This window comes from Escherichia sp. WS3063 (assembly GCF_046486595.1).
Lineage (GTDB): Bacteria > Pseudomonadota > Gammaproteobacteria > Enterobacterales > Enterobacteriaceae > Escherichia > Escherichia coli.
In genome coordinates this window covers 1-57428 of record NZ_JBJQKY010000006.1, presented here as the reverse complement: position 1 = coordinate 57428, position 57428 = coordinate 1, and the positions used below count along the sequence as shown (strand labels likewise).

The 57428-nt window shown below is 51.9% G+C and carries 56 protein-coding genes and 1 riboswitch (1 of these 57 running past the window's edge); of the genes, 29 read left to right on the top strand and 27 right to left on the bottom strand.

The window, feature by feature from the left end:
* Positions 1–585: the 5' portion of a LysR family transcriptional regulator gene (locus tag ACJHYW_RS07805; protein WP_000679971.1), read on the bottom strand. It extends 369 nt beyond the left edge of the window; only the first 585 of its 954 coding nucleotides appear in the window; it begins with the start codon at positions 583–585; the stop codon falls past the left edge of the window.
* A 183-nt stretch (positions 586–768) separates the two neighbouring features.
* On the opposite strand from ACJHYW_RS07805, the gene ACJHYW_RS07800 reads away from it, so the two are divergent.
* The 3 genes from ACJHYW_RS07800 to ACJHYW_RS07790 all read left to right on the top strand — a co-directional run bounded on the left by ACJHYW_RS07800 (position 769) and on the right by ACJHYW_RS07790 (position 5774).
* On the top strand, positions 769–1821 hold the full coding sequence (locus tag ACJHYW_RS07800) for a 4-oxalomesaconate tautomerase (protein ID WP_000723627.1): 1053 nt from the start codon (positions 769–771) through the stop codon (positions 1819–1821).
* Positions 1822–1896: 75 nt separating this feature from the next.
* Positions 1897–3330, top strand: coding sequence for an anion permease (locus ACJHYW_RS07795; protein ID WP_001036491.1), 1434 nt, complete (start codon positions 1897–1899; stop codon positions 3328–3330).
* A gap of 182 nt (positions 3331–3512) precedes the next feature.
* A complete protein-coding gene (locus ACJHYW_RS07790) occupies positions 3513–5774 on the top strand; it encodes a hydratase (protein WP_000593904.1) in 2262 nt (753 codons plus the stop codon).
* Between the two features lie 70 nt (positions 5775–5844).
* On the opposite strand, the gene ACJHYW_RS07785 is transcribed toward ACJHYW_RS07790, so the two are convergent.
* The 3 genes from ACJHYW_RS07785 to bioA form a co-directional block, all read right to left on the bottom strand.
* Positions 5845–7128 carry a putative acyl-CoA thioester hydrolase gene (locus tag ACJHYW_RS07785; RefSeq protein ID WP_001091557.1) on the bottom strand — a complete coding sequence of 428 codons (1284 nt, stop codon included), beginning with the start codon at positions 7126–7128 and terminating at the stop codon, positions 5845–5847.
* A 151-nt stretch (positions 7129–7279) separates the two neighbouring features.
* Entirely contained in the window at positions 7280–7756 is a 477-nt protein-coding gene (locus tag ACJHYW_RS07780; RefSeq protein ID WP_000767391.1) for a kinase inhibitor, read from the bottom strand.
* Positions 7757–7814: 58 nt separating this feature from the next.
* Positions 7815–9104, bottom strand: a complete 1290-nt coding sequence (gene bioA, locus ACJHYW_RS07775; protein ID WP_001361289.1) for an adenosylmethionine--8-amino-7-oxononanoate transaminase — start codon at positions 9102–9104, stop codon at positions 7815–7817.
* Positions 9105–9190: 86 nt separating this feature from the next.
* Here bioA and bioB point away from each other — a divergent pair, with 86 nt between their 5' ends.
* The 5 genes from bioB to uvrB all read left to right on the top strand — a co-directional run bounded on the left by bioB (position 9191) and on the right by uvrB (position 15394).
* On the top strand, positions 9191–10231 hold the full coding sequence (bioB, locus tag ACJHYW_RS07770) for a biotin synthase BioB (protein WP_000951213.1): 1041 nt from the start codon (positions 9191–9193) through the stop codon (positions 10229–10231).
* The gene (bioF, locus tag ACJHYW_RS07765) at positions 10228–11382 is read left to right on the top strand and encodes an 8-amino-7-oxononanoate synthase (RefSeq protein ID WP_000118819.1); all 1155 of its coding nucleotides are present in this window, start codon (positions 10228–10230) and stop codon (positions 11380–11382) included. Before bioB ends, bioF begins: the two co-directional genes overlap by 4 nt.
* Positions 11369–12124, top strand: coding sequence for a malonyl-ACP O-methyltransferase BioC (bioC, locus tag ACJHYW_RS07760; protein WP_000214374.1), 756 nt, complete (start codon positions 11369–11371; stop codon positions 12122–12124). The genes bioF and bioC overlap by 14 nt, the downstream gene beginning before the upstream one ends.
* Positions 12117–12794 carry a dethiobiotin synthase gene (gene bioD / locus ACJHYW_RS07755; protein ID WP_000044856.1) on the top strand — a complete coding sequence of 226 codons (678 nt, stop codon included), beginning with the start codon at positions 12117–12119 and terminating at the stop codon, positions 12792–12794. Before bioC ends, bioD begins: the two co-directional genes overlap by 8 nt.
* A 578-nt stretch (positions 12795–13372) precedes the next feature.
* On the top strand, positions 13373–15394 hold the full coding sequence (uvrB, locus tag ACJHYW_RS07750; protein WP_000042532.1) for an excinuclease ABC subunit UvrB: 2022 nt from the start codon (positions 13373–13375) through the stop codon (positions 15392–15394).
* A 37-nt stretch (positions 15395–15431) separates the two neighbouring features.
* On the opposite strand, the gene yvcK is transcribed toward uvrB, so the two are convergent.
* On the bottom strand, positions 15432–16340 hold the full coding sequence (gene yvcK / locus ACJHYW_RS07745; RefSeq protein WP_001361290.1) for a uridine diphosphate-N-acetylglucosamine-binding protein YvcK: 909 nt from the start codon (positions 16338–16340) through the stop codon (positions 15432–15434).
* Between the two features lie 264 nt (positions 16341–16604).
* Positions 16605–16749, top strand: a riboswitch (molybdenum cofactor riboswitch).
* Here yvcK and moaA point away from each other — a divergent pair.
* From moaA to ACJHYW_RS07710, 7 genes are all read left to right on the top strand, one after another.
* Positions 16737–17726, top strand: coding sequence for a GTP 3',8-cyclase MoaA (moaA, locus tag ACJHYW_RS07740; protein ID WP_001295301.1), 990 nt, complete (start codon positions 16737–16739; stop codon positions 17724–17726). Its footprint overlaps the riboswitch before it by 13 nt.
* Positions 17727–17747: 21 nt before the next feature.
* A complete protein-coding gene (moaB, locus tag ACJHYW_RS07735; RefSeq protein WP_000084639.1) occupies positions 17748–18260 on the top strand; it encodes a molybdenum cofactor biosynthesis protein B in 513 nt (170 codons plus the stop codon).
* A gap of 2 nt (positions 18261–18262) precedes the next feature.
* Positions 18263–18748, top strand: coding sequence for a cyclic pyranopterin monophosphate synthase MoaC (moaC, locus tag ACJHYW_RS07730; protein WP_000080883.1), 486 nt, complete (start codon positions 18263–18265; stop codon positions 18746–18748).
* Complete coding sequence (moaD, locus tag ACJHYW_RS07725) at positions 18741–18986, top strand: molybdopterin synthase sulfur carrier subunit (protein WP_000598612.1); 246 nt, start codon at positions 18741–18743, stop codon at positions 18984–18986. The genes moaC and moaD overlap by 8 nt, the downstream gene beginning before the upstream one ends.
* Before the next feature lies 1 nt (position 18987).
* On the top strand, positions 18988–19440 hold the full coding sequence (gene moaE, locus ACJHYW_RS07720) for a molybdopterin synthase catalytic subunit MoaE (protein ID WP_000852287.1): 453 nt from the start codon (positions 18988–18990) through the stop codon (positions 19438–19440).
* 136 nt (positions 19441–19576) lie between these two features.
* On the top strand, positions 19577–20281 hold the full coding sequence (locus ACJHYW_RS07715) for a Bax inhibitor-1/YccA family protein (protein WP_001361291.1): 705 nt from the start codon (positions 19577–19579) through the stop codon (positions 20279–20281).
* Positions 20282–20488: 207 nt separating this feature from the next.
* Complete coding sequence (locus tag ACJHYW_RS07710) at positions 20489–21202, top strand: Bax inhibitor-1/YccA family protein (RefSeq protein ID WP_001361292.1); 714 nt, start codon at positions 20489–20491, stop codon at positions 21200–21202.
* A gap of 35 nt (positions 21203–21237) precedes the next feature.
* Here the strand turns inward: ACJHYW_RS07710 and ACJHYW_RS07705 are convergent, their stop codons facing one another.
* Genes ACJHYW_RS07705 through ACJHYW_RS07695 form a run of 3 tightly spaced genes read right to left on the bottom strand, consistent with a single transcriptional unit; the run spans position 21238 to position 24193 of the window.
* Positions 21238–22194, bottom strand: coding sequence for a YbhN family protein (locus ACJHYW_RS07705; RefSeq protein WP_000045463.1), 957 nt, complete (start codon positions 22192–22194; stop codon positions 21238–21240).
* On the bottom strand, positions 22194–23435 hold the full coding sequence (gene clsB, locus ACJHYW_RS07700) for a cardiolipin synthase ClsB (protein WP_000650324.1): 1242 nt from the start codon (positions 23433–23435) through the stop codon (positions 22194–22196). The genes ACJHYW_RS07705 and clsB overlap by 1 nt, the downstream gene beginning before the upstream one ends.
* Entirely contained in the window at positions 23432–24193 is a 762-nt protein-coding gene (locus ACJHYW_RS07695; protein WP_001113344.1) for an endonuclease/exonuclease/phosphatase family protein, read from the bottom strand. Before ACJHYW_RS07695 ends, clsB begins: the two co-directional genes overlap by 4 nt.
* A gap of 132 nt (positions 24194–24325) precedes the next feature.
* Here ACJHYW_RS07695 and ACJHYW_RS07690 point away from each other — a divergent pair, with 132 nt between their 5' ends.
* Positions 24326–24736, top strand: coding sequence for a YbhQ family protein (locus tag ACJHYW_RS07690; RefSeq protein WP_000871982.1), 411 nt, complete (start codon positions 24326–24328; stop codon positions 24734–24736).
* On the opposite strand, the gene ACJHYW_RS07685 is transcribed toward ACJHYW_RS07690, so the two are convergent.
* The 5 genes from ACJHYW_RS07685 to cecR are packed head-to-tail and all read right to left on the bottom strand — an operon-like array spanning position 24698 to position 30339.
* Complete coding sequence (locus ACJHYW_RS07685; RefSeq protein WP_000469031.1) at positions 24698–25804, bottom strand: ABC transporter permease; 1107 nt, start codon at positions 25802–25804, stop codon at positions 24698–24700. The genes ACJHYW_RS07690 and ACJHYW_RS07685 overlap by 39 nt on opposite strands.
* A gap of 10 nt (positions 25805–25814) precedes the next feature.
* Positions 25815–26948, bottom strand: coding sequence for an ABC transporter permease (locus tag ACJHYW_RS07680; protein WP_000070117.1), 1134 nt, complete (start codon positions 26946–26948; stop codon positions 25815–25817).
* Positions 26941–28677 carry an ATP-binding cassette domain-containing protein gene (locus ACJHYW_RS07675; RefSeq protein WP_001361293.1) on the bottom strand — a complete coding sequence of 579 codons (1737 nt, stop codon included), beginning with the start codon at positions 28675–28677 and terminating at the stop codon, positions 26941–26943. Before ACJHYW_RS07675 ends, ACJHYW_RS07680 begins: the two co-directional genes overlap by 8 nt.
* Positions 28670–29665 carry a secretion protein HlyD gene (gene hlyD / locus ACJHYW_RS07670; RefSeq protein ID WP_001361294.1) on the bottom strand — a complete coding sequence of 332 codons (996 nt, stop codon included), beginning with the start codon at positions 29663–29665 and terminating at the stop codon, positions 28670–28672. Before hlyD ends, ACJHYW_RS07675 begins: the two co-directional genes overlap by 8 nt.
* A 2-nt stretch (positions 29666–29667) precedes the next feature.
* Positions 29668–30339: a DNA-binding transcriptional regulator CecR gene (gene cecR / locus ACJHYW_RS07665; RefSeq protein WP_001361295.1), complete on the bottom strand. Its 672-nt coding sequence runs from the start codon at positions 30337–30339 to the stop codon at positions 29668–29670.
* A 228-nt stretch (positions 30340–30567) separates the two neighbouring features.
* On the opposite strand from cecR, the gene rhlE reads away from it, so the two are divergent.
* The 7 genes from rhlE (at position 30568) to ybiE (ending at position 37473) form a co-directional block, all read left to right on the top strand.
* The gene (gene rhlE / locus ACJHYW_RS07660; protein WP_000007106.1) at positions 30568–31932 is read left to right on the top strand and encodes an ATP-dependent RNA helicase RhlE; all 1365 of its coding nucleotides are present in this window, start codon (positions 30568–30570) and stop codon (positions 31930–31932) included.
* A 156-nt stretch (positions 31933–32088) separates the two neighbouring features.
* Positions 32089–32529 (top strand): hypothetical protein, encoded by a 441-nt coding sequence (locus ACJHYW_RS07655; protein ID WP_000035214.1) that lies wholly within the window; start codon positions 32089–32091, stop codon positions 32527–32529.
* Positions 32529–32810 carry a type II toxin-antitoxin system mRNA interferase toxin, RelE/StbE family gene (locus ACJHYW_RS07650; RefSeq protein WP_001235510.1) on the top strand — a complete coding sequence of 94 codons (282 nt, stop codon included), beginning with the start codon at positions 32529–32531 and terminating at the stop codon, positions 32808–32810. The genes ACJHYW_RS07655 and ACJHYW_RS07650 overlap by 1 nt, the downstream gene beginning before the upstream one ends.
* Positions 32811–32980: 170 nt before the next feature.
* The gene (dinG, locus tag ACJHYW_RS07645; RefSeq protein WP_001218664.1) at positions 32981–35131 is read left to right on the top strand and encodes an ATP-dependent DNA helicase DinG; all 2151 of its coding nucleotides are present in this window, start codon (positions 32981–32983) and stop codon (positions 35129–35131) included.
* 27 nt (positions 35132–35158) lie between these two features.
* Positions 35159–36121: a DNA-binding protein YbiB gene (ybiB, locus tag ACJHYW_RS07640; RefSeq protein WP_000386516.1), complete on the top strand. Its 963-nt coding sequence runs from the start codon at positions 35159–35161 to the stop codon at positions 36119–36121.
* Between the two features lie 140 nt (positions 36122–36261).
* Entirely contained in the window at positions 36262–37347 is a 1086-nt protein-coding gene (gene hcxB, locus ACJHYW_RS07635; protein ID WP_000443510.1) for a hydroxycarboxylate dehydrogenase HcXB, read from the top strand.
* A 66-nt stretch (positions 37348–37413) separates the two neighbouring features.
* The gene (gene ybiE / locus ACJHYW_RS07630) at positions 37414–37473 is read left to right on the top strand and encodes a protein YbiE (protein ID WP_211180490.1); all 60 of its coding nucleotides are present in this window, start codon (positions 37414–37416) and stop codon (positions 37471–37473) included.
* Positions 37474–37486: 13 nt separating this feature from the next.
* Here ybiE and ybiJ read toward each other — a convergent pair whose 3' ends face one another.
* The 5 genes from ybiJ to mcbA all read right to left on the bottom strand — a co-directional run bounded on the left by ybiJ (position 37487) and on the right by mcbA (position 41878).
* Positions 37487–37747: a DUF1471 family protein YbiJ gene (ybiJ, locus tag ACJHYW_RS07625; RefSeq protein ID WP_000849301.1), complete on the bottom strand. Its 261-nt coding sequence runs from the start codon at positions 37745–37747 to the stop codon at positions 37487–37489.
* Between the two features lie 264 nt (positions 37748–38011).
* Positions 38012–38278 (bottom strand): C4-type zinc finger protein YbiI, encoded by a 267-nt coding sequence (ybiI, locus tag ACJHYW_RS07620; RefSeq protein WP_000146334.1) that lies wholly within the window; start codon positions 38276–38278, stop codon positions 38012–38014.
* Positions 38279–38351: 73 nt separating this feature from the next.
* Positions 38352–39029: a PKHD-type hydroxylase YbiX gene (gene ybiX, locus ACJHYW_RS07615; RefSeq protein WP_000990143.1), complete on the bottom strand. Its 678-nt coding sequence runs from the start codon at positions 39027–39029 to the stop codon at positions 38352–38354.
* Between the two features lie 41 nt (positions 39030–39070).
* Positions 39071–41353 (bottom strand): catecholate siderophore receptor Fiu, encoded by a 2283-nt coding sequence (locus ACJHYW_RS07610; protein ID WP_000430055.1) that lies wholly within the window; start codon positions 41351–41353, stop codon positions 39071–39073.
* A 264-nt stretch (positions 41354–41617) separates the two neighbouring features.
* Positions 41618–41878, bottom strand: a complete 261-nt coding sequence (gene mcbA, locus ACJHYW_RS07605; protein WP_000710618.1) for a DUF1471 family periplasmic protein McbA — start codon at positions 41876–41878, stop codon at positions 41618–41620.
* 275 nt (positions 41879–42153) lie between these two features.
* Between mcbA and rlmF the strand changes: the two genes are divergently transcribed.
* Positions 42154–43080, top strand: coding sequence for a 23S rRNA (adenine(1618)-N(6))-methyltransferase RlmF (gene rlmF, locus ACJHYW_RS07600; protein WP_001361722.1), 927 nt, complete (start codon positions 42154–42156; stop codon positions 43078–43080).
* Here the strand turns inward: rlmF and ybiO are convergent.
* From ybiO to rhtA, 6 genes are all read right to left on the bottom strand, one after another.
* A complete protein-coding gene (ybiO, locus tag ACJHYW_RS07595) occupies positions 43077–45302 on the bottom strand; it encodes a mechanosensitive channel protein (RefSeq protein WP_001267228.1) in 2226 nt (741 codons plus the stop codon). The two genes, rlmF and ybiO, sit on opposite strands and share 4 nt — an antisense overlap.
* A gap of 115 nt (positions 45303–45417) precedes the next feature.
* A complete protein-coding gene (gene glnQ / locus ACJHYW_RS07590; RefSeq protein WP_000569080.1) occupies positions 45418–46140 on the bottom strand; it encodes a glutamine ABC transporter ATP-binding protein GlnQ in 723 nt (240 codons plus the stop codon).
* Entirely contained in the window at positions 46137–46796 is a 660-nt protein-coding gene (gene glnP, locus ACJHYW_RS07585) for a glutamine ABC transporter permease GlnP (protein ID WP_001159065.1), read from the bottom strand. Before glnP ends, glnQ begins: the two co-directional genes overlap by 4 nt.
* A 138-nt stretch (positions 46797–46934) precedes the next feature.
* Positions 46935–47681: a glutamine ABC transporter substrate-binding protein GlnH gene (glnH, locus tag ACJHYW_RS07580; RefSeq protein WP_000843866.1), complete on the bottom strand. Its 747-nt coding sequence runs from the start codon at positions 47679–47681 to the stop codon at positions 46935–46937.
* Positions 47682–48084: 403 nt separating this feature from the next.
* A complete protein-coding gene (gene dps, locus ACJHYW_RS07575) occupies positions 48085–48588 on the bottom strand; it encodes a DNA starvation/stationary phase protection protein Dps (RefSeq protein ID WP_000100800.1) in 504 nt (167 codons plus the stop codon).
* A 299-nt stretch (positions 48589–48887) separates the two neighbouring features.
* Positions 48888–49775 carry a threonine/homoserine exporter RhtA gene (gene rhtA / locus ACJHYW_RS07570; RefSeq protein ID WP_001361720.1) on the bottom strand — a complete coding sequence of 296 codons (888 nt, stop codon included), beginning with the start codon at positions 49773–49775 and terminating at the stop codon, positions 48888–48890.
* A 234-nt stretch (positions 49776–50009) separates the two neighbouring features.
* Here rhtA and ACJHYW_RS07565 point away from each other — a divergent pair, with 234 nt between their 5' ends.
* On the top strand, positions 50010–50075 hold the full coding sequence (locus tag ACJHYW_RS07565) for a protein YliM (protein ID WP_120795379.1): 66 nt from the start codon (positions 50010–50012) through the stop codon (positions 50073–50075).
* 52 nt (positions 50076–50127) lie between these two features.
* Positions 50128–50643: an outer membrane protein OmpX gene (gene ompX / locus ACJHYW_RS07560; protein ID WP_001295296.1), complete on the top strand. Its 516-nt coding sequence runs from the start codon at positions 50128–50130 to the stop codon at positions 50641–50643.
* A 48-nt stretch (positions 50644–50691) separates the two neighbouring features.
* Here ompX and opgE read toward each other — a convergent pair whose 3' ends face one another.
* Together opgE and mntS are read right to left on the bottom strand one after the other, a co-directional pair.
* Positions 50692–52275 carry a phosphoethanolamine transferase gene (gene opgE / locus ACJHYW_RS07555; RefSeq protein ID WP_001054678.1) on the bottom strand — a complete coding sequence of 528 codons (1584 nt, stop codon included), beginning with the start codon at positions 52273–52275 and terminating at the stop codon, positions 50692–50694.
* Positions 52276–52546: 271 nt separating this feature from the next.
* Positions 52547–52675 (bottom strand): manganase accumulation protein MntS, encoded by a 129-nt coding sequence (gene mntS, locus ACJHYW_RS07550; protein WP_001001761.1) that lies wholly within the window; start codon positions 52673–52675, stop codon positions 52547–52549.
* Between the two features lie 185 nt (positions 52676–52860).
* Here mntS and mntR point away from each other — a divergent pair, with 185 nt between their 5' ends.
* On the top strand, positions 52861–53328 hold the full coding sequence (gene mntR, locus ACJHYW_RS07545) for a manganese-binding transcriptional regulator MntR (protein ID WP_000091016.1): 468 nt from the start codon (positions 52861–52863) through the stop codon (positions 53326–53328).
* Complete coding sequence (locus tag ACJHYW_RS07540; RefSeq protein ID WP_000056418.1) at positions 53325–54443, top strand: anion transporter; 1119 nt, start codon at positions 53325–53327, stop codon at positions 54441–54443. The genes mntR and ACJHYW_RS07540 overlap by 4 nt, the downstream gene beginning before the upstream one ends.
* A gap of 57 nt (positions 54444–54500) precedes the next feature.
* Here ACJHYW_RS07540 and ldtB read toward each other — a convergent pair whose 3' ends face one another.
* Positions 54501–55421 (bottom strand): L,D-transpeptidase, encoded by a 921-nt coding sequence (gene ldtB, locus ACJHYW_RS07535; RefSeq protein ID WP_001056384.1) that lies wholly within the window; start codon positions 55419–55421, stop codon positions 54501–54503.
* Positions 55422–55639: 218 nt separating this feature from the next.
* Here ldtB and ACJHYW_RS07530 point away from each other — a divergent pair, with 218 nt between their 5' ends.
* Complete coding sequence (locus ACJHYW_RS07530; protein ID WP_000961458.1) at positions 55640–57232, top strand: ABC-F family ATPase; 1593 nt, start codon at positions 55640–55642, stop codon at positions 57230–57232.
* Positions 57233–57428 lie beyond the last annotated feature (196 nt).

The following is a 57428-nucleotide window of genomic DNA, read 5'->3' as shown; positions in this document are numbered from 1 at the left end:
GCCAATCATTTTGTAACCCACTAACTCCTGCCATTCTACAAGCTGCTTTTTGGCCAATGGATGGTCACGCCGACAGGCCAGCACGAACGGCTCGTTGACCAGTGGGGTAAAATCGATGGATGAATTTGTGACGTTGTTCATGTTTATGCCAAAGTCTGATTCGTTACACAGCACCGATTCCATGCAATTATTCGTGCCTTGTTCCAGAATCCGCACTTTAATATTGGGATACAGCTCATTAAATTTACCGATTGCCAGCGGTAAAAAATAAAATACTGCGGTCGGAATACACGCTAATGTCACCATACCACGATGATAAGCATTCATATCACGAATATTAAAAATCGTTTCATCGAATTTCTTTATTAATTCCCGCGCCTCCGGGAGCAATCTTTTTCCTGCTTTTGTTAACGTAACCTTGCGAGTTGTACGCTCAAATAGTTGGATATGTAAATCTTCCTCCATCTTTTTTATTCTTCGCGTTAATGCAGGTTGCGTAATATTGAGTAATTTAGCAGCATTGTTAAATGAACTGGACTCTGCCAGTATGACAAATGCCTTCATACTTGATAATTCATGCTTCATTATTACTCCGGAAAATGGAAGCGTCGATTTTGGGTGGCTGACCGTTAAAAATTTTAACTGCATTTAACCAACTTAAATTAATGAAAAAATGTTATTAATCGTTGAGCTAAAGTCATTAGAGATGCTTTGCCCTTAATGTAACCATATCGCAATAAGTTATGTTTTTAAATTGAGGGCATTATTATGAAAAAAATACCCTGCGTGATGATGCGAGGTGGAACCTCGAGGGGCGCGTTCCTGTTAGCGGAACATCTACCCGAAGATCAAACGCAGCGCGATAAAATATTGATGGCAATTATGGGTTCCGGTAACGATCTGGAAATTGACGGTATTGGCGGCGGTAATCCGCTGACCAGTAAAGTCGCCATTATTAGCCGCTCCAGCGATCCGCATGCAGATGTCGATTATCTGTTTGCTCAAGTTATCGTCCATGAGCAACGTGTCGATACCACGCCTAACTGCGGCAATATGCTGTCTGGCGTTGGGGCATTCGCCATTGAAAATGGTTTGATTGCAGCGACTTCGCCAGTTACCCGCGTACGTATCCGCAACGTCAATACGGGTACGTTCATCGAAGCTGATGTGCAAACGCCAAATGGTGTTGTCGAGTACGAGGGTAGCGCCAGAATTGACGGCGTACCGGGTACTGCCGCACCGGTTGCGCTCACTTTCCTGAATGCCGCCGGAACGAAAACCGGAAAAGTCTTCCCGACAGATAATCAGATTGATTATTTTGACGATGTCCCGGTGACCTGTATCGATATGGCGATGCCAATTGTCATTATTCCTGCTGAATATCTGGGAAAAACAGGCTATGAATTACCGGCAGAGCTGGATGCCGACAAAGCATTATTAGCCCGCATTGAATCTATCCGTCTACAAGCGGGTAAAGCAATGGGCTTAGGCGATGTCAGTAATATGGTTATCCCTAAACCTGTACTTATTTCTCCAGCGCAGAAAGGCGGGGCAATTAATGTGCGTTATTTTATGCCGCATTCTTGCCATCGCGCTTTGGCGATAACCGGTGCTATTGCTATTTCCAGTAGTTGTGCATTGGAAGGCACCGTCACCCGACAAATCGTCCCTTCTGTAGGATACGGCAATATCAATATTGAACACCCCAGTGGTGCGCTCGACGTTCATTTAAGTAATGAAGGTCAGGATGCCACGACGTTACGCGCATCTGTTATTCGGACGACCAGAAAAATATTTTCCGGTGAAGTTTATCTTCCCTGAAAAATTTTGTTGTCGTGATAATGACAATCAATAAAGGAATTCTGTATGAGTCATACAGAAAGAACAGGATATTAAATGAATAAGAAATCGTTATGGAAGCTAATTCTGATATTAGCAATCCCATGTATTATTGGCTTTATGCCAGCTCCAGCAGGATTAAGCGAACTGGCGTGGGTGCTTTTTGGTATTTACCTGGCGGCCATTGTGGGGCTGGTTATCAAGCCTTTCCCGGAACCTGTCGTACTGTTAATTGCCGTCGCCGCATCGATGGTAGTGGTGGGTAACTTATCAGGTGGGGAATTTAAAACCACCGCTGTATTAAGCGGTTACTCTTCCGGTACCACCTGGCTGGTGTTCTCGGCGTTTACCTTAAGCGCCGCATTTGTGACCACCGGCTTAGGTAAACGTATTGCCTATTTGCTGATTGGTAAAATTGGTAGCACTACCCTGGGTCTGGGTTACGTTACGGTATTTCTCGATCTGGTACTGGCTCCGGCAACACCGTCTAACACCGCGCGTGCGGGCGGCATTGTGTTACCGATCATCAACAGCGTGGCGGTGGCTTTGGGGTCAGAACCGGAAAAAAGTCCGCGTCGTGTCGGACATTACCTGATGATGTCCATTTACATGGTCACCAAAACCACCAGCTATATGTTCTTTACCGCAATGGCGGGGAACATTCTGGCGCTGAAAATGATCAACGACATTCTGCACCTGCAAATTAGCTGGGGTGGATGGGCGCTGGCCGCCGGATTGCCTGGCATCATTATGCTGCTGGTCACCCCGCTGGTGATTTACACCATGTATCCACCAGAAATTAAGAAGGTGGATAACAAAACCATCGCTAAAGCGGGCCTTGCCGAACTGGGACCGATGAAAATCCGCGAAAAAATGCTGCTCGGTGTCTTTGTGCTGGCGCTGCTGGGCTGGATTTTCAGTAAGTCTCTGGGGGTTGATGAATCCACCGTGGCAATCGTTGTTATGGCAACTATGCTGCTGCTGGGCATCGTTACCTGGGAAGACGTGGTTAAAAATAAAGGCGGCTGGAATACCTTAATCTGGTACGGCGGTATTATCGGCTTAAGCTCCTTATTATCGAAAGTTAAATTCTTCGAATGGTTAGCTGAAGTCTTTAAAAATAACCTGGCATTTGATGGTCACGGTAACGTTGCTTTCTTCGTTATTATTTTCCTCAGCATCATCGTGCGTTATTTCTTCGCTTCCGGTAGTGCCTATATCGTTGCCATGTTACCGGTATTTGCCATGCTGGCGAATGTCTCCGGCGCACCGTTAATGTTAACCGCGCTGGCACTGTTGTTCTCTAACTCCTATGGCGGCATGGTTACTCACTATGGCGGCGCGGCAGGTCCGGTCATCTTTGGCGTGGGTTACAACGATATTAAATCCTGGTGGTTGGTCGGTGCGGTACTGACGATATTAACCTTCCTGGTGCATATCACCCTCGGCGTGTGGTGGTGGAATATGCTGATCGGCTGGAACATGCTGTAAATATACTCGTCATACTTCAAGTTGCATGTGCTGCGTCTGCGTTCGCTCACCCCAGTCACTTACTTATGTAAGCGCCTGGGGATTCACTCGCTTGTCGCCTTCCTGCAACTCGAATTATTTAGAGTATATCCATTTATTATCTTTCTGCGCACTTCACGGTGCGCAGATATCTGGAGCATTTGATGATCAAGTTATCTGAAAAAGGCGTGTTTCTCGCCAGTAATAACGAAATAATTGCCGAAGAACATTTCACCGGCGAAATTAAAAAAGAAGAAGCCAAAAAAGGCACTATTGCCTGGTCTATTCTCTCTTCTCATAATACGTCCGGAAATATGGATAAGCTTAAAATTAAGTTTGATTCATTAGCCTCTCACGATATTACCTTTGTTGGTATTGTACAGACCGCTAAAGCGTCCGGTATGGAACGTTTCCCGCTGCCGTATGTGCTGACCAACTGCCATAACTCACTCTGCGCCGTCGGCGGCACTATTAACGGTGATGATCATGTTTTTGGTTTATCGGCAGCCCAGCGTTATGGCGGTATTTTTGTGCCTCCGCACATTGCGGTCATCCATCAATATATGCGTGAGATGATGGCAGGCGGCGGCAAAATGATCCTCGGGTCAGACAGCCATACCCGTTACGGTGCGTTAGGGACAATGGCGGTTGGCGAGGGCGGCGGCGAGTTGGTAAAACAACTGCTTAATGACACCTGGGATATCGACTATCCGGGCGTGGTTGCGGTGCATCTGACCGGAAAACCTGCGCCGTATGTGGGGCCGCAGGATGTGGCGCTGGCTATCATCGGTGCCGTGTTCAAAAACGGTTACGTCAAAAACAAAGTGATGGAGTTCGTAGGTCCCGGTGTTGCAGCGCTCTCTACCGATTTCCGCAACAGCGTTGACGTGATGACCACTGAAACGACCTGTTTAAGTTCTGTCTGGCAAACCGATGAAGAAGTCCATAACTGGCTGGCGCTGCACGGTCGCGGCCAGGATTACTGCCAGCTTAACCCTCAACCGATGGCGTACTACGATGGCTGCATCAGCGTTGATTTAAGCGCCATCAAACCAATGATTGCGCTGCCGTTTCACCCGAGCAACGTGTATGAAATCGACACGCTGAACCAGAACCTGACCGACATTCTGCGTGAGATTGAAATTGAGTCCGAGCGCGTGGCACACGGTAAAGCCAAACTCTCGCTGCTGGATAAAGTCGAAAACGGTCGCCTGAAAGTGCAGCAGGGGATTATCGCGGGCTGTTCTGGCGGTAACTACGAAAACGTCATCGCGGCGGCGAATGCACTGCGCGGTCAATCCTGTGGCAATGACACCTTCTCGTTAGCGGTTTACCCGTCATCACAGCCGGTGTTTATGGATCTCGCCAAAAAAGGTGTGGTAGCAGATTTGATTGGCGCAGGCGCAATCATCAGAACCGCGTTCTGCGGCCCATGCTTTGGCGCGGGCGATACGCCAATCAACAACGGTTTGAGTATTCGCCACACCACGCGAAACTTCCCGAATCGCGAAGGCTCTAAGCCAGCCAATGGGCAGATGTCAGCGGTGGCGTTGATGGACGCTCGTTCTATCGCTGCGACTGCGGCAAACGGTGGCTATTTAACCTCTGCCAGCGAACTCGATTGCTGGGACAACGTGCCGGAGTACGCCTTCGATGTAACGCCGTATAAAAACCGTGTTTATCAGGGCTTTGTGAAAGGGGCGACCCAGCAACCGCTGATTTACGGACCGAACATTAAAGACTGGCCGGAATTGGGTGCGCTGACTGACAATATCGTCCTCAAAGTGTGCTCGAAGATTCTCGACGAAGTGACCACCACCGACGAACTGATTCCTTCCGGTGAAACCTCTTCTTATCGTTCAAATCCGATTGGTCTGGCGGAGTTTACCCTGTCACGCCGCGATCCAGGTTATGTTGGTAGAAGTAAAGCGACTGCTGAGCTGGAAAATCAGCGTCTGGCGGGAAATGTCAGCGAGCTGACAGAGGTGTTTGCGCGCATTAAGCAGATTGCTGGTCAGGAGCATATTGATCCGCTGCAAACTGAAATTGGCAGTATGGTCTATGCGGTGAAACCAGGCGATGGTTCTGCGCGTGAGCAGGCGGCGAGCTGTCAGCGTGTGATTGGCGGTCTGGCGAATATTGCCGAGGAGTACGCGACTAAACGCTACCGTTCTAACGTCATCAACTGGGGGATGTTACCGCTGCAAATGGCGGAAGCACCGAACTTTGACGTAGGTGATTACATTTACATCCCTGGCATTAAAGCAGCGCTGGATAATCCGGGTACGACGTTTAAAGGTTATGTGATCCATGAAGATGCGCCGGTAACGGAAATTACGCTTTACATGGAAAGCCTGACGGCCGAAGAGCGCGAGATTATCAAGGCGGGTAGTTTGATTAACTTCAATAAAAACCGTCAGATGTAAAAAAAGGCGCTATGAAATATAGCGCCCAGTTTCATTAACCCGATGGTTCAGACTATCGGGTTTTCTTTTTTTACTTCTTCGCCTCTGCAACCACTTTACTACCCACGCCGCGGTTATTGTATTCCCACATGCGGTTGTAGTTAGTGTCATTCAGATTGCGTTGTATTTCGTCGCTATCGTCAACGCTGCCGGTGTTACCTGCGAATGGACGATTGGAAATCACCGCATCGGCCCACGGTTTCGCCGTGTTAAAACCTTCGTTGATGGCGCTATCACGGATCACCACCTGACCGTTGGTATTGGCATCAACATCCAGCGAGCGACCCAGTTGCGCCACGCCATCACCGGAAGCATTGAAACGGCTGTTTACGGCGAGGAAACCGTAATAGATGTTAGACAGCGTAGCCGGTGCAAACACATACGCTTCTTGCTGAGTACGTGAGTTCACCACGCGGAATTCGGTATTATCGAACACCACTGCGCCGCGACCAGAAACGATATCCACATCCCCTTCAATGTAGCTGTTAGTCACCAGGGTACGCGGCTGACGGTTGCTTTCCAGACGGTTTTGCACACCGCTGTTGGTGACAAAGAAGGTATTCTGGCGACCGAGAATATTGACGTTATTGATCTGCACTTTGTCGCCATCAGTACGCAGTGCCACCGCCGGATGGTTACCCGCATCTACGCTATCGCCCAGTGTGTTTTCGATGGTCAGGTTTTGCAGTTGCAGGCCATTGTTTTGTGACCAGAAGACCGCAGAACAGAGCACGCCAATGCTGTCGCTGCGTTTGCTCTGGCAGCTATCGTACATATACCACGCTGGTTTACCCGGCATATATTTGCCGCGTGGGTTGACGTCGTGACGCCAGTCGGCTGGGCTCATGCCCCCATCAAGGGAAAGCCCAATTTTCACATCAATCGGTTTTTCACCTGTACCGTACAGAGTAATTCCACCCGGAGCGGCAGGGACATACACCGTTCCCTGATACTCACCAGGCATCACGGCAATATACTGGCGCTTGTTGGTACGCTTGATAATTGCCGCATCTACCGCCGCCTGAATCGTGGTATGCGTTACACCTTGAGTACCCGCCGGGCCGACAACAAAGTCAGGTTGTGCAGGCAGGGTAATCGGGGAAGGATTCCACGCTGCAGCACCTGGTGTCAGGGATGCAAAATAGTGTTGAGCATCGAAATTCTGCGCTTCTTTTGCCGACAGAATCGGGCGAGAAGAGGTACCAGGCGCGGTTTGATCAGAAGGACGTTGATCGGGCGGTGTTGAGCTACAGGCGGTCAGCGTCACGCCAAAAGCCAATGCCAGCGCCAGACGGGAAACTGAAAATGTGTTCACAGGTTGCTCCGGGCTATGAAATAGAAAAATGAATCCGTTGAAGCCTGCTTTTTTATACTAACTTTAGCGAAACGGGAAGGTAAAAAGACAAAAAGTTGTTTTTAATACCTTTAAGTGATACCAGATGGTATTGCGCCATCTGGCAGAGTGATTAACTAAACATCGCAGTAATCGAGGCGCTTGCCAGAGAGTGGAAATGAACGTTAAACCCGACCATCGCGCCGCTGGCACCTTCATCGACATCAATACGTTCTACATCCAGCGCGTGAACGGTAAAAATGTAGCGATGGGTTTCGCCTTTCGGCGGCGCTGCACCATCGTACCCGGTTTTACCAAAGTCGGTACGCGTCTGCAAAACGCCATCTGGCATTGCTACCAGACCAGAGCCAAACCCTTGCGGTAATACGCGGGTATCAGCGGGTAAATTAACAACTACCCAGTGCCACCAGCCGGAGCCGGTTGGCGCATCCGGGTCGTAGCAGGTGACGACAAAACTTTTCGTTCCTGCAGGAACATCATCCCACGCCAGATGCGGTGAAATATTATCGCCATCGTAACCCATGCCGTTAAAGACATGACGATGTGGCAACTTATCGCCATCGCGCAGATCGTTACTGATGAGTTTCATGAACCCTCCTTTATTGTTTGCAGAAAGTGTAGCCAGAAACCCTCACGCTGACTTCCCGTTATTGGCAAAAAAATGTTTCATCCTGCACCGCACGATTAACCGCTGCGGTCAGACGCTGCAACTGTTGCGGGAGAATAATATAGGGCGGCATCAGGTAAATCAGTTTGCCAAAAGGCCGGATCCAGACACCCTGTTCGACAAAGAATTTTTGCAGCGCTGCCATATTCACCGGACGAGTGGTTTCGACCACGCCGATTGCCCCCAGTACGCGCACATCGGCAACCATTTCGGCGTCACAGGCGGGGGCAAGTTGCTCGCGTAGCTGCCCTTCAATAGCCGCCACCTGATGCTGCCAGTCGCCAGATTCGAGAATCGCCAGGCTGGCGTTTGCTGCTGCGCAGGCCAGCGGATTGCCCATAAAAGTTGGCCCATGCATAAAGCAGCCGGCTTCGCCGTTACTGATGGTTTCCGCAACCTCGCGCGTGGTGAGCGTGGCGGAAAGGGTCATTGTGCCGCCGGTTAAGGCTTTACCGAGACACAAAATATCCGGCGCAATTTCTGCATGTTCACAGGCAAACAGTTTGCCGGTACGACCAAATCCGGTGGCGATCTCGTCGGCAATCAGCAAGATACCTTCGCGATCGCACATTTTGCGGATTCGTTTTAACCATTCCGGATGGTAGATGCGCATCCCGCCTGCGCCCTGGACAATCGGTTCAATGATCACTGCGGCGATTTCATGACGATGCGCCGCCATCAGGCGGGCAAAGCCCACCATATCGCGTTCATCCCATTCACCATCCAGGCGGCTTTGCGGGGCGGGAGCAAACAAGTTTTCTGGCAGATAGCCTTTCCACAGGCTGTGCATTGAGTTGTCCGGATCGCACACCGACATCGCGCCAAAGGTATCGCCATGATAACCATTGCGGAAGGTCAGAAAACGCTGGCGCGCTTCGCCTTTGGCCTGCCAGTACTGCAACGCCATTTTCATCGCCACTTCTACCGCTACGGAGCCGGAGTCCGCGAGAAAAACGCACTCCAGCGGTTGCGGCGTCATTGCCACCAATTTGCGGCACAGCTCGACAGCGGGCGCATGGGTGATACCACCAAACATCACATGCGACATGGCATCAATTTGCGTCTTCATCGCCGCATTAAGCAGCGGGTGATTGTAGCCGTGGATCGCCGCCCACCAGGACGACATACCGTCAACCAGGCGTCTGCCGTCAGACAAAATTAGCTCGCAACCTTCGGCGCTCGCCACCGGATAAACCGGTAGCGGGGAGGTCATGGATGTGTATGGGTGCCAGATATGGCGTTGGTCAAAGGCAAGATCGTCCGTTGTCATAATCGACTTGTAAACCAAATTGAAAAGATTTAGGTTTACGAGTCTACACCGAATTAACAACAAAAAACACGTTTTGGAGAAGCCCCATGGCTCACCGCCCACGCTGGACATTGTCGCAAGTCACAGAATTATTTGAAAAACCGTTGCTGGATCTGCTGTTTGAAGCGCAGCAGGTGCATCGTCAGCATTTCGATCCTCGTCAGGTGCAGGTCAGCACTTTGCTGTCGATTAAGACCGGAGCTTGTCCGGAAGATTGCAAATATTGCCCGCAAAGCTCGCGCTACAAAACCGGGCTGGAAGCCGAGCGGTTGATGGAAGTTGAACAGGTGCTGGAGTCGGCGCGCAAAGCGAAAGCGGCAGGATCGACGCGCTTCTGCATGGGCGCGGCGTGGAAGAATCCCCACGAACGCGATATGCCGTACCTGGAACAAATGGTGCAGGGGGTAAAAGCGATGGGGCTGGAGGCGTGTATGACGCTGGGCACGTTGAGTGAATCTCAGGCGCAGCGCCTGGCGAATGCCGGGCTGGATTACTACAACCACAACCTCGACACCTCGCCGGAGTTTTACGGCAATATCATCACCACGCGTACCTATCAGGAACGCCTCGATACGCTGGAAAAAGTGCGCGACGCCGGGATCAAAGTCTGTTCAGGCGGCATTGTGGGCTTAGGCGAAACAGTAAAAGATCGCGCCGGATTATTGCTGCAACTGGCAAACCTGCCAACACCGCCGGAAAGCGTACCAATCAACATGCTGGTGAAGGTGAAAGGCACGCCGCTGGCGGATAACGATGATGTCGATGCCTTTGATTTTATTCGCACCATTGCAGTTGCGCGGATCATGATGCCGACCTCTTACGTACGCCTTTCTGCCGGACGCGAGCAGATGAACGAACAGACTCAGGCGATGTGCTTTATGGCTGGCGCAAACTCGATTTTCTACGGTTGCAAACTGCTGACCACGCCGAATCCGGAAGAAGATAAAGACCTGCAACTGTTCCGCAAACTGGGGCTAAATCCGCAGCAAACTGCCGTGCTGGCGGGCGATAACGAACAACAGCAGCGTCTGGAGCAGGCGCTGATGACCCCGGACACTGACGAATATTACAACGCGGCAGCACTATGAGCTGGCAGGAGAAAATCAACGCGGCGCTCGATGCGCGGCGTGCTGCCGATGCCCTGCGTCGCCGTTATCCAGTGGCGCAAGGAGCCGGACGCTGGCTGGTGGCGGACGATCGCCAGTATCTGAACTTTTCCAGTAACGATTATTTAGGTTTAAGCCATCATCCGCAAATTATCCGTGCCTGGAAGCAGAGTGCGGAGCAATTTGGCGTCGGTAGCGGCGGCTCCGGTCACGTCAGCGGTTATAGCGTGGCGCATCAGGCGCTGGAAGAAGAACTGGCCGAGTGGCTGGGCTATTCGCGGGCACTGCTGTTTATCTCTGGTTTTGCCGCAAATCAGGCCGTCATTGCCGCGATGATGGCGAAAGAGGACCGTATTGTTGCCGACCGGCTTAGCCATGCCTCATTGCTGGAGGCTGCAAGTTTAAGCCCGTCGCCGCTTCGCCGTTTTGCTCATAACGATGTCACTCATCTGGCGCGACTGCTTGCTTCCCCCTGTCCGGGGCAGCAACTGGTAGTGACAGAAGGCGTGTTCAGCATGGACGGCGATAGTGCGCCACTGGAGGAAATCCAGCAGGTAACGCAACAGCACGATGGCTGGTTGATGGTCGATGACGCCCACGGCACGGGCGTTATCGGGGAGCAGGGGCGTGGCAGCTGCTGGCTGCAAAAGGTAAAACCAGAATTGCTGGTGGTGACTTTTGGCAAAGGATTTGGCATCAGCGGAGCAGCGGTGCTTTGCTCCAATACGGTGGCGGATTATCTGCTGCAATTCGCCCGCCATCTTATCTACAGCACCAGTATGCCGCCCGCTCAGGCGCAGGCATTACGTGCGTCGCTGGCGGTCATTCGCAGTGATGAGGGTGATGCACGGCGCGAAAAACTGGCGGCACTCATTACGCGTTTTCGTGCCGGAGTGCAGGATTTGCCGTTTACGCTTGCTGATTCATGGAGCGCCATCCAGCCATTGATCGTCGGTGATAACAGCCGTGCGTTACAACTGGCAGAAAAACTGCGCCAGCAAGGTTGCTGGGTCACGGCGATTCGCCCGCCAACCGTACCCGCTGGTACTGCGCGACTGCGCTTAACGCTAACCGCAGCGCATGAAATGCAGGATATCGATAGTCTGCTGGAGGTGCTGCATGACAACGGTTAATAAACAAGCCATTGCAGCGGCATTTGGTCGGGCAGCCGCGCACTATGAGCAACATGCGGATCTACAGCGCCAGAGTGCTGACGTCTTACTGGCAATGCTCCCACAGCGTAAATACACCCACGTACTGGATGCGGGTTGTGGACCTGGCTGGATGAGCCGCCACTGGCGGGAACGTCACGCGCAGGTGACGGCGTTAGATCTCTCTCCGCCAATGCTTGTTCAGGCACGCCAGAAGGATGCCGCAGACCATTATCTGGCGGGAGATATCGAATCCCTGCCGTTAGCGACTGCAACCTTCGATCTTGCATGGAGCAATCTCGCGGTACAGTGGTGCGGTAATTTATCCACGGCACTCCGCGAGCTATACAGGGTGGTGCGCCCCGGAGGCGTGGTCGCGTTTACCACGCTGGTGCAGGGATCGCTCCCTGAATTACATCAGGCGTGGCAGGCGGTGGACGAGCGTCCGCATGCTAATCGCTTTTTACCGCCAGATGAAATCGAACAGTCACTGAACGGCGTGCATTATCAACATCATATTCAGCCCATCACGCTGTGGTTTGATGATGCGCTCAGTGCCATGCGTTCGCTGAAAGGCATCGGTGCCACGCATCTTCATGAAGGGCGCGACCCGCGAATATTAACGCGTTCGCAGTTGCAGCGATTGCAACTGGCCTGGCCGCAACAACAGGGGCGATATCCTCTGACGTATCATCTTTTTTTGGGAGTGATTGCTCGTGAGTAAACGTTATTTTGTCACCGGAACGGATACCGAAGTGGGGAAAACCGTCGCCAGTTGTGCACTTTTACAAGCCGCAAAGGCAGTAGGCCACCGGACGGCAGGTTATAAACCGGTCGCCTCTGGCAGCGAAAAGACCCCGGAAGGCTTACGTAATAGCGACGCGCTGGCGTTACAGCGCAACAGCAGCCTGCAGCTGGATTACGCAACGGTAAATCCTTACACCTTCGCAGAACCCACTTCGCCGCACATCATCAGCGCGCAAGAGGGCAGGCCGATAGAATCATTGGTAATGAGCGCCGGATTACGCGCGCTTGAACAACAGGCTGACTGGGTGTTAGTGGAAGGTGCTGGCGGCTGGTTTACGCCGCTTTCTGACACTTTCACTTTTGCGGATTGGGTAACACAGGAACAACTGCCGGTGATACTGGTAGTTGGTGTGAAACTCGGCTGTATTAATCACGCGATGTTGACTGCACAGGCTGTGCAGCAAGCCGGACTCACTCTGGTGGGTTGGGTAGCGAACGATGTCACTCCACCGGGCAAGCGTCACGCTGAATATTTGACCACGCTCACCCGCATGATTCCCGCTCCGCTGGTGGGCGAAATTCCCTGGCTTGCAGAAAATCCAGAAAATGCGGCAACCGGAAAGTACATCAATCTTGCCTTAATGTAGTCATCCTGTACTTGGTTAAATTGCGAGCGAGATCGCGTCTTCGATTGACTGCAATTTAACCAATTAAATTCTAAAATAATCACGAAAAAAATTTTACTTCCGCATCATGCGGTGGATGTGGGAATTGCCCAGGCGGCGGGGGATAGGGGCTGCAGACAGTTATCCACTATTCCTGTGGATAACCATGTGTATTAGAGTTAGAAAACACGAGGCAAGCGAGAGAATACGCGGCTTGCACGCGAATTGGCGTTAAAGACGGCTCAAAGAAATATCTTTTATTTTTTAACTGGTTAGATAATTGCAATGGCAGTCACTGAACAGGCATCTCTTGCCATAAAACTGTCATCACTCATCTTGACAAATGTTAAAAAAGCCGTTGCTTTGGGGATAACCCGGTAAGGCCGGAGTTTTATCTCGCCACAGAGTAAATTTTGCTCATGATTGACAGCTGAGTTTACGCTGTAACAGAAATATTATGGTGAGAAACTGTTTTTTTATCCAGTGTAATTTGTTGGCATAATTAAGTACGACGAGTAAAATTACATACCTGCCCGCCCAACTCCTTCAGGTAGCGACTCATGAGTAAACCGTTCAAACTGAATTCCGCTTTTAAACCTTCTGGCGATCAGCCAGAGGCGATTCGACGTCTCGAAGAGGGGCTGGAAGATGGCCTGGCGCACCAGACGTTACTTGGAGTGACTGGCTCCGGGAAAACCTTCACCATTGCCAATGTCATTGCTGACCTTCAGCGCCCTACCATGGTACTTGCGCCCAACAAAACGCTGGCGGCCCAGTTGTATGGCGAAATGAAAGAATTCTTCCCGGAAAACGCGGTGGAATATTTCGTCTCCTACTACGACTACTATCAGCCGGAAGCCTATGTACCGAGTTCCGACACCTTCATTGAGAAAGATGCCTCGGTAAACGAACATATCGAGCAGATGCGTTTGTCCGCCACCAAAGCGATGCTGGAGCGGCGTGATGTGGTTGTGGTGGCATCGGTTTCCGCGATTTATGGTCTGGGCGATCCTGATTTATATCTCAAGATGATGCTCCATCTCACGGTCGGTATGATTATCGATCAGCGCGCGATTCTGCGCCGACTGGCGGAGCTGCAATACGCTCGTAATGATCAGGCATTCCAGCGCGGTACTTTCCGCGTTCGTGGTGAGGTGATAGATATCTTCCCGGCAGAATCGGATGACATTGCACTTCGCGTGGAACTGTTTGACGAGGAAGTGGAACGATTGTCGTTATTTGACCCGCTGACCGGGCAGATTGTTTCCACTATTCCACGTTTTACCATCTACCCGAAAACGCACTACGTCACGCCGCGCGAGCGCATCGTACAGGCGATGGAAGAGATCAAAGAAGAACTGGCCGCCAGACGCAAAGTGCTGTTGGAGAACAACAAGTTGCTTGAAGAGCAGCGGCTGACCCAGCGTACCCAGTTTGATCTGGAGATGATGAACGAACTGGGGTATTGCTCGGGCATTGAAAACTACTCACGCTTCCTCTCCGGCCGTGGACCAGGTGAGCCACCGCCGACGCTGTTTGATTACCTGCCTGCCGATGGGCTGTTGGTCGTCGATGAATCTCACGTCACCATTCCACAAATTGGCGGCATGTATCGCGGTGACCGGGCGCGTAAAGAGACACTGGTGGAGTATGGCTTCCGCCTGCCATCAGCGCTGGATAACCGTCCGCTTAAGTTTGAAGAGTTCGAAGCATTAGCGCCGCAAACCATCTATGTTTCGGCGACGCCGGGTAATTACGAGCTGGAAAAATCCGGCGGCGATGTGGTGGATCAGGTGGTGCGTCCAACAGGCTTACTTGACCCGATTATTGAAGTGCGTCCGGTAGCGACACAGGTGGATGATCTTCTATCGGAGATTCGTCAGCGAGCGGCAATTAACGAACGCGTACTGGTTACAACTCTGACCAAGCGGATGGCGGAAGATCTCACTGAATATCTCGAAGAACACGGTGAGCGCGTGCGTTATCTTCACTCAGATATCGACACCGTCGAACGTATGGAGATTATCCGCGACTTGCGTCTGGGTGAGTTCGACGTATTGGTAGGGATCAACTTACTGCGCGAAGGTCTGGATATGCCGGAAGTGTCGCTGGTGGCGATCCTCGACGCTGACAAAGAAGGCTTCCTGCGTTCCGAACGTTCGTTGATCCAGACCATTGGTCGTGCGGCACGTAACGTTAACGGTAAAGCGATTCTCTACGGCGATAAGATCACCCCATCAATGGCGAAAGCGATTGGCGAAACCGAACGTCGCCGCGAGAAACAGCAGAAGTACAACGAGGAACACGGCATTACGCCGCAAGGCTTGAACAAGAAAGTGGTCGATATCCTGGCGCTGGGGCAGAACATTGCCAAAACCAAAGCGAAGGGCAGAGGAAAATCGCGCCCGATTGTTGAGCCGGATAATGTGCCGATGGATATGTCGCCTAAAGCGTTGCAGCAGAAGATCCATGAACTGGAAGGGTTGATGATGCAACACGCGCAGAATCTGGAGTTCGAAGAAGCGGCGCAAATTCGTGACCAGTTGCATCAGTTGCGTGATTTGTTTATTGCCGCGTCGTGACAAGATGACGAAGCCGGAATATTCTTCCGGCTTCGTGTTAACCTAAAGCCTGTAATGCCTTTTCCAGCGCGCTATGCAGCAACTGGCGGTCATGACGATACGGAATATCGCTGGCCTCCAGCACCTCCTGAATCACAATCCGCTCTTTCACCGCCGAGACATCCACTTTGGGCCCGACGATGACCGCATCAATGACCTTTTTACCAACATACTGCTCCATAATTGCCAGCTTGCTTTCCAGCTTCAGATTAGCCGCAGGTAAACTTAACTCACGCCCCAGATTGCCGATATAGACCATCGGCGCTGGCGTGCGGCGTAATGCCTGTGCGATTTCATTCAGCAGCAGAATTGGCATCAGGCTGGTATAAAAACTGCCAGGCCCAATAATGATGAGATCCGCTTCACTGATAGCGTGAACAGCCTCACGCGTTGCGGGTACATTCGGCGTTAACAGTAACTCCTGAATCGGCGTAGTTAACTGGTCAATATTGACCTCGCCGTATACTTCATGCCCCTGATCGTCAATCGCCATTAGATCAACCGGATGCTCCGACATCGGAATCAAATGTGCGTCCACTTTCAGCAGATTGCGAATCAGATTGATCGCTTCAAGAGGTCGCACGCTAAGGTGATCCAGTGCCTTCAGCATCAGGTTTCCAAGGTTGTGCCCGGAAAGTTCGCCATTACCGCCGAAACGATATTCAAACATTGCGGAAGCGACGCTGGGTTCAGTTATCAGCTGGTTGAGGCAGTTACGCATATCGCCCCAGGCAATACCGCCTTCTGAGCGGCGAATACGCCCCGTCGAGCCACCATTATCCGTGGTGGTGACGATACCCGTTAAACGAGAACCCAAAGACGAAAGTGATGAGAGAACGCGTCCCAGTCCATGCCCTCCGCCGAGAGCAACGACACGATCAAGGTCAGCCAGCGTACGATTGCGCATATAGTTTCCTGGAGTCAGATTATCCGCGCTACAGTAGCGCAAATTGCGGGGAAACAGCAATTAACCTGCCAATATTGAGGATACAAACTATTTTCTTCTACCTCTAAAGGACGATGTACGCTATGCCTTCCTGATGATGTATATCAAAGTAAAACCGCCATTTTCCCTTATTCTGTAGCGAAATAGCACGATCATGACGCTATATACATGATTACATAGCGAAAGTGTGGATGGTAAAAATCTCATTTACACGCTAGTATCGGCTTAACCACTAAACACTCTAGCCTCTGCACCTGGGTCAACTGATACGGTGCTTTGGCCGTGACAATGCTCGTAAAGATTGCCACCAGGGCGAAGGAAGAAATGACTTCGCCTCCCGTATCTGGAAAGGTGTACATGGCTTCACAACTGACTGATGCATTTGCGCGTAAGTTTTACTACTTGCGCCTGTCGATTACCGATGTGTGTAACTTTCGTTGCACCTACTGCCTGCCGGATGGCTACAAACCGAGCGGCGTCACCAATAAAGGCTTTCTTACCGTCGATGAAATTCGCCGGGTTACGCGCGCCTTCGCCAGTCTGGGCACCGAAAAAGTCCGTCTGACGGGCGGTGAGCCGTCTTTACGCCGCGACTTTACCGATATCATCGCCGCTGTGCGAGAAAACGACGCTATCCGCCAGATTGCGGTCACCACCAATGGTTACCGTCTGGAACGCGATGTGGCGAACTGGCGCGATGCTGGACTTACTGGCATCAACGTCAGCGTTGATAGTCTGGACGCCCGCCAGTTTCATGCCATTACCGGGCAGGATAAATTCAACCAGGTCATGGCAGGAATCGATGCTGCATTTGAGGCCGGTTTTGAGAAGGTCAAAGTCAATACCGTGCTGATGCGTGATGTTAATCATCATCAGCTCGACACCTTTCTGAACTGGATCCAGCATCGTCCCATCCAGCTGCGTTTCATCGAACTGATGGAGACGGGCGAGGGCAGCGAGCTCTTCCGTAAGCATCACATCTCTGGTCAGGTTCTGCGTGACGAGTTACTGCGTCGCGGCTGGATCCACCAATTACGTCAACGCAGCGACGGTCCCGCGCAAGTCTTTTGTCATCCGGATTACGCCGGAGAGATTGGCCTTATCATGCCGTATGAAAAAGACTTCTGCGCCACTTGCAACCGCCTGCGCGTTTCCTCCATTGGTAAACTCCATCTCTGCCTGTTTGGTGAAGGCGGCGTTAACCTGCGCGATCTGCTGGAAGACGATACCCAGCAACAGGCGCTGGAAGCGCGTATTTCAGCGGCGCTGCGGGAGAAGAAACAGACCCATTTCCTGCATCAAAACAACACCGGTATTACGCAAAACTTATCGTACATTGGCGGCTAAAACGTCAAAAGGAGAGATCAGATGAGTCAGGTAAGCACTGAATTTATCCCGACCCGTATTGCTATTCTTACGGTTTCTAATCGTCGCGGTGAAGAAGACGATACCTCCGGTCACTATCTGCGCGACTCGGCGCAAGAAGCGGGCCATCACGTTGTCGATAAAGCCATTGTGAAAGAAAACCGCTACGCTATTCGCGCTCAGGTATCTGCGTGGATCGCCAGCGACGATGTACAAGTGGTATTGATTACGGGGGGGACTGGCCTGACGGAAGGAGATCAGGCTCCCGAAGCGCTGCTGCCGTTGTTCGACCGTGAAGTTGAAGGTTTTGGTGAAGTGTTCCGGATGTTGTCGTTCGAAGAGATTGGCACTTCCACGTTGCAATCTCGTGCGGTAGCGGGCGTCGCTAACAAAACGCTGATTTTCGCCATGCCGGGTTCGACCAAAGCGTGCCGTACCGCATGGGAAAATATCATTGCGCCGCAGCTGGATGCCCGTACGCGTCCGTGTAATTTCCATCCACATTTGAAGAAATAAGTATGTCGCAACTGACCCATATCAACGCCGCTGGCGAAGCGCACATGGTGGATGTCTCCGCCAAAGCGGAAACCGTGCGTGAAGCGCGCGCCGAAGCCTTTGTTACCATGCGCAGCGAGACGCTGGCGATGATTATTGATGGTCGCCACCACAAAGGCGACGTATTTGCCACTGCGCGTATTGCCGGTATTCAGGCGGCAAAACGCACCTGGGATCTGATCCCGCTGTGTCACCCGCTGATGCTCAGCAAAGTTGAAGTCAATTTACAGGCTGAGCCGGAGCACAATCGGGTACGTATAGAAACCTTATGCCGCCTGACCGGGAAAACCGGTATCGAAATGGAAGCATTAACCGCGGCCTCCGTGGCGGCGCTGACCATTTATGACATGTGCAAAGCGGTGCAAAAAGATATGGTGATTGGTCCGGTACGTTTGCTGGCAAAGAGCGGCGGCAAATCAGGTGACTTTAAGGTGGAAGCGGATGATTAAAGTTCTTTTTTTCGCCCAGGTGCGCGAGTTGGTAGGAACAGATGCAACCGAAGTAGCTGCGGATTTCCCAACCGTTGAAGCGTTACGCCAGCACCTGGCTGCGCAGAGCGATCGCTGGGCGCTGGCGCTGGAAGATGGCAAATTGCTGGCTGCCGTCAACCAGACGCTGGTGAGTTTTGACCATCCGCTGACTGACGGCGACGAAGTGGCTTTCTTCCCGCCGGTAACCGGAGGTTAAGATGGCAGAAACCAAAATTGTTGTCGGCCCGCAGCCGTTCAGCGTAGGAGAAGAGTATCCGTGGCTGGCGGAGCGTGATGAAGACGGTGCGGTAGTCACCTTTACCGGTAAGGTGCGCAACCATAACCTTGGCGACAGCGTCAAAGCATTAACCCTCGAACACTATCCGGGGATGACTGAAAAAGCACTGGCAGAAATTGTCGATGAAGCGCGTAACCGCTGGCCGCTGGGGCGCGTCACGGTGATTCACCGCATCGGGGAATTATGGCCGGGCGATGAAATCGTTTTTGTCGGTGTCACCAGTGCGCATCGCAGCAGTGCGTTTGAAGCCGGGCAGTTTATTATGGATTATCTCAAAACCCGCGCACCGTTCTGGAAGCGCGAAGCCACGCCGGAAGGCGACCGCTGGGTCGAAGCTCGGGAGAGCGATCAGCAGGCGGCAAAACGCTGGTAGTTTTTTGTTAGCCGGATAAGGCACCGCTGCGTCCGGCAATTTCACCGCTCAGTATATGCGTTTACGCTGCGTCGATGCACAGCCTCATCATTTTGCAGTATCCTTAAGATATTCCTTATATCTTCAGGAGATCGTCATGGACAGATTCCCACGTTCTGATTCAATCGTACAAACCCGAACTGGCCTGCAAACCTATATGGCACAGGTCTATGGCTGGATGACAGTAGGCTTGCTGCTTACTGCGTTTGTTGCCTGGTATGCGGCTAATTCCGCGGCCGTTATGGAGCTATTATTCACCAACCGCATCTTTTTAATTGGTCTGGTAATAGCACAATTAGCTCTGGTTATTGTGTTATCAGCGATGATTCAAAAGCTGAGCGCAGGTGTAACGACGATGCTCTTTATGCTTTATTCCGCGCTGACTGGCCTGACGCTTTCCAGTATTTTCATTGTCTATACCGCTGCTTCTATCGCCAGTACTTTCGTCGTTACTGCCGGGATGTTCGGCGCAATGAGCCTGTACGGTTACACCACGAAGCGCGATCTAAGTGGTTTCGGCAATATGCTGTTTATGGCGTTGATCGGCATTGTGCTGGCATCGCTGGTCAACTTCTGGCTGAAAAGCGAAGCGTTGATGTGGGCAGTTACCTACATCGGCGTGATTGTCTTTGTCGGATTGACGGCGTATGACACCCAGAAACTGAAAAATATGGGTGAGCAGATTGATACCCGCGACACGTCGAACCTGCGCAAATATTCCATTCTTGGCGCGTTGACCTTGTATCTGGACTTCATCAACCTGTTCCTGATGTTGCTGCGGATCTTCGGCAACCGCCGTTAATTCTTTTTTCACCATCAATATCCCGGCCATGTGTCGGGATTTTTTTCTTACTAAAAACGACACTTAACAAGTACCAGGTATAAAATATGCCTTATGGACGAGCGGAAGCGTTTTCTGTATCCATAAATGCAAAAGTATTTTGTATGCGTGGTTTTAAATTTATTGATGGTGAATATTAATGTTTTTTTTCTAAGGACAACTAAAAGAATGGAATCATTCTCGCAAAATAGCAATAAATTAGATTTTCAGCACGAAGCCAGGATATTAAACGGCATATGGCTCATTACCGCTTTGGGTTTGGTGGCAACCGCAGGGCTGGCCTGGGGCGCTAAGTATCTCGAAATTACGGCAACAAAATATGATTCACCGGAAATGTATATTGCTATAGGATTATTATTACTTTCTATGTATGGCTTAAGTAAAGATATCAACAAGATAAATACCGCCATCGCGGGCGTAATATATTTGTTTTTAATCTCTTTGGTGGCGATTGTCGTTGCGAGTTTAGCGCCTGTATCTGCCATTATCGTCGTATTCAGCACAGCGGGCGCGATGTTTTTTATCAGTATGCTGGCTGGTTTATTATTCAATGTTGATCCTGGCTCTCACCGTTTTACCATTATGATGACGTTGACAGGGTTGGCCCTGGTAATCATCGTGAATGCCACATTAATGAGTGAACGACCCATTTGGGTAATAAGTTGCTTAATGATTGTCTTATGGTCAGGCATTATCTCGCATGGACGAAATAAGCTCCTTGAACTGGCAGGAAAATGCCATAGTGAAGAATTATGGAGTCCGGTTCGTTGTGCTTTTATAGGTGCATTAACACTCTATTACTATTTTATCGGCTTCTTTGGGATTCTTGCCGCTATAGCTATAACGCTTGTCTGGCAAAGGCATACGCGGTTTTTTCATTAGCCGTAAATGCACATACTAAAGAACTTAACTATACTTCACATCGCCGCTTCATTTTTCGCCCGCAGCTTCTTCGCCTGGCTTTCCAGTACCAGATAGCAAACCAGCGCCAGCAGCAGCGGGATAAAGTAATACAGCACACGGTAAGCGAGTAGGGCGGCGATAATTGTGCCCTTGGATGTATGCTCCCCAGCCAGTAGCGCGATAAACACCGCTTCCAGCACACCAATCCCCGCCGGAATATGCACAATCACACCGGCGATACTACTGACCAACAATACGCCCAGCACAAAGAAATAGTTCACGTTCTGCCCCAGCAGCAGCCAGATCATCGCGCCCATTGCCATCCAGTTAACACTGGAAATCAGCATCTGTGCCAGGGCGAACTTCCACGACGGGAGTACCAGTTTTTGCCCTTTAACGGTCATGTGGCGGTGTTTAGCAAAGGCGCAAAACCATAAATAGACGGCGATTATCAAAAGCAGCCCAATGCCGAGAAAGCGCAGCGTGGTTTGATCGATATACCAGTGGTCCGGTAGCTCTACCACGCCTGCGGTAAAAATAATCCCGCCCAGTAAAATATATCCCAGCCAGTTGGTGGTAATACTGAGCGAGAAAATCCGCGTAATGGTGCTGCCCGGCAATCCCAGACGGGAGTACAGGCGATAGCGCATACCAATCCCGCCGACCCAGGTACTGAGCGTCAGGTTGAAGGCATAGCAGATAAACGACACCAGCATCACCTGGCGCTTCGCCAGTTTGTGACCGCAGTAGAAGCGGGCGAGCAGGTCATAGCAGCCGTAAATCAGATAACTGACGACCACCAGCCCGACCGCACTGAGCAGCGCAACGCGATTGTAGTCGCGGATGACCTTCCAGACCTCTTCCCAGTCCACCTTTTTGGCGTAGACCACCAACAACACAATCACCGCGATAAAAAACAGCCAGGTGAGGATCTTCTTTGCTAAGCGCCAGCGCGGGTGTGATTTACTCATCAGGGTTTTACCCCCGTGTTTTCAGTTTCTACCCGATCCTGCGTTTCCATTGTCGGCTGAGCGGGCGGGTCAACCTGCGCCAGACGTGGCGTGTGTGCCGGAAGCCAGCCGACCAGCGCCGGGAAGTGGCGTAAAAAGTGGAAGGCCAGCACGCTTTTGGTCAGATTCCACCAGGTGCGTTTCGGCAGCATGGTCTCATCGACCTGCTGACAATCTGCGGCGATGATGCCGTTCAGATTATCGCGCAGCGTCTGGTTAAAATGACGATCGTGGATGATGACATTTGCTTCGAGATTCAGTGACAAACTGAGCGGATCGAGATTACTGGACCCTACTGTCGCCCAGTGATCGTCCATCAATGCTACTTTGCCGTGGAGTGGGCGGCGGCGGTACTCAAACACCTGAACGCCGCCTTTAACCAGATAGTTATACAGCAAACGTGCGCCGACTCTGACAATCGGCATATCCGGTTCGCCCTGAATGATCAGTTTGATCCGCACCCCGCGCCGTGCCGCTTTACGCAAGGCGTGTAAAAAACGATAGCCGGGGAAGAAGTAGGCGTTGGCGATAATCACTTCCCGCCGCGCCTGAGTGAGCATTTTCAGATAGTGACGTTCGATATCATCGCGATGTTCTTCGTTATCGCGCCAGACCAGCAATACCTGCGCTTCTCCCGGCTGGCGATTTTCTTCCGCTTTGTGATGACGTCGCCACCAGCGTCGGGCCGCGCTCTGTCCTGGCAGATTTTCCAGTTCAAACTGGAGGATATCTTCAACAATCGGCCCTTCAAGGCGTACCGCGTAATCCTGTTTGGCCTCTGGACCGTAGCTGGACATATGCTCGGCGGAGTAATTCAGCCCGCCAATAAAGGCGATAAGCGCGTCGATCACCACAATTTTGCGATGCATCCGGCGAAACACATTGGTGCGCATACCAAAAAGGCGCGGGCGGGGATCGTAGTAGCGAAATACCACGCCAGCTGCCGTCAGTTCATTGACAAACTCATCGCTGAGATCCGGCGAACCGTAGCCATCCAGCAAGACTTCCGCTTTCACCCCGCGTTGCGCTGCTGCCAGTAGCGCCGCATGCAGCTGTTTGCCGACGTCATCCTCAAACCAGATAAACGTTTCAAGAATGATGCGTTCTTGCGCCTCGCCAATCGCCTTAAACACCGCGGGATAATATTGCTCGCCGTTTTCCAGCAACTGGATCTTATTGCCTTCGCGCCAGCTACATTTCATAAATGAATCTCCGCACTTAAAGGGGCATGATCAGAAAGGTGTCGCCATGTCCGCAGCGGCAACGCGGTTGGCGCGCTGGCGCTGGCATTTTTGACGTAGATCCTGTCCAGTCGTAGTAGAGGAAATTGCACCGGAAACGTGCGCGCCGGGCGTCCGTGGGCGCGGGTAAAAATCTCATCCAGTCCGGCCTGCATTTTTAACGGATGATTAGCTTTTTGCCGCCAGTCATTGAAATCACCCGCCACCAATACCGGTTCGCCGTCCGGTAGCTCATTCACCCATTCGGCGAGCATCGCAAGCTGCGCCTGACGGTGCGCCTCACGCAGGCCCAAATGTACGCACATTACATGAATCGCTTTTCCGGTCATCGGCGGCACAATGCGGCAGTAGAGCACGCCGCGCTTTTCCGCACCATCGACCGAAACATCACGATTCTCATAATGTTCAATGGGATAACGTGAAAGAACCGCATTACCGTGATGTCCTTCCGGGTATACGGCATTGCGACCGTAGGCGAAATCGCTCCACATGGTGTCGGCGAGAAACTCGTAGTGCGAGGTATCGGGCCAGTTTTCCACATGCAGCGGATGAACTTCGTGCGCGCCCATCACTTCCTGCAGGCAAACAATATCGGCACTGACGGTACGCACGGCGTCGCGAAGTTCCGGCAAAATGAAGCGTCGGTTAAACGCGGTAAAGCCTTTGTGAATATTGATGGTGAGCACCTTGAACGAAAATTGTTGTGTTTGATCGGGCATAATTTTCCTGTCTTTGCCTCTTATCTCATTGAAATAGTGTAGTCGGCGTCACAAAAAGGTGCGGTCTTACGGAATTTTCCGTAAAGTTCGGTACTCTGAATAAGTAGAGATAAATTCTTCAGGAGAGAAGCCATGAAGTGGCAACAACGTGTTCGTGTCGCAACTGGCCTAAGTTGCTGGCAGATTATGTTGCATTTACTGGTAGTGGCGCTGCTGGTGGTGGGCTGGATGAGTAAGACTCTGGTTCACGTCGGCGTGGGATTATGCGCACTGTATTGTGTCACGGTAGTGATGATGCTGGTGTTTCAGCGCCACCCCGAGCAACGCTGGCGTGAGGTGGCAGACGTGCTGGAAGAGCTGACCACGACCTGGTATTTTGGCGCAGCGCTGATTGTGCTGTGGCTGTTGTCCCGCGTACTGGAAAACAACTTTTTGCTGGCAATTGCAGGGCTGGCAATCCTTGCCGGCCCGGCGGTGGTGTCTTTGCTGGCGAAAGATAAGAAGTTACATCACCTTACGTCTAAACATCGCGTACGCCGCTGACCCTGTCGTGGCCGTTATCACCAGTAGCGGCCACAAACTATTCCACACAATATCCAGACTCGCATCCTTCAAATAAATCTGCTTGGTAATGTCCGTAAAGTGGCGAATAGGGTTAATCCACGTCAGATTTTGCAGCCACACTGGCATGTTTTCCACCGGCGAAACGTAACCGGAAAGGAGAATGGCGGGCATCATAAAGACAAACACGCCGATAAACGCCTGCTGTTGTGTTGAACAGAGTGATGAAATCAACAGACCGAAGCCTACCAGCGATAAACCGTAAATCACCATCGTAAAGTAGAACAGCGCCAGCGATCCGGCGAAGGGGATTTGATACGCCCAGATACCAATCGCCAGCACAATGGTGGCCTGGAAGGTGGCGACAATTAATGCCGGTACGGCCTTGCCGATGAATATCTGCCAGGTGGTGAGCGGCGAAACCAGTAACTGATCGAGCGTACCTTGTTCACGTTCGCGGGCGACGGAAAGTGAAGTGACGATCATTACGCCGATAGTGGTGATCATGGCGATCAGCGACGGCACCACAAACCATTTGTAGTCGAGATTCGGGTTATACCAGTTGCGTACCACCAGCTCGCTGTTGTTGGGTTTCGGTTTTCCTTCCAGCAGCTCCTGCTGATAATTTTTGACGATCTGTTGCAGGTAGTTGGCGGCAATTTGCGCACTGTTGGAGTTGCGCCCGTCGAGGATCAACTGCAACGGCGCGGTCTGGAAGGTATCCAGTTTGCGCGAGAAGTCAGCCGGGAAACGCACCAGGAGTAATGCCTTTTGTGTGTCGATGGTTGGGCGGATCTCCTGCGGGCTTTTCAGCAGCAGCACATGGGTAAAGGCGCTGGCGCGGGCAAAACGTTGAGTAAGTTCCACCGAATGCTCGCCGTTATCTTCATCGTAGATGGCGATGGTGGCGTTGGTCACTTCCAGCGTGGCGGCGAACGGGAACAGGATCACCTGAATCAGCACGGGTAAAATCAGAATTGCGCGGGTTTGCGGTTCGCGCAGCAGCGACTGCAACTCTTTGCGGATTAACGTCCATAAGCGATGAAACATGCTCTTCTCCCTAATCCAGCCGACGTTTGGTTTTCAGCCACGTCAGGCCGATAAACATCACCGCCGAAGCGATCAAAAACAGCACGTTCACCACCAGTACCACCGGAATATTCCCGGCGAGGAACAGGCTTTGCAGGGTGCTGACGAAATAACGTGCGGGAATAATGTACGTCACCGCGCGGATCACCGCGGGCATACTGTCTATCTGAAATATAAAGCCGGAAAGCATAATCGACGGCAGAAAAGCCGCGTTCAGGGCAACCTGAGCGGCGTTGAACTGGTTGCGGGTAATTGTGGAAATCAGTAGCCCCATCCCCAGGGTACTGAGTAAAAACAGGCTGGAGATAAAAAACAGAATCAGCAGCGACCCGCGATACGGCACGCCGAGAATAAACACCGACACCAGCATACACAGCAACATCGCCAGCATCCCGAGAAAGTAATAAGGGATCAGCTTACACAGCAGCAGCTCCGTGCGGGTAATCTCCGTAGAGAGCAAAGCCTCCATGGTGCCGCGTTCCCATTCTCGCGCCACCACCAGCGAGGTGAGAATCGCACCGATGACCGTCATGATAATAGTCACCGCACCGGGGATAATAAAGTGCTGGCTTATCGCCGCCGGGTTAAACCAGTAGCGGGTTTGTACATCAATAAGCGGTTCAAAAGTCTGCCCGTTATCCTCCGCGCGCTGCATTTGCCAGATCTGCCAGATCCCTTCGACATACCCCTGCACAAAGTTAGCGGTATTCGGCTCACTGCCGTCGGTGATCACCTGAATCGGTGCAATGGCGTTGGCGCGCTCCATCTGTTCGGCGAAATCCACCGGAATAACCACCAGACCGCGAATTTTCCCCGCCTGCATTTTGGCGATCAGTTCCTGACGGTTATCGCTGATGGTGGCGTCGATGTAGGGCGAACCGGTCATGGTGTGGGTGAAATCCAGCGCCGCTTCGCTACGCTGTTCCAGTAAAATCCCGACCCGCAGCTTGCTGGAGTCGAGGTTAATGCCGTAACCAAAAATAAACAGCAGTAGCAGCGGGATCACCACCGCAATCAGCCAGCTACTCGGATCGCGAACGATCTGCCGCGTCTCTTTGACGCACAGTGCCCGCACGCGACGCCAGGACAGGATCGGATTACTCATTGCCATGCTCCTTATCCCAGTCGTGGATCAACTGAATAAAGGCCTGCTCCATGGTGGGATCGGGTTGCTCATCGTTGGCCGACTGTGCTTTCAAATCGTCCGGCGTGCCGCTGGCAATCAGCTTCCCGCGATACACCAGGCCAATGCGGTCGCAATATTCCGCTTCATCCATAAAGTGGGTGGTAACCATCACCGTGACGCCTTTCTCTACCATGCTATTGATGTGCAGCCAGAATTCGCGGCGGGTGAGGGGATCAACGCCGGACGTCGGTTCGTCGAGAAACAGAATGTCCGGTTCATGCATCAGCGAGCAGGCCAGTGCCAGCCGCTGTTTAAAACCTAATGGCAGTTCATCGGTGGCGTGTGAGGCAATACTTTTCAGGCCAAATGCCTCGCTCATACGGGAGATTTTTTCGTTCTGCGCCCGACCGCGTAAGCCATACACACCAGAGAAAAAGCGTAAATTCTGTTCGACCGTCAGGTTGCCGTAGAGCGAAAATTTTTGCGCCATATAGCCGAGATGCTGGCGCGCTTTACCGGAACTCTCTTTCAGATCCATGCCCAGCACCAGCGCCTGACCAGAGGTCGGTACCAGCAAACCGCACATCATCTTAAAGGTGGTCGATTTACCCGCGCCGTTTGGCCCCAGCAAACCAAAGATTTCACCGCGTTTGACGGCAAAGTTGACGTGATCGGTGGCGGCAAAATCGCCAAATTTTTTGGTCAGTTCTTTCGCTTCGATCACCGTCTCACCGGGTGTGCCTTCTACCGTATGCAATATTGCACCCAGCGGCGATTCCGAGGTTCCGGCACCGCCCAGCAAATCAATAAACGCATCTTCAAAACGCGGCGTAGTTTCGTTGATGTTGATTTCCGGCATCCCGTCGGCATGGCGAATATCGTCTGGTGTGGCCTCTTTTTTGAGGATCAGGCGTACCGATTTCCCCTGAATCATGCCGTCGCTGACCTGCGGCAGTTTCAATGCCCGTTGCAACAGTTTGCGGTTGCCCTCGTGCGGGCTGGTCATCAGAAAGCTGCGTCCGGCCATAGTTTGAGTCAGGGCTTTTGGTTCCCCCTGATACAGCAACTCGCCTTCGTTCATCAGTAACACGTCACGGCACTGCTCGGCTTCGTCGAGATACGAGGTACTCCAGAGGATTAACATCCCTTCGCCCGCCAGCTCATGCACCATCTGCCACAGTTCGCGCCGTGAGATAGGGTCAACGCCGACGCCGGGTTCATCGAGCAGCAACACTTTCGGTTCGCCCACCAGGGTACAGGCCAGGCCGAGTTTTTGTTTCATCCCACCGGAGAGCTTGCCCGCCAGGCGTCCGGTAAACGGGCCAAGAGACGTAAACTCCAGCAGGCGAGCAAAAGTCTGCTTCCGTGCTTCACCGGTGACGCTGCGCAAATCCGCGTACAGATTGAGGTTCTCCATCACCGTCAGATCTTCATACAGGCCGAATTTCTGCGGCATATAGCCGAGCACGGCGTGCAGCGCAGCGTCATTTTTGATCGGATCAAAGCCAATCACCGTGGCACTGCCGCTGTCGGGTTTCAGTAATCCCGCCAGCATCCGCATCAGCGTGGTTTTGCCCGCACCGTCCGGCCCAACCAGCCCCGTCACATAACCGGCGTGAATGGTGCAGTCGAGCGGTGCGACGGCGGGCTTGTCCATGCCCGGAAAGCGTTTTTCCAGGCCGTTCAGCGTGATAACGGCATCATTCATGTCCTGCCTCGTCACCGAATTGCACCGTTACCGGCATTCCCTGGCGTAACGCATCATCGGCGTCGGTCACCACAATACGCAGACGATAGACGAGATCGGTACGCAGATCCGGTGTTTCGACGGTTTTCGGGGTAAATTCAGCAGTCGGCGAAACGAAACCAATCTGCCCGTGATACGGCTTGTCCGGGCGACCATCGGTATAAAGCAACACTTTGCGCCCCGGCTGGGCCTGGTCAAGATTACGTTCATCAACATAGGCGCGTACCCACACCGGACGCGTCAGCGAGACGGTAAATACCGTGCCACCTTCATTAAGCACCGTGCCGGGCTCTACCGCGCGCGTTAACAGCGTGCCATCAGACGGTGCTATCAACGTTGAGTCCTGCAAATTCAGCTCCGCCTGCGCCAGTTGCGCCTGTGCTTGTTCGAGGCTGGCTTTCGCCTGGGCGATGTCCTGTTCGCGGTTACCGGAACGGTACTGACGCAATTTATCCTGCGCTGATTTCAGCGTGGCCTGCGCCTGGTCGCGCGAGGAGCGGGCATTTTCCAGGTCATTTGCCGAAATGGTGCGGCTTTTCCACAGTCCTTGCTGGCGGTTATAGAAGTTCTGCGCATAGTCATAGGCAGCTTGCGCCTGTTTCACCGCTGCGGCGGCCTGAGCGATTTCTTCATCTCGATACCCGGCAAGCATCAGGTCATACTGCGCCTGAGCCACCGAAACGCCCGCTTTCGCCTGCATCAGGGCAATCTCATACGGCTTGTGATCCAGTTCGCCCAGCACCTGGCCCGCTTTGACCGCATCACCTTCGTCCACCGCCAGCGACTCAACGCGCCCCCCAACACGGAAACTAAGATTCACCGTACGAATATCCACGTTGCCATACAGCGTCAGGCCGTTATCCTGGCGGCTTTGATACCACCAGTAGCCTCCGGCAACCACGGCGGCAAGTACCACTACCGCCAGTCCGATCACGACAGGTTTTTTCATCACTACAAACTCCTTTGCGATAATCCTTGCAAAATCAGGTCGATATGACAGGTCACCGTCTGGTTGATCAGTTCGGTCTTTTCTTCATCGAACGCGGTCCAGCCGGTACGTAACAAAATAGTTTCTTTGCCAAGACGAAACGCCAGAATCTCACCAATCAACGCATGGGTATGGAGGATCATGCGGGTGTCGTTGGCGTCGCAGCCGGTCCAGGCGGCAATCAGGCGTGTAAGGTGGCTGTGTAGCGGGCTAATCACCTGTTCATGCACCAGGTGGTAGGCTGCCGTAGGAGAGAGTTGCTCACGGGAGATAAACTTGCTGAGGTTGACGGTGTCATCCTGGGTGAGCAGCTTAATCATGTTCCTGCAGGCGCGAAGGATCAGTTCACGGATAGCTGCGCGATCAGGCTGTGGTTGCGCGAACAAACGTTCGGCTTCTTCGGCGTGCGGACGGAACTGCTCGCCAATAAAATCGGCAATCCACTGGGCGCAGGCGAGGTACAAATCCTCTTTCGAACCGAAGTAGTAGGTGATGGCAGCGATATTCTGCCCGGCCTGGGAGGCTATCTCGCGGGTGGTGGCGTTCATTCCATATTCACCAAACTGCGCCAGTGCGGCAGCAATCAGCTGTTTTTTCGCCTGTTCACCCTTGATTGTCATGGCAGGATTATTCATCGCACAGTCCATTCTTAATCAAATGATTGATTAAGATTATGACTCCATAGGGGAGTTGTCCAGTATGGCTAAGAATTTTAGCTACGCCAGTCACAGGGATAATTTATGCGCTGCGTCACAAAAACTGCTACACTCCGCTCCCTCATGACATTGTGGTTTTTGTCATTTTCCTTTTCAGTATCTCCCTGAAAACTACACCGGTAACGGTCGGGGCGGTTCGGAGTAGTTATGTCTTTCGATTCTTTGGGTTTAAGCCCTGATATCCTGCGCGCCGTTGCCGAGCAGGGTTACCGTGAACCCACCCCTATTCAGCAGCAGGCGATCCCTGCGGTGCTGGAAGGCCGCGACCTGATGGCCAGCGCCCAGACCGGTACCGGCAAAACAGCGGGCTTTACGCTGCCGCTGTTGCAACACCTGATCACTCGCCAGCCGCACGCCAAAGGGCGTCGTCCGGTACGTGCGCTCATTCTTACCCCAACCCGTGAACTGGCGGCGCAGATTGGCGAAAACGTCCGTGATTACAGCAAATACCTGAATATCCGTTCGCTGGTGGTGTTTGGCGGTGTCAGCATTAACCCGCAGATGATGAAGTTGCGCGGCGGCGTTGATGTGCTGGTGGCAACGCCGGGACGTCTGCTGGACCTGGAACATCAGAATGCGGTGAAGCTGGATCAGGTTGAAATCCTCGTCCTTGATGAAGCTGACCGCATGCTCGACATGGGCTTTATCCACGATATCCGTCGCGTGTTAACAAAATTGCCAGCGAAGCGCCAGAACCTGTTGTTCTCCGCGACCTTCTCTGACGATATTAAAGCCCTGGCGGAAAAACTGTTGCACAACCCGCTGGAAATCGAAGTGGCACGCCGCAATACCGCGTCTGATCAGGTGACCCAGCATGTTCACTTTGTTGATAAGAAACGCAAACGCGAATTGCTGTCGCATATGATTGGGAAAGGGAACTGGCAGCAGGTGCTGGTGTTTACCCGTACCAAACATGGCGCTAACCATCTGGCTGAACAGCTCAATAAAGATGGCATCCGCAGTGCGGCGATCCACGGCAATAAATCGCAAGGTGCGCGTACCCGTGCGCTGGCTGATTTTAAATCGGGCGATATTCGTGTACTGGTGGCAACTGACATCGCTGCGCGCGGCCTGGATATTGAAGAGCTGCCGCACGTGGTCAACTATGAACTGCCAAACGTACCGGAAGATTATGTCCACCGTATCGGGCGTACCGGTCGTGCGGCTGCTACCGGTGAAGCGTTGTCGCTGGTGTGTGTTGATGAACACAAACTGCTGCGTGATATCGAAAAACTGCTGAAAAAAGAGATCCCGCGCATTGCGATTCCTGGCTATGAGCCGGACCCGTCAATCAAAGCGGAACCAATCCAGAATGGTCGCCAGCAACGTGGCGGCGGCGGTCGTGGGCAAGGTGGTGGTCGCGGTCAACAGCAACCACGCCGTGGAGAAGGTGGTGCGAAATCAGCTAGCGCGAAGCCCGCAGAAAAAACATCTCGTCGTCTTGGTGATGCCAAACCGGCAGGCGAACAACAACGCCGTCGCCGTCCGCGTAAACCTGCCGCTGCGCAGTAATCTTTTATGCCGGGCGATGCCCGGCATATTCGCAACAAATCTCTTTCTACCGCAATTTTATCCTGGGCAATTTACGATTAAGGTGCTGCAATTTATTATTAATTGCGCTATCTTTAATTATAAATTGCATGCCGTATACAAAGAGGTTAGCGCATTATGGCACCAGAAACGATCGATCACTCAACCTTACATAAACTGGTTGAATCTGGCGTAGTGGATGCAGCACACGTTATTGGCACCCAGGGAGGCTGGTCGTTGACCGTGAAATACGGCCACACTGAACGGCCTCTTGCAGCACAACGCAGTCGGCAAATTCGCTTGTTTAAACGGCTGGAAACGGTTGTCAACTACCTGAAAGATGTTGGTATTGCCCGGTTTGAAGTCGACGCCTCTCATTACGACCCGGACGGTCAGAAGAAAACGACCCGACCAGACAGGGCAGAGGCATTAAAACGAGCTCATGAAGCTGCCGCGTATGACGCCTGGTTTCGTGAACAGGTACAGGCCGCCATTGACGATCCACGCCCGGCGCTCTCTCATGAAGAGGCCAAAAGTCTATTTGCTGCCCGTAAAAAAGCCTTGCTGAAGGGGGATTAATGCGTCTGGAATGGAAGCCAATGTCCCTGTCTGACAGGGAGCAAATCATGGAATACATCAGTAAAGATAATCCGCTAGCGGCAATAGCCCTTGATAATCAATTTGAAGCCATTGCGGAACAGGCCTGTGAACGCCCGGAGATGTACCGGGCCGGACGAGTCGCTGGTACACATGAAGCCGTTGTCAGGCCGCATTATGTGCTGATCTACCAAGTGGAGGGCGATACGCTCTCGGTACTGCGTGTTTTACATACCGCCCTGCAATGGCCACCAGCGCAATAAGCCTGCGTGCATTGTCTTTTACTACGCAATGATGTTTCTTCTGTTGCGAGAAAACCCCACAGCCAGAAAACGTTATTGCGAGCCGCTTTCCAGAAACAGAAAAACCATTACCCCTGAAAACCGAAAAATGCCACAATATTGGCTGTTTATACAGTATTTCAGGTTTTCTCATGGCATTAACCGCCGCGCTTAAAGCGCAAATTGCCGCCTGGTATAAGGCGCTTCAGGAACAGATCCCCGACTTTATTCCCCGTGCGCCGCAGCGGCAGATGATTGCGGACGTCGCCAAAACGCTGGCCGGAGAAGAAGGGCGGCATCTGGCGATTGAAGCCCCCACTGGCGTTGGGAAAACGCTCTCCTATTTGATCCCTGGCATCGCCATTGCCCGCGAAGAGCAAAAAACGCTGGTGGTGAGTACCGCCAACGTGGCATTGCAGGATCAGATCTACAGTAAAGATTTACCGCTGCTGAAAAAGATCATTCCCGATCTTAAATTCACTGCCGCTTTTGGGCGTGGGCGCTACGTTTGTCCGCGTAATCTGACGGCGCTCGCCAGCACTGAACCCACGCAACAGGATTTGCTGGCGTTTCTTGACGACGAACTGACGCCGAACAATCAGGAAGAACAAAAACGTTGTGCGAAGCTGAAGGGCGATCTCGACACTTATAAATGGGATGGTCTGCGTGATCATACTGATATCGCTATAGATGACGATCTCTGGCGTCGTTTGAGCACCGACAAGGCCAGTTGCCTTAACCGCAACTGTTATTACTATCGCGAATGCCCGTTTTTTGTCGCTCGTCGGGAGATTCAGGAAGCGGAAGTGGTGGTGGCAAACCATGCGCTGGTGATGGCGGCGATGGAAAGCGAAGCCGTATTGCCTGACCCGAAAAATTTACTGCTGGTGCTGGACGAAGGTCATCACCTGCCGGATGTGGCGCGGGATGCGCTGGAGATGAGTGCAGAAATCACCGCACCGTGGTATCGGCTACAGCTGGACTTGTTCACGAAACTGGTCGCTACCTGCATGGAGCAGTTTCGCCCGAAGACCATCCCGCCGCTGGCGATCCCTGAACGTTTGAATGCCCATTGTGAAGAGTTGTATGAGCTTATCGCCTCGTTAAACAACATTCTCAACCTCTACATGCCTGCCGGGCAGGAGGCAGAGCACCGTTTTGCGATGGGCGAACTGCCTGATGAAGTACTGGAGATCTGCCAGCGGCTGGCAAAACTCACCGAGATGCTGCGTGGCCTGGCGGAGTTATTTCTTAACGATTTAAGTGAGAAAACCGGCAGCCATGACATTGTACGCCTGCATCGGTTGATTTTGCAGATGAACCGCGCGTTGGGGATGTTCGAGGCGCAAAGCAAACTCTGGCGGCTGGCGTCTCTGGCGCAATCTTCCGGTGCGCCGGTGACCAAATGGGCGACGCGGGAAGAGCGCGAAGGGCAGCTGCATCTCTGGTTTCACTGTGTGGGTATTCGTGTTAGCGACCAACTGGAAAGGCTGCTGTGGCGCAGTATTCCGCACATTATTGTTACCTCCGCAACCTTGCGTTCGCTGAACAGTTTTTCGCGTTTGCAGGAGATGAGTGGGCTGAAAGAGAAAGCGGGCGACCGTTTTGTGGCGCTGGATTCCCCCTTTAACCACTGCGAACAGGGCAAAATTGTTATTCCCCGGATGCGCGTTGAGCCTTCCCTCGACAACGAAGAGCAGCATATTGCCGAAATGGCGGCCTTTTTCCGTAAGCAGGTGGAGAGCAAAAAACATCTCGGTATGTTGGTACTGTTTGCCAGCGGACGGGCGATGCAGCGCTTTCTCGACTATGTGACGGATTTACGTCTGATGTTGCTGGTGCAGGGCGATCAGCCGCGTTACCGTTTAGTTGAACTGCACCGCAAACGCGTCGCCAACGGTGAGCGCAGCGTGCTGGTGGGCTTACAGTCATTTGCCGAAGGGCTTGATCTGAAAGGCGATCTGCTCAGCCAGGTGCATATCCACAAAATCGCTTTTCCGCCCATCGACAGCCCCGTGGTGATCACCGAAGGGGAATGGCTGAAAAGCCTCAACCGCTATCCGTTTGAGGTGCAAAGCCTGCCGAGCGCCTCGTTTAACCTGATTCAGCAGGTTGGGCGACTGATTCGAAGCCACGGTTGCTGGGGCGAAGTGGTGATTTACGATAAACGCTTGCTCACCAAAAACTACGGCAAGCGGCTACTGGATGCATTACCGGTATTTCCGATAGAGCAACCGGAAGTCCCTGAAGGTATAGTTAAAAAGAAAGAAAAAACGAAATCCCCACGCCGTCGGCGGCGTTAATGATGTGAGTCAGGTAAGGAGTCGTAAATGGACTATCGCAAAATCATTAAAGAGATCGGGCGCGGGAAAAACCACGCGCGCGATTTAGACCGGGATACTGCGCGCGGTCTGTATGCCCATATGCTCAATGGTGAAGTCCCTGACCTTGAGTTGGGCGGCGTATTGATTGCGCTGCGTATCAAAGGGGAAGGGGAAGCAGAGATGCTCGGCTTTTACGAAGCCATGCAAAATCACACCATCAAGCTGACGCCGCCTGCAGACAAGCCGATGCCGATTGTCATCCCCAGTTACAACGGCGCGCGTAAACAGGCCAACCTGACGCCGTTGTTGGCGATTCTCCTGCACAAACTCGGTTTTCCTGTGGTGGTTCACGGGGTTAGCGAAGATCCAACCCGCGTGCTGACAGAAACCATTTTCGAACTGATGGGTATTACGCCAACGTTGCACGGCGGGCAGGCGCAGGCGAAGCTCGACGAACATCAACCGGTGTTTATGCCTGTCGGCGCGTTTTGCCCGCCGCTGGAAAAACAACTGGCGATGCGCTGGCGGATGGGCGTGCGTAACAGTGCACATACCCTGGCGAAACTGGCGACGCCATTTGCCGAAGGTGAGGCACTGCGTCTTTCCAGCGTTTCGCATCCGGAATACATTGGACGCGTCGCGAAGTTCTTTAGCGATATCGGCGGGCGGGCGCTACTAATGCATGGTACTGAAGGTGAAGTGTATGCTAATCCGCAGCGCTGCCCGCAGATCAATCTCATTGACCGTGAAGGGATGCGGGTGCTGTATGAAAAACAGGACACTGCTGGTAGCGAGTTACTGCCACAAGCAAAAGATCCGGAAACCACGGCGCAGTGGATTGAGCGTTGCCTGGCTGGCAGCGAACCGATTCCCGAATCGCTGAAAATCCAGATGGCTTGCTGCCTGGTGGCTACGGGTGAAGCGGCAACTATCAGCGACGGCCTGGCGCGCGTTAATCAGGCATTCTAATTCTTTTCTCAGCCGGATGAGCCATGTCATCCGGCTTTTACCCCACCGCAATATGAAATTCCTGCATCTTTATTGACCTTCCCGCGCCCGGCGTGCAGCATAAAAAAACAACAAACACATAACATAAACAGGAGTTAACCATGGAAAGTGGTCATCGCTTTGATGCTCAGACGTTGCACAGTTTTATTCAGGCTGTATTTCGTCAGATGGGTAGCGAGGAACAAGAAGCGAAATTAGTTGCCGATCATTTAATCGCGGCAAACCTGGCAGGGCATGATTCACATGGTATTGGCATGATCCCAAGCTATGTGCGCTCCTGGAGTCAGGGGCATCTGCAAATTAACCATCATGCCAAAATCGTTAAAGAGGCGGGGGCGGCGGTCACGCTCGATGGCGATCGCGCATTTGGTCAGGTCGCGGCACACGAAGCGATGGCGTTGGGGATTGAGAAAGCGCATCAGCACGGTATTGCTGCCGTGGCGCTACATAACTCGCATCATATCGGCCGTATCGGTTACTGGGCGGAGCAGTGTGCAGCGGCGGGGTTTGTCTCCATCCACTTTGTTAGCGTGGTCGGTATTCCAATGGTCGCGCCGTTCCACGGTCGCGACAGCCGCTTTGGCACCAATCCGTTCTGTGTGGTTTTCCCTCGTAAAGATAATTTCCCGCTGTTGCTCGATTACGCCACCAGCGCCATTGCATTTGGCAAAACCCGCGTCGCCTGGCATAAAGGCGTCCCCGTGCCGCCAGGTTGCCTGATTGACGTTAACGGCGTGCCGACGACAAATCCGGCGGTAATGCAGGAGTCGCCGTTGGGTTCGCTGTTGACCTTTGCCGAACATAAAGGCTACGCCCTTGCAGCGATGTGTGAAATTCTTGGCGGGGCGCTTTCTGGCGGTAAAACGACGCATCAGGAAACGTTACAAACCAGTCCCGATGCCATTCTTAACTGCATGACCACTATCATTATCAACCCAGAACTGTTCGGCGCGCCGGATTGTAGTGCACAGACCGAAGCCTTTGCCGAGTGGGTGAAAGCCTCGCCGCATGATGACGATAAGCCGATTTTGCTACCGGGCGAGTGGGAAGTTAACACGCGTCGCGAACGGCAGGAGCAGGGGATTCCATTGGATGCGGGAAGCTGGCAGGCCATTTGTGATGCGGCGCGGCAGATTGGTATGCCGGAAGAGACGTTGCAGGCTTTCTGTCAGCAGTTAGCCAGCTAAAAAAAAGCCCGTCCAGTGGCGGACGGGCAAACAAGGGTAACATAGGATCAATGAGGGTTAGAGCATATGCGTCTGTCGGCAAACAGACAGGGAAATACTTGTGCTGGACGTAGCGTAAACGCCTGATCCGGCTTACGAATTACTTATAAATTACCGCAGTACCGCTTAATTTATTGTTGTTGGTGGCAGAAGTGATGCTGTATCCACTCGCCCCAGCTGCCGCAGCTTTCTCAGCCAGTTTCGCTTCCAGGGCATCGAGGGTGGATGCGCCATCGGCAGAAACCACGCCGATTTTATTCATGTTCTGTGCCTGGGATGCCGTTACCGGTTCCGCGGCAAACACGCCAAATGACAGAGTTGAAAGAGCCATAGCAGCAACAACAGTATTGATAGTTTTCATAATTAATCTCTCGCAGGTGATTTTTGTATAAGTGACGTTGTTTCGTCGATGTGATGAGTATCACGTTTTTTTACGAGAGATAAAATCGAAGAGAATTGACCGCCTTGTTCAAATAAATTGATTGATATCTAACATACTGATAATCCATTTATTTGTTGAACTTATGGACTTGTTTTATGCAGCGTGGCAGTCACGACAGCGTTAAAGGCACGGAATGCCACGCAAAATACAAATTATACTCGCTATACATCCCGCCAGTTGTAGTTAACGTAACTGGCTGTCTTTCGAACCTCTGCGATTATATCCTGTATAAGCTGGTTTTTGTAAATCTTTCTCCTGCTGACAATGAATGCATAAGCGCACGCCAGGAATGGCTTCCCGACGGGCCTGCGGGATAGGGGCACCGCACTCTTCACATTCATACAGGCTTTCGCCATGCGGAATTTCACCCCGAGCGCGGGCAATCGCATCTTCAATTGTACTGTTGATCTGTTCGTTGACGGCGTCATCATTAGCCCAACCGGATGCCATATCGTCCTCCCCATATCAATGCTTGTACAGCTAAGTGTAGCTAATATAGGGACGAACTCGGGCAGTTCAAGCGTCAGATCTCCGACCATTCCCGCAGCAGATTATGATAAAGATTGAGCAGCGACAGGATCTCTTCACTTTCGCCGTAGTGGCTTTTCAGCGACTGAATATTGTTGTCCAGTTCAAACAGCATGGCGCGCTTTTTATCATCGCGGATCATCGACTGGATCCACATAAATGATGCCACTCGCACGCCGCGGGTTACGGGTGTCACGCAATGCAGGCTGCTGGAGGGATACAACACCAGATCGCCTGCCGGGAGTTTTACCCGATGTTGCCCGAAGGTGTCATTAACGACCAGTTCGCCGCCGTCGTAGCTTTCTGGATCGCTTAAAAACAGCGTGGCAGAAAGGTCAGTGCGCATCCAGCCGTTTTGTGGATGGCTGCGTACTGCGCCATCCACATGGAAACCATAGGTTTCATTGTTCTGATAGCGATTAAACAGCGGCGTGGAAAGGGTACGCGGCAAGGCCGCGGCAAAGAACAAAGCATGTTGATTAACCGCGTTCAGCACCTCATTTTGCAGGGCGGCGTATAACGTGCTGCGGGTGTCTACCTGTTGATTGTTCTTAACTTGCGCACCTTGTGCGCCGGTGGTGACGCGTCCATCCACCCATTCGGCTTGTTCCAGTTGTTCGCGAAACCGGGCGACGTCCTTTGGCGATAGCACGCCGGGAATGTGGTACATCATACAAGTTCTCCAAAAAATGGGGCCTGCGCCCCACATCTGAATCAGAAATGCATATTGGCCGTGAGCAAGAAGGTTCTTGGCTCGCCCGGGTGATAACGGTAGCCGCTCTTGTTGATTGAGGCGACGTAATCGGTATCAAACAGGTTGTAGACGTTTAGCTGGAAGTCGAGATTGCGATTAACCCGATACCCCAGTTTAGCGTCGGCGACCCAATAACCTTCGGTAAACGCTGGCGTTCCCACCGCGCCGTCAGAACCTTTATGCATACTGCCGATATACCGTGCGCCCGCACCAACGGAAATATCATCGGTTGCCTGATATTGGCTCCATAAGGTAAAGGCGTGCTCCGGCGTATAGGGCAGCGATGAGGAACCATCTTGGGCAACATCTTTGCCGTTTTTGATGGTTGCTTTTTGCTGGGTATAGCCGCCAATCACCTGCCACGCGGGGGTGATATTCCCGGCCACGGATATCTCATAGCCTTCGACACGTTTCTTACCATATTGCGAATAAGTCCCGTCATCATTTTGCTCAACTTCATTTTCAATATCAGTACGGAACAGCGCGGCGGTAAGTAGCAGGCGTTTATCCAGAACCTGCCATTTGGTGCCAATCTCGCTGGTGTTGGCTTTTTGCGGTTTAAAATCGGTGCGGTTGGCACTGTTACCGCTGCCAGACTGCGCAAGGGCGAAGTTGTTGCCGCCCGGAGGCTGCTGGGAAACGGCATAGTTAATATAGACATTGCCGTTTTCCGTCAGGTGATACAGCGCCCCGGCTTTCCAGTTCACCAGATTGCCCGACTTGGCGGTATCGACGGTGGTGACCGGAGAACCTTTTGCCACGCCAGCAGGGCAGGTGATGGCACCGCGTCCGCTGCCGCCGCAGGCGGTGGCACTGTCATATTCAGTATGATAATTATCCAGACGGATCCCGCCGTTCAGCTCAAAATCACGGGTGATTTGCAGCGTATCGAAGGCGTAAATTGCGAAGGTATCCGTCTGACCATTGGCGTTTGCGCCGTTGCGCGTCAGGCCGCCGGGATGAATGCTGCTGTCAGGATGATAAATATTTACCGCAGGTAACGTCACCGGATTAACGCCGTAGTTAGTCTGCGTTTCACGGGTAAATTCCACGCCGGTACTGACATCATGACCGATAGAACCGGTATAGAACGTCGAGGTCAGGTTGGTCTGGTTGGTGAGAATTTTATTACTCACATCTTTAGTATTCGCCGTGCGTGACCAGGTCCAGCTATTCACATCGCTGGTGGGCTGGGTAATATTCGACGCCCCGCCCATAATCGCCGTCATCAGGTAATCCTGCTTCACGCGCGACCAACGGGTAGTATTGCGAATGGTGGTGTTATCGTTGATGTCGTGCTCAAAACGCATGGTAGCGGTGTCGGTGGTCGAATCGTCGTAATCGGAATCCGTGCCGTAAAAGTTATGAGTATCAACTTTTCCGGAATGATTCAGGGCCGCCGTTCCCGCAGATGGGGCAGAATAACCCGGTAAACCGATGGTCGGAATGCCGCCGTCTGGCGTGTTGTGCTGGGTGACATGCAGATAATTAAGATACAAACGATTCGCTGTGCCAAGGCCAAAAGCGACAGAAGGGGCGACGCCGTAACGCTCATTTTTAACTTTGTCGCGTCCGGCATCGTGCGTTTTTTCACCCATCACATTCAGGCGCACCGCAGTGGTATCACCAATGACCTGATTGACGTCCAGCGTGCCGCGGCGGAACCAGGCGCTGCCAATACTCGCGGAGGCGTCAATGCCGGAATCATTGCGCGGCTGCTTGCTGATCATATTGATCGAGCCCGTCGGCGCGCTGCGCCCGTAGTCGGTGCCGGACGGCCCTTTAATTACTTCGACCTGCTCGGTATTGAAGGTGTCGCGCGAGACGCTGCCGATATCGCGAATGCCATCAATATAAATACTGTTAGAAGTATCGGCACCGCGCATATAAATGGCGTCGCCAGTGGTGGAGTTACCGTTCTCACCAGCAAAAAACGCACCCACTCCGGGGACGTTTTTGAGCGCGTCGGTAAGGTTGGTTGCGCCCTGATCTTTAATCACTTGTTCAGAAATCACCGTCATCGTGCGGGTAGTATCCGCTACCGGACGCGAGAATTTCGGATCGGCAGATTGTTGTGGCGCATAAAGCGAAGGCGTTGATGCTTCGACAACCAGCGTGTCATCCGCGTTAGTTTGCCCTTCGGCGGCGAGAGCCTGAGCCACAGGCGTGATGCCAATACAAAGACCAGCAAAGAACGTGAGCGAATGAAATTGTCTGGCAGGGAAATTGCGATTGTTTTCCATTTTGCAGGTGACTTTTTCTTATATGTTGAAATTTTCACTGCCACGAGAAAGCATCTCTGCGGATGCGATGCCACTGTTAATCTCGTGATAGCGTTCGTGCAAGTGATAATAATTTTGATAAGCATTATCACTTGGCGCGTTTTTCTATCACCCATTGCGCGAAAAAGAAATACATTTATTTACATTGCGTTCATATTTGATGTTTTTTGCTTACAAATCGGACGAAAACTGCATCCAGAGGCGAATGCAGTTACGTTGGTGGGGTTATTTGTAGATGATTGCAGTACCGAACATCTGGTCATTTCCGCCTGCGGAATTAATGACATAACCTTTCGCGCCTTGTTCGCGCGCTTTTTCTGCCAGTTTATCCTCCAGATCGCTTAGGTTTGATGCGCCAGTTGCCGAAACGGTACCGGCGGGCCGTAGCTGACCGCTGTCCAGGTTACTCATCGGTTGCGCGGCATAAGCCGTGAGAGAGATTCCGCTCAGGACGGTGGCAATCAGTAGTGTGAGGCACTTTTTCATAATGACATCCTCATAAATACAACGGGTAGTGCCTGATAAGTGTAGGTCGCCTGGGCGATGAAAATGACGCAAAAAATTGACAGAGATGCGCTTATTTTTTGAACGATATATTTTTACAAAATAAGACAAATCAATGACATGCATGATGATGATTTTTATGGTGAATTGCCATAAACCATAGCCATGTGAAGGTTTTTAGAAATGATAAACGCAGCCAGATATTTACCCTGTCGCGTTATGCGGGTATCTTACGCCGCTGCTTAAAGGAGAATGCTATGTCCGCCCAGAAACCGGGGTTGCATCCGCGCAACCGTCATCACAGCAGCTACGATCTCGCCACACTTTGTCAGGTCAATCCTGAACTCAGGCAATTCCTCACGCTTACACCCGCCGGGGAGCAAAGCGTAGACTTTGCCAATCCGCTGGCGGTGAAGGCGCTCAATAAGGCGTTGCTGGCCCATTTTTACGCCGTAGCGAACTGGGATATCCCCGACGGTTTTCTCTGCCCACCAGTACCGGGCCGGGCGGATTATATTCATCACCTTGCCGATTTACTGGCAGAAGCAACAGGATCAATTCCAGCTAATGCCAGCATTCTGGATATCGGCGTTGGTGCGAACTGTATTTATCCGCTGATTGGCGTACATGAATATGGCTGGCGTTTTACTGGTAGTGAAACCAGCAGCCAGGCGTTAAGCAGTGCGCAGGCGATCATCAGTGCTAATCCGGGGCTTAACCGCGCCATTCGTCTGCGTCGGCAAAAAGAGAGTGGGGCGATTTTTAACGGCATCATCCATAAAAACGAGCAATACGACGCGACCTTGTGTAACCCGCCATTCCACGATTCCGCCGCTGCGGCACGGGCAGGTAGTGAACGTAAACGCCGTAACCTGGGGCTAAACAAAGACGATGCACTGAATTTTGGTGGTCAGCAACAGGAGTTGTGGTGTGAAGGCGGTGAAGTCGCTTTTATTAAAAAGATGATTGAAGAGAGCAAAGGCTTCGCGAAGCAGGTGATGTGGTTTACCTCGCTGGTATCTCGTGGCGAAAACTTACCGCCGTTGTATCGTGCTCTGACGGACGTGGGCGCGGTGAAAGTGGTCAAAAAAGAGATGGCCCAGGGGCAAAAGCAGAGCCGCTTTATAGCCTGGACCTTTATGAACGACGAGCAGCGCCGCCGTTTTGTCAATCGCCAGCGTTAAAGCGTTGGTTCCCCCGGCGGCAACGGTTCAGCCGGGGTCGCGCCCGGAGCAGGCAGCACCTGATAAGTCTGCACTGGCGCGCGAACGCCCGCCAGGTCGAAATGTTTTTTCACCTGGCTGTCGAGGGCAAAGCGGACCGTCCACTGTTTGAGTGGCAGCGTGGTGAACGAAACACGCAGTGTAAACGCGGTATTGCTTAAGCCGACAATCCCGGCAAAATTCGGTTCACCAATAATCAGCCCGCGAATTTCTTCGTTTTCCATTAATTCCGCTACCGCATCTTTCAGTGCCTGATTGGCTTTATCAGCATCTTCATGGCGATCAACATCGTAATTTGCCACCACCGAACCAATGCCGCGGACGAAGTTAGCAAAGGTAGTTATCGAAGACCACGGAATGATGTGATACGCCCCGGTATCCTGACGCACGCCCACGGAGCGAATCGACATCCGTTCCACAGTGCCGGTCAACGGCCCGATAGTCACCAAATCTCCAGTGTTCATGCCGTTTTCAAACTGAATAAATACCCCGGTGATAATATCTTTCACCAGCGTTTGCGAACCAAACGAGATAGCCAGACCTAATGCCCCGGCACCTGCCAGCAATGGCGCGATATTAACGCCGATTTCCGACAACACAATCATGATGGTGATGGTACTGATAATCACCGCCAGCGCGTTACGAAACAGCGTCAGCAGGGTACGCGTACGGGCGCTGGGTAGCGGGCGGCCATGAATATCCGAAGCCAGCCGGTTTTCGATCAAACTGGCGAGCACTGTCCAGCCAACCGCCGAGAAGAAAAGAATGAGTGCGATACGGATCAGGATATCTACGGTTTTCTGCCCCGCGCCGTTTTGCAGCCAGTTCCAGAAATCGAACAATCCCCATGCGCTCAACAGCAGCATTACCGCCACGCAGACTGTCAGAATACGCGCTGTTTTCAGTGCCGCCGAAAGCCATCCATTCAGCCGTTTTTGCAGCTCGGGATAGTTACGCTGAGTATGTGGCGAGAGGGTGATGGTTTTCGCCAGCCAGCGGGAAAACATACCGGAAACAAATGCTGCGATACCAATAATCGCCAGGCTGCGCACCGTTGCACCCATCATAAATTTCAGGCTGTTGCCCGGATCGAACAACGAAAAGAAAAACAGCACGATAAAATAGGCGCTTGCCAGCCAGTGCCACACCAGCGCAAAGGCGCGGATAAACAGGCTGAAAAAGGCCAGCGAATGCTCCGCGAAGTTGAGCAAATGCTGGGTAATCTCTTTTTTATTACGAAAGATCAGGTACAGCGCCCAGACCGTCATGCACAGCATAATGATGACGTTCGCCAGCGCACCTATCTGTACATTCACCTGATTAGAGATAATCGGCACAGCCACAATCAGACCATAGCCAATCAGGCTGCTTAACCAGCTCAGGCGACGACTCCAGTAACGGGCGGTCTCGTCATGAATCGTGAACGGGCGCAGTTCCGCCACGTTTGGGCAAAAAATCAGGCGTAGTACGGCTTTGAAAAATTCAATCAGGGCAAAGGCGTTGAGAAACAAACTTTGTTGGAAAGCGATGGTGCGACTGCCCGCATTCAGGTTGTCGCTTAAAACCTGACCGACAAATAATGTCAGTGCCAGTAACAGAAGGTCGATAATAAACGCCCCGATAATCATCGCCGGAAGCTGCAACCAGTTATTGCGCTCACGATTTTTTTGCCGCGCCCACTGGCCCATTTTGCGATACAGCGGAAGTGCGCACAGGCGAATCAGCCAGTAAAAACCAAACACTAATACCGCTAACATTGAAAAATGGGTCAACGCATTGCTGAAGGTTTGTGGATTAAACGGCTTATGCGGGGAGCCGGTGATATTGCGATAAAGTTGCCCGAAGCGGGCGGAAAGGGCTTCACCATAATGGCGGCTGACTTCGGTGACCTTTTGCAGCACGGTTTGCTCTTCAACCAGCGTCGGCGGCACGATCTTCGGTACGGGTTCTGCCGGGGGCGTCGCGGCGACGGTGCGCAACTGGTCGATCAACTCTTTACGCGAGGTGTCATTATCCAGCACATCCGCCAGTGCGCCATAGGCCGCTTTTTTTTGTTCGATATCCGGTTCCGGGGCCGGTTCAGTCGTTGAGTCCGTTGTCGTTGTGGTTGTAACGCCGGGTATGGATACCGCGTGGGCAGGTGCGCCCAGCAGGCAGAAGAGGATGAACAGGATCCACCGCATGACTCCTCCAGTGAGAAAACAGAGCAAAAAGATAAGTATAGATGCTGGGGGAGGAGCGATTTTAAATGAGAGGAATCTGGTGTGCCTCCCTTTCGGGGAAAGGGAGGCTGAGAAGTTAAGAGACGTGCTGCAAAAATTCCTGCAAGCGCTGGCTCGGTGGGTTCTTGATCAACACCTGCGGATCGCCATCTTCCGCAATCCGGCCTTTGTCGATAAAGATCAGGCGCGAAGCTACTTTCTCGGCAAAACCGATTTCGTGTGTCACGATCACCATCGTCATCCCTTCTTCAGCCAGATCCTGCATAACCTTCAGCACTTCATGGCGCAGTTCCGGGTCAAGAGCGGAAGTCGGTTCATCAAACAGCATCATTTTCGGCTTCACCGCCAGCGCGCGTGCGATCGCCACACGCTGCTGTTGACCACCAGAAAGTTCGGAAGGGTAGTGATGTGCACGTTCTGCCAGACCGACTTTCGCCAGCAGCTCACGCGCCAGTTTTTCCGCCTCTTCTTTGTTCGCGCCACGCACGCGTAGCGGACCAAACATGACGTTTTCCAGCGCCGTCAGATGCGGGAAGAGGTAAAACTGCTGGAACACCATACCTGCTTCCTGGCGAATCAGGCGCTCGTCAACTTTCGGATCGTTAACCTTCAGGCCATCGACAATCAGATCGCCGGAAGTGATTTCTTCCAGTTTGTTGATGCAGCGCAGCAGGGTCGATTTACCGGAACCGGACGGCCCGATAATCACCACGACTTCGCCCTGAGCAATGTTCAAATCGATATTGTGCAGCACCTGGGTTGGACCAAAATGCTTGGAGACGTTTTTAAATTCAATCACAGGATTTTCATCCTTCTTTCCAGACGACGCAGAATAAAGCTCAGCACCAGGGTAATAATCAGATAGAACACCGCCACGGCGCTCCAGATCTCAAGGGCGCGGAAGTTACCGGCAATAATTTCTTGCCCCTGACGGGTCAGTTCCGCCACGCCGATAACAATAAACAGCGAGGTGTCTTTAATGCTGATGATCCACTGGTTACCCAGCGGTGGCAGCATACGACGCAGTGCCAGCGGTAAAATGACGTAGCGAATGGTTTCCCAACGTGAAAGACCGAGCGCCAGTCCTGCTTCACGAAAACCTTTGTGAATAGACAGCACCGCACCACGCGTGATTTCCGCAATGTACGCGCCGGAGTTGATCATGATGGTGACCACCGCCGCAGTAAACGGGTCGATGCGTAAGTCGTTAAACGCCATCGGCAGGGCGAAATAGATAAACATCACCTGGACGACGATAGGTGTGCCGCGGATCACTTCAATAAAGACCAGCGCGACGTGGTTGGCTATCCAACCACCGAAGGTGCGTGCAAAACCTGCCAGCAATCCGATCACCAGGCCGCCAGCCAGACCGAGGACCGAGATCCACAGGGTCATTTTGGCACCTTCAATCAGAAGCGGAATGGCAGGCCAGATGGCACTCCAGTCAAACTGCATATGTTGTTCCTGTTACCGTGGTGTAAATAATCAAATTCAGGGTAATTAATGGCCCCGGAGCGGGTTTGCGCCCCTCACCCTAATCCTCTCCCCAGAGGGGAGAGGGAACTGCCAGTGCGCCTTACAGGCGTAGCGTTATTATTTCGGTTCAGTACCGAACCATTTTTTGTAGATTTCGTTGTAAGTTCCGTTCTCGCGCAGGGTTTTCAACGCGCCGTTGACTTTGTCACGCAGCTCGTCGCTACCTTTCGGGAACGCAATACCGTATTGCTGTGCTTCCAGAGAGTCACCTACCGCTTTGAACTGACCGTTACCGGCGGTTTTGATGAAGTACAGAATGTTTGGCGTATCGTGCAGAACGGCGTCTGCGCGGTTGGTGCCCAGTTCCATATAGGCGTTATCGATGTTCGGGAACTGACGCAGATCTTTAGTTTTGATGTTTGCTTTCGCGTAATCAACGGAGCCAGTGCCGCTCTTCACAGCAACCACTTTCCCGTCGAGATCTTTCACGCTTTTCACATCGTTATTGTTAGCTTTCACCATCACTAACAGGCCGCTTTTGTAGTAGCCGTCAGAGAAATCGATCGCTTTTTTACGCTCGTCGGTGATGGTAATGCCCGCCAGCGCCAGATCGACGTTTTTGGTTTGCAGTGCCGGAATGATCCCACTGAAATCCATCGGCTTCAGTTCGTAATCCAGCTTCAGCTCTTTAGCGATGGCAGCCCACAGATCAACGTCAAAGCCCACGTATTTATCGCCCTGTTTAAATTCAAACGGAACGAAGGCGGTATCCGTCGCGACAACTAATTTTTTATCCGCGGCATGAGAAGAAACCGCAAAAGCCAGGGTCAGTGCAGCCAGTGAAACTTTTAATACAGACTTCATAGCATTTCCTTTTTTCTATCCACGGGACGATCCCCTGCGTGACATTCACATATATGAAAAAATCGTGCCAGTTTTGCAACTCATTGATTTTTCGAGATGCGGCAAAAACGTGATGCACGATTTATAGGGCAATACCCTGAAGATGCACCATTCTGGGGCACCAAACTGGTGCGCTAAAATTGTGCACTCAACACAGTGATTATTTAGCGTAAAACCTGATGAAAAAACAATCTTTATGTAACGATTGTGTGATGATGTGGATACAAAAAATTTACTTAACCAGCTGGTGATAGCAGATGGATGCACTAAATAAGTGCGTTGAGGCGGGCTACAAAACAAAACGGCCTCCTGTCAGGAAGCCGCTTTTATCGTGTACTAAAGTTCTGCACCATCAGCGATGGATTTATTCGATGTTAGACTCGATAAACCACAGGAATTTATCCAGGTCGCGAGACGCGGCGGTCAGGATATCTGCGGTGTCGTCATCTTTCGCTTCGCCAATCGCTTTGCGTACGTCATTAGCGACGATTGCGTAACGGTCAGCCAGCTCTTTCAGGTGATCCTGAACGTTGTGGATGTCCAGCGGGTAACTTTTCAGCGGAGTTTTGCTGTTAATAACTTGAGTGGTCCCCAGAGCTACACCGCCCAGCTGCACTGCACGTTCTGCCATGGTATCCAGATGATCGATCAGTGCAGTGCGGAAGCCATCCAGCATTTCATGTACGGCAATGAAGTTAGCGCCGCGCATGTTCCAGTGCGCTTGTTTGGTAATCAAAGAAAGATCAATAAACTGGATAACCTGGCGATTCAGCAACTCTACTGTTGCTTTTTTCTCGCTATCAGAGACATCGTTGCGGGTATAAAGCAGATTGGTCGCTTTTGATTTAACTAATTTAGCGGTACTCATAATTTCATATCCTCTTGATGTTATGTCCCAGTAATTAACGAGACTAAGTATAGCACCAGCTATGTGTTCCGCTATTCTGGCTGTTCCTATCACACTAATAGTGGTAACAAGCGTGAAAAAACAAAACCAATAAAAACTCAATGAGTTAGATATATTAATAAGAACAATTCTTATTTATTTGCTCGCCAGGAATTTTCGGAATAAATATGCTTTTGCATAATTCGATATATAAAGACGGTGTAGAGGAAAAGTAGCGAGAAAATCTGCATGGTTATGCATAACCATGCAGTAATGTAAATTTAATTTATGTCTAATTCTTTTATTTTGCTCTCTTTGCGTACTGTCAGCGTAGAACCCATTGAAGCGGCGATGATAGCGCCGAGCGCCAGCAGCTGTATGGGTGTCAGTGTTTCTCCGAGGAAAATCATCCCGGAAACGGCAGCCAGCGCAGGTTCCATGCTCATTAGCGTACCAAATGTGCGTGTTGGCAAACGGGTGAGGGCAATCATTTCCAGCGAATAAGGCAGAGCGGTCGAGAGAATAGCGACCGCCAGACCCAATGGAATAACCGACCAGTGCCAGAGTGCTTCACCAGCCTGAAGCGCTCCAATTGGCACGAAAATTAACGCTGCAATCAACGAACCAATTGCCACCGTCGCAGGGCCATGTTCCGCTCCTGCGCGTTGCCCACTTAAAATGTAAATAGCCCAACAAGCCCCGGCCCCCAGAGCCAGCGCACAGCCGGTTAAATCGACATGGGAAACGTCTTGCCCCAGCGGTAGCAGGAACCACAGACCAAGAACCGCCAGAACAACCCAGACGAAATCTACCGGGCGACGAGAAGAGAACAGCGCCACCGCCAGTGGTCCGGTGAACTCCAGCGCCACCGCAATACCCAGCGGTACCGTCTGAATAGAAAGATAAAAAAGATAATTCATCCCCCCCAGCGAAACGCCGTAAAACAACAGCGGTAACCGCTGCTCTTTGGCAAAGCGCAGTCGCCATGGCTTAAAGAACGCGATGAGGATCAGCGTGCCTAATGCCAGACGCAGCGCAGTGACCCCCGGTGCGCCCACCAGAGGAAAAAGTGACTTAGCTAACGAGGCTCCACTCTGAATAGACGCCATGGCAACGAGCAATATGACTATTGGTAACCAGACCGGCATTTTACGTAATGAACCAGGCATCCTTTCTCCCACAAATATCTAAACCTAAGTAAAGCGTGGAGTGTACTGGATATACCCAATGCTGGTTGAGCATTTGTTGAAAAAATTTTCCCCCGTTTTGACTAAAATGCGCCAGGATTGATGGAATCATTAGTCTGGTGATTAGGAATAATCTGGATGAATGACAGGGAAAACATGCGTAATACTTACGCAGTTCTCTGAAAAAGTGATTTAAATTTAGATGGATAGCGGTGTATGGAAACGTTCTGTTACATGAAATGGCCCGTTAGACATCATAAATCGCGAAGAGTTTCCCATTAATTTTTGATATATTTAAAACTTAGGACTTATTTGAATCACATTTGAGGTGGTTATGAAAAAAATTGCATGTCTTTCAGCACTGGCCGCAGTTCTGGCTTTCACCGCAGGTACTTCCGTAGCTGCGACTTCTACTGTAACTGGCGGTTACGCACAGAGCGACGCTCAGGGCCAAATGAACAAAATGGGCGGTTTCAACCTGAAATACCGCTATGAAGAAGACAACAGCCCGCTGGGTGTGATCGGTTCTTTCACTTACACCGAGAAAAGCCGTACTGCAAGCTCTGGTGACTACAACAAAAACCAGTACTACGGCATCACTGCTGGTCCGGCTTACCGCATTAACGACTGGGCAAGCATCTACGGTGTAGTGGGTGTGGGTTATGGTAAATTCCAGACCACTGAATACCCGACCTACAAACACGACACCAGCGACTACGGTTTCTCCTACGGTGCTGGTCTGCAGTTCAACCCGATGGAAAACGTTGCTCTGGACTTCTCTTACGAGCAGAGCCGTATTCGTAGCGTTGACGTAGGCACCTGGATTGCCGGTGTTGGTTACCGCTTCTAATCACTTCGGTGATATAAAAAATCCGCCTCTCGGGGCGGATTTTTGTTTTTAAGGTTTCGGGTCGAAAATATCGGTTCCGAGATGGTTGTAATCTACCTTCTGTAACTGGAAGTTGGTGATGTATATCGGCCCGGCTTTCTTCTCAGATATAAACGGGTATTTGATGTTAATTTCCTTCGCTTTAATTCCCGTCCACTGGGAGAAAAAACCTAAGAAGTCATTGGCTGAGCGGCGGGCTTTAATCACCCGATGCGCTTTATCGTCGCTGGAAATGACCATAAAAGGCACCTGGAAATTTTGCTGATACTTATCATCATGGGCAAGGTATTGCACGTCTTTACCGCGCTCTTTAAAGGCCAGACCGTGGTCAGAAAAGTAAACCAGCGAGAAGCTGCTGCCGCTGTTGCGTAACTGATCGTACAGTTTGCGCAGTAAATCGTCCGTTTGCGTCATGGTATAGAGATAGCACGACGTTTCTTTTGATTGCACAAAGGTTTCGTATTTGCCTTGTGTCCTGTCGCAGGCCTGCGGATGCGAGCCCATCAGATGTAGAACAATCAGCTGCGGTTGCGAGTGCTCTTGCGCCAGCACTTGAGCGGTCATATCCAGTAACGCTTCGTCTTTCGTGTTTTTATCTGCTTCAAAATTACCTTCTTTCAGGAAGTACACTTCATCTGCACGTTTGGCGATGCTGGCGATGGCGGTATCGTATTCGCCGATTTGGCCCTGGTTGGAAAACCACCAGGTCTGGAAGCCCGCGCGATTTGCCAGGGTGACAAAGTTATCCTGAAACTGTGGTTTGCCATCGACAACGCGATTGAGCGTTAAGCCAAGCGATTTCTGCGTGGAGCCACTGGCGGCAATGTAGTCAGCAAATATCAAACCGTTAACGCTGCTGGCAAACGGGGTATTGTCCCAGTGACCGCCAAAGGCACCGAGGGCATCGCGACGCGCGCTTTCACCGATCACCACCACATAGGTCTGATACTTCGGCTTAACGGCAGTGACCGTCCAGGTATCTTTCATTCCGGAAAGTTTTGCCATCCGTTCTTGCTCTTCAATCACCTCGTTATTATTGACGATGACATCCTTAGCAAAACGAAATACCGGATAGCCAGTATCTTTCAGTTTAAATACGCCGCCCCAGGCCAGGTTTTGCACGGGAGCAACAAAAAATGTCGCCACACTGAATACCAGACACAGGCTGTCGAAGGTATTCCAGCGCGCTTTTTCATTCTCTTTTTTTCGCCTGATTGCTATTACGCCGAGCGCAAAAATAAATAAGCCGACCAGGTAGCTGTACCACGGAAAAATCGTCAGGATTTCGGTCGACTCTTCCATATTGGTGGAGTGCAATGCCAGCAATGTATTGAAATTAGGCGCGCCGTAGGCCTGAGCAAAAGGGAAATAACAAGCCGCCACCAGCGAACTGACACCGACCAGAACTTTTTGTACGCGAGGCAATGTTCGCCATAGCAAAAGCAAAATAGCCGTAAACGCAGCGGTGTAGAGCAAACTGAAGGGATAACCTAAGCCGAGGTTAATTAATAGCGACTGTAAAAAGTAGAACGCAGTCCACGGGCTAAATACCCGGCTACGGGTAACAAGCGATTCTTTGAGGGTTAAATTCATATGCCACTATCGTAACAAACGCCATGTGCTTACCCTGGCGTCAAGGGTCAATACCTGCAAGAGTGCGTGGAGAGGGGAAAGGGGTCCGCATCCGCGAGCCGCAATATACGCAGGGCTGCAAGAAGATAGAGCGAGCCGCCGTTCAGGTCAACTACTGACGAACAAATCTTTTGCGAAGGGGATTGCAAATCCGACAAAAAGTGGGGTTTTTCAGACCAAAACGCGTTGTGCCTGCATAAAAGCAGGAGTGAAGCGGCGTACCGCGACGCCGCTATTTATCGGAAGGTTTATCTTGCTGCGGTTTGTTGTTGACCATATCGCACAACATAGAGAGCAGCATTAACCGTACTTTAAAGGGAGAATGACTAAACACGCGCATACACCTCTTGAACTCATTCATAAGACCTCCTGACTTGCTAATCCCGTCGATCCTTGAGGGATGATTGCATTACATACAGATATAGCACAGGCTATATTATATAGCTATTGCTAAAACGTTAATTTTTTGTACCTTCGCAACTCTGGTTTACAATGTGCGCACGAAATGAGAACGCTAGGTATGCGTCACCATAATGAGGAAGCACAATGAGTCGTCGCGCAGGTACGCCAACAGCAAAAAAAGTGACGCAGTTAGTGAACGTGGAAGAGCACGTTGAAGGGTTCCGCCAGGTCAGAGAGGCGCATCGGCGCGAGCTTATTGATGATTACGTTGAGCTGATTTCTGACTTGATCAGGGAAGTGGGGGAAGCTCGTCAGGTAGACATGGCTGCTCGTTTGGGAGTTTCGCAACCGACGGTGGCTAAAATGCTTAAGCGACTGGCAACCATGGGGCTGATTGAAATGATCCCCTGGCGTGGCGTGTTTTTAACGGCAGAAGGAGAGAAGCTGGCGCAGGAAAGCCGCGAGCGACATCAGATAGTCGAAAATTTCTTGTTGGTGTTGGGCGTCAGTCCGGAAATCGCCCGTCGCGACGCGGAAGGCATGGAGCACCATGTTAGTGAAGAGACGCTCGACGCTTTTCGTTTGTTTACCCAGAAACACGGTGCCAAATGAGCCTGCCTTTTTTACGCACGCTGCAAGGCGATCGTTTTTTTCAGTTATTAATTCTTGTTGGTATCGGATTAAGCTTTTTCGTGCCCTTTGCACCGAAATCATGGCCTGCTGCTATCGACTGGCACACCATCATCACCTTAAGCGGCCTGATGCTGCTGACCAAAGGTGTGGAGTTAAGCGGCTATTTTGATGTGCTGGGGCGCAAAATGGTGCGCCGCTTTGCTACGGAGCGTCGGCTGGCGATGTTTATGGTGCTGGCGGCGGCGCTGCTTTCTACCTTTCTGACCAACGATGTCGCGCTGTTTATAGTTGTTCCGCTGACTATCACGCTAAAAAGACTGTGTGAGATCCCGGTTAATCGGCTGATTATTTTTGAGGCGCTGGCAGTCAATGCGGGTTCGCTACTGACGCCAATTGGCAACCCGCAAAATATTCTTATCTGGGGACGTTCTGGTCTTTCGTTTGCCGGATTTATTGCCCAAATGGCACCGCTGGCTGGCGCAATGATGCTGACACTCCTGCTGTTGTGCTGGTGTTGTTTCCCTGGAAAGGCGCTGCCGTACCATACGGGGGCGCAAACGCCGGAGTGGAAACCGCGGCTGGTGTGGAGTTGTCTGGGGCTGTATATCGTCTTTCTGACGGCGCTGGAGTTCAAACAAGAGCTGTGGGGACTGGTGATTGTGGCGGCAGGCTTTGCGCTGCTGGCACGTCGCGTGGTGCTCAGTGTGGACTGGACGCTGCTGCTGGTGTTTATGGCGATGTTTATCGACGTCCATTTACTGACCCAGCTTCCAGCGTTGCAAGGCGTGTTGGGTAACGTGAGTCATTTATCTGAACCCGGGTTATGGTTAACGGCAATCGGTTTATCGCAGGTGATCAGTAACGTGCCGAGTACCATTTTGCTGCTCAATTATGTGCCACCGTCTTTATTATTGGCATGGGCGGTAAACGTAGGTGGCTTTGGTTTATTACCCGGATCGCTGGCAAATTTGATTGCGTTACGGATGGCGAACGATCGCCGCATCTGGTGGCGTTTCCATCTCTATTCAATACCGATGCTGTTGTGGGCGGCGCTGGTGGGATACGTTTTGTTAGTTATGATCCCGGCCTGGTAAGGTCAGGCAAATAAAAAAGGCGGATGATGAGTCCGCCTTTGTTTTACGTTTTGACGATTAATTCAGACGAACCGGCATCCCGGAGCGGTTTTTAATCGCTTCATCAAGAACAACCTGGTCAACATCTGGCTGACCGGTCACTGTCTGCACGCTCTTCGTCAGGGTAATTGGCACAATTTCCTGACCTTCAAACTGGGCTTCGGTGGTAGACAGCGGGTTATGGACTTCAATGTAACGGCTGCCGTCTGGTTCGGTAGTCGCTTTCACCGGCTCATCAATAAACTGCACGCGAGTACCGACAGGCACTTTCTCGAACAGGAATTTGATGTCTTCGTTACGCAGACGCACACAACCATGACTTACACGCAGGCCGATACCGAAGTTGGCGTTGGTGCCATGGATAGCGTACAGGCGACCGATGTAGAGTGCATACAGCCCCATCGGGTTATCCGGACCTGCCGGAACGACAGCCGGAAGCGGTTCGCCCGCAGCGCGGTACTCTGCGTGCATTTTGGCGGTCGGCGTCCAGGTCGGGCCTGCTTTCTTACGCTCAACTTTGGTGGTCCAGTTGATAGGCGTATCTTTGCCTAACTGACCAATGCCGATCGGCAGCACGATAACGGTGTTGGTCCCTTTCGGATAGTAATACAGACGCATCTCTGCACTGTTAATGACGATGCCTTCATGAACGGTATCCGGCAGGATCAGCTGCTGCGGAATGTTCAGTACAGTACCGCCTTTCGGCAGGAAGGTATCCACACCCGGGTTCGCTTCCATCATATTGGAAAGCCCCATCTGGTACTCCGCGGCAAAATACTCCAGCGGCTGAGTGTTACCTTCAGGAATGGTGATCACCTGATTCTGACCAACCAGGCGACTCCCGTCGGTTGGCAGAGGATAAGTTACCGCAGAGGCGGTACTGCAAAAGCCGACAACAGCGAAGGCCGCTGCGAATAATGTTTTCAATTTCATATTCATGTTAAGCGAGATTTTGTGCCTGGCAGGCCATTGGGTTGAGAATATTAGAGTATTGGAAGCGCATTATAAGTTCATTCCAGCTCACAGTGAAATCAGATGTGTACGAAATCACATTTTTTGCCTTTGGCTTGAGTGTAGACCTTAAGCGAGGAGCAGGATCTTCTTTCAGACTTATGGCATAATACGCGGTTTGTCATATCTCTTTTCAGGATACGCCTGTGTTAGTTTCCAGTAACGTCACCATGCAGTTCGGCAGTAAGCCGTTGTTTGAAAACATTTCCGTCAAGTTTGGCGGCGGCAACCGTTACGGCCTGATTGGCGCGAACGGTAGTGGTAAATCCACCTTTATGAAGATCCTCGGCGGCGACTTAGAGCCGACGCTGGGTAACGTTTCCCTCGATCCCAACGAGCGCATTGGTAAATTGCGTCAGGATCAGTTTGCCTTTGAAGAGTTCACCGTGCTGGATACGGTGATCATGGGGCATAAAGAGTTGTGGGAAGTGAAGCAGGAGCGCGACCGTATCTATGCTTTGCCGGAAATGAGCGAAGAAGACGGTTATAAAGTGGCCGATCTGGAAGTGAAATACGGCGAAATGGACGGTTACTCTGCGGAAGCTCGCGCCGGTGAACTGTTGCTTGGCGTGGGAATTCCAGTGGAACAACACTACGGCCCGATGAGTGAAGTTGCTCCTGGCTGGAAGCTGCGTGTGCTGCTGGCGCAGGCGCTGTTTGCTGATCCGGACATTCTCCTGCTCGACGAACCGACCAACAACCTCGACATCGACACCATTCGTTGGCTGGAACAGGTGCTGAACGAGCGTGACAGCACCATGATCATCATCTCGCACGACCGTCACTTCCTTAACATGGTTTGTACCCACATGGCGGATCTGGATTACGGCGAGCTGCGCGTTTATCCGGGCAACTACGATGAGTACATGACGGCGGCGACCCAGGCGCGTGAACGTCTGCTGGCTGATAACGCCAAGAAGAAGGCGCAGATTGCTGAGCTGCAATCTTTCGTTAGCCGCTTTAGCGCCAACGCCTCGAAATCTCGCCAGGCAACTTCGCGCGCGCGCCAGATTGATAAAATCAAACTGGAAGAGGTGAAAGCCTCCAGCCGTCAGAACCCGTTCATCCGTTTTGAACAGGATAAGAAACTGTTCCGTAATGCGCTGGAAGTGGAAGGTCTGACCAAAGGGTTTGATAACGGTCCGCTGTTTAAAAATCTCAACCTGCTGCTGGAGGTCGGTGAAAAACTGGCGGTACTGGGTACCAACGGCGTCGGTAAATCAACGCTGTTGAAAACGCTGGTGGGCGATCTGCAACCGGACAGCGGCACCGTAAAATGGTCTGAAAACGCGCGCATTGGTTACTATGCTCAGGACCACGAATATGAGTTTGAAAATGATCTGACCGTGTTCGAATGGATGAGCCAGTGGAAGCAGGAAGGCGATGACGAGCAGGCGGTACGCAGCATTCTCGGTCGTTTGCTGTTCAGCCAGGACGACATCAAAAAGCCAGCTAAAGTGCTTTCCGGTGGGGAAAAAGGGCGGATGCTGTTTGGTAAGTTAATGATGCAGAAGCCGAACATTCTGATCATGGACGAACCGACCAACCACCTGGATATGGAATCCATTGAGTCGCTGAACATGGCGCTGGAACTGTATCAGGGCACGCTGATCTTTGTTTCACACGACCGTGAGTTCGTAAGCTCCCTGGCGACCCGAATTCTGGAAATCACCCCGGAACGCGTGATCGACTTTAGCGGTAATTACGAAGATTACCTGCGTAGTAAAGGGATCGAGTAAGTTATTATCCGTCAGCCCGATACTGTCGGGGTGACGGCGGCTGATGACAAACGCAAGATTGCCTGATGCGCTATGCTTATCAGGCCTTGTATTATCCCTCCTGTGCAGAGAAAATCGGCCAGTTTTCTCTGCCTGCAGTCCGCATGCCGTATCGGGCCTTAGGTTTTCAACCTGTTGCGTAGATTCATGCAGCGGA

What these genes read in the sequence shown, in the direction of transcription:
- ACJHYW_RS07795 (WP_001036491.1), top strand. Translation starts at nt 1,897, where the DNA reads ATGAATAAGAAATCGTTATGGAAGCTAATTCTGATATTAGCAATCCCA.
- ACJHYW_RS07650 (WP_001235510.1), top strand. Translation starts at nt 32,529, where the DNA reads ATGCGTCTGGAATGGAAGCCAATGTCCCTGTCTGACAGGGAGCAAATC.
- ACJHYW_RS07610 (WP_000430055.1), bottom strand. Translation starts at nt 41,353, where the DNA reads ATGGAAAACAATCGCAATTTCCCTGCCAGACAATTTCATTCGCTCACG.
- rlmF (WP_001361722.1), top strand. Translation starts at nt 42,154, where the DNA reads ATGTCCGCCCAGAAACCGGGGTTGCATCCGCGCAACCGTCATCACAGC.
- ybiB (WP_000386516.1), top strand. Translation starts at nt 35,159, where the DNA reads ATGGACTATCGCAAAATCATTAAAGAGATCGGGCGCGGGAAAAACCAC.
- moaA (WP_001295301.1), top strand. Translation starts at nt 16,737, where the DNA reads ATGGCTTCACAACTGACTGATGCATTTGCGCGTAAGTTTTACTACTTG.
- ACJHYW_RS07710 (WP_001361292.1), top strand. Translation starts at nt 20,489, where the DNA reads ATGGAATCATTCTCGCAAAATAGCAATAAATTAGATTTTCAGCACGAA.
- ybiX (WP_000990143.1), bottom strand. Translation starts at nt 39,029, where the DNA reads ATGATGTACCACATTCCCGGCGTGCTATCGCCAAAGGACGTCGCCCGG.
- bioF (WP_000118819.1), top strand. Translation starts at nt 10,228, where the DNA reads ATGAGCTGGCAGGAGAAAATCAACGCGGCGCTCGATGCGCGGCGTGCT.
- glnH (WP_000843866.1), bottom strand. Translation starts at nt 47,681, where the DNA reads ATGAAGTCTGTATTAAAAGTTTCACTGGCTGCACTGACCCTGGCTTTT.
- ybiI (WP_000146334.1), bottom strand. Translation starts at nt 38,278, where the DNA reads ATGGCATCCGGTTGGGCTAATGATGACGCCGTCAACGAACAGATCAAC.
- moaB (WP_000084639.1), top strand. Translation starts at nt 17,748, where the DNA reads ATGAGTCAGGTAAGCACTGAATTTATCCCGACCCGTATTGCTATTCTT.
- ACJHYW_RS07695 (WP_001113344.1), bottom strand. Translation starts at nt 24,193, where the DNA reads ATGCCCGATCAAACACAACAATTTTCGTTCAAGGTGCTCACCATCAAT.
- moaD (WP_000598612.1), top strand. Translation starts at nt 18,741, where the DNA reads ATGATTAAAGTTCTTTTTTTCGCCCAGGTGCGCGAGTTGGTAGGAACA.
- cecR (WP_001361295.1), bottom strand. Translation starts at nt 30,339, where the DNA reads ATGAATAATCCTGCCATGACAATCAAGGGTGAACAGGCGAAAAAACAG.
- ACJHYW_RS07680 (WP_000070117.1), bottom strand. Translation starts at nt 26,948, where the DNA reads ATGAGTAATCCGATCCTGTCCTGGCGTCGCGTGCGGGCACTGTGCGTC.
- mntS (WP_001001761.1), bottom strand. Translation starts at nt 52,675, where the DNA reads ATGAATGAGTTCAAGAGGTGTATGCGCGTGTTTAGTCATTCTCCCTTT.
- ACJHYW_RS07655 (WP_000035214.1), top strand. Translation starts at nt 32,089, where the DNA reads ATGGCACCAGAAACGATCGATCACTCAACCTTACATAAACTGGTTGAA.
- moaE (WP_000852287.1), top strand. Translation starts at nt 18,988, where the DNA reads ATGGCAGAAACCAAAATTGTTGTCGGCCCGCAGCCGTTCAGCGTAGGA.
- ACJHYW_RS07790 (WP_000593904.1), top strand. Translation starts at nt 3,513, where the DNA reads ATGATCAAGTTATCTGAAAAAGGCGTGTTTCTCGCCAGTAATAACGAA.
- ACJHYW_RS07800 (WP_000723627.1), top strand. Translation starts at nt 769, where the DNA reads ATGAAAAAAATACCCTGCGTGATGATGCGAGGTGGAACCTCGAGGGGC.
- bioC (WP_000214374.1), top strand. Translation starts at nt 11,369, where the DNA reads ATGACAACGGTTAATAAACAAGCCATTGCAGCGGCATTTGGTCGGGCA.
- ACJHYW_RS07685 (WP_000469031.1), bottom strand. Translation starts at nt 25,804, where the DNA reads ATGTTTCATCGCTTATGGACGTTAATCCGCAAAGAGTTGCAGTCGCTG.
- yvcK (WP_001361290.1), bottom strand. Translation starts at nt 16,340, where the DNA reads ATGCGCAATCGTACGCTGGCTGACCTTGATCGTGTCGTTGCTCTCGGC.
- bioB (WP_000951213.1), top strand. Translation starts at nt 9,191, where the DNA reads ATGGCTCACCGCCCACGCTGGACATTGTCGCAAGTCACAGAATTATTT.
- ACJHYW_RS07690 (WP_000871982.1), top strand. Translation starts at nt 24,326, where the DNA reads ATGAAGTGGCAACAACGTGTTCGTGTCGCAACTGGCCTAAGTTGCTGG.
- uvrB (WP_000042532.1), top strand. Translation starts at nt 13,373, where the DNA reads ATGAGTAAACCGTTCAAACTGAATTCCGCTTTTAAACCTTCTGGCGAT.
- rhlE (WP_000007106.1), top strand. Translation starts at nt 30,568, where the DNA reads ATGTCTTTCGATTCTTTGGGTTTAAGCCCTGATATCCTGCGCGCCGTT.
- bioA (WP_001361289.1), bottom strand. Translation starts at nt 9,104, where the DNA reads ATGACAACGGACGATCTTGCCTTTGACCAACGCCATATCTGGCACCCA.
- ACJHYW_RS07780 (WP_000767391.1), bottom strand. Translation starts at nt 7,756, where the DNA reads ATGAAACTCATCAGTAACGATCTGCGCGATGGCGATAAGTTGCCACAT.
- ACJHYW_RS07705 (WP_000045463.1), bottom strand. Translation starts at nt 22,194, where the DNA reads ATGAGTAAATCACACCCGCGCTGGCGCTTAGCAAAGAAGATCCTCACC.
- mcbA (WP_000710618.1), bottom strand. Translation starts at nt 41,878, where the DNA reads ATGAAAAAGTGCCTCACACTACTGATTGCCACCGTCCTGAGCGGAATC.
- ldtB (WP_001056384.1), bottom strand. Translation starts at nt 55,421, where the DNA reads ATGAATATGAAATTGAAAACATTATTCGCAGCGGCCTTCGCTGTTGTC.
- glnP (WP_001159065.1), bottom strand. Translation starts at nt 46,796, where the DNA reads ATGCAGTTTGACTGGAGTGCCATCTGGCCTGCCATTCCGCTTCTGATT.
- ybiO (WP_001267228.1), bottom strand. Translation starts at nt 45,302, where the DNA reads ATGCGGTGGATCCTGTTCATCCTCTTCTGCCTGCTGGGCGCACCTGCC.
- ACJHYW_RS07715 (WP_001361291.1), top strand. Translation starts at nt 19,577, where the DNA reads ATGGACAGATTCCCACGTTCTGATTCAATCGTACAAACCCGAACTGGC.
- hlyD (WP_001361294.1), bottom strand. Translation starts at nt 29,665, where the DNA reads ATGAAAAAACCTGTCGTGATCGGACTGGCGGTAGTGGTACTTGCCGCC.
- dps (WP_000100800.1), bottom strand. Translation starts at nt 48,588, where the DNA reads ATGAGTACCGCTAAATTAGTTAAATCAAAAGCGACCAATCTGCTTTAT.
- hcxB (WP_000443510.1), top strand. Translation starts at nt 36,262, where the DNA reads ATGGAAAGTGGTCATCGCTTTGATGCTCAGACGTTGCACAGTTTTATT.
- ompX (WP_001295296.1), top strand. Translation starts at nt 50,128, where the DNA reads ATGAAAAAAATTGCATGTCTTTCAGCACTGGCCGCAGTTCTGGCTTTC.
- rhtA (WP_001361720.1), bottom strand. Translation starts at nt 49,775, where the DNA reads ATGCCTGGTTCATTACGTAAAATGCCGGTCTGGTTACCAATAGTCATA.
- ybiJ (WP_000849301.1), bottom strand. Translation starts at nt 37,747, where the DNA reads ATGAAAACTATCAATACTGTTGTTGCTGCTATGGCTCTTTCAACTCTG.
- opgE (WP_001054678.1), bottom strand. Translation starts at nt 52,275, where the DNA reads ATGAATTTAACCCTCAAAGAATCGCTTGTTACCCGTAGCCGGGTATTT.
- dinG (WP_001218664.1), top strand. Translation starts at nt 32,981, where the DNA reads ATGGCATTAACCGCCGCGCTTAAAGCGCAAATTGCCGCCTGGTATAAG.
- clsB (WP_000650324.1), bottom strand. Translation starts at nt 23,435, where the DNA reads ATGAAATGTAGCTGGCGCGAAGGCAATAAGATCCAGTTGCTGGAAAAC.
- moaC (WP_000080883.1), top strand. Translation starts at nt 18,263, where the DNA reads ATGTCGCAACTGACCCATATCAACGCCGCTGGCGAAGCGCACATGGTG.
- ACJHYW_RS07675 (WP_001361293.1), bottom strand. Translation starts at nt 28,677, where the DNA reads ATGAATGATGCCGTTATCACGCTGAACGGCCTGGAAAAACGCTTTCCG.
- mntR (WP_000091016.1), top strand. Translation starts at nt 52,861, where the DNA reads ATGAGTCGTCGCGCAGGTACGCCAACAGCAAAAAAAGTGACGCAGTTA.
- ACJHYW_RS07540 (WP_000056418.1), top strand. Translation starts at nt 53,325, where the DNA reads ATGAGCCTGCCTTTTTTACGCACGCTGCAAGGCGATCGTTTTTTTCAG.